The following is a 52,942-nucleotide window of genomic DNA, read 5'->3' on the forward strand; positions in this document are numbered from 1 at the left end:
GCCGGCCGGGGCCGCGGCCGCCGTCGGATGGCCGGAGCCGTCCACCGCCTTCGCCTGGCCCGCGCACGGCAGCAGCGTCAGCAGCGCGACGAGCAGCAGGACCAACAGCCCACCTGCCGGGCGGCCCGCGGATGCGGCCCTCCCCGGTCGGGGCGAACTGGGGGCCGACGCGGTCATGCGCACATTTAATCAGCCGAACGAGTGATGCGATGCCCCCCATCGGCCCCCATTTTCGGCGGCCCGAACGCCCGGATGACCAGGAAACACCCTGCTCCGGACACATCCGGCAAGCACGGACGGAACGGAAGCGGACGAATGGATGACGCGCCCGGGACCGGGCTCGCGAACCGGCAGGTGAGCGCGGTGGCCGGGACTTTCCGGTGGGTGACCGGTTGTCGCCGAAACCCGGACAGGGTCCTCGCGGGTGGAGAACAATGTCGTCAGCCCGGCCCGCCCGGGGGCGGCGCGACCACGGAACGACCAGGAGCCGCCAGATGAGCAAGCAGGGTGCACCGGCACAGCCGCACCGGCCGGACGACGGCTGGTGGGACGCCGTCTACGACGGTCCGGCGGGCACCCTCCCGGACACCCCGCACGCCGACCCGGGGGACGGCAGCGTGGACGACTGGTTCGACACGGCGGTCGGGCTCATCGGGCAGCAGCGGTCGGCGGAGCCGGAGGCGCGGCCGGAGCCGGAGCCGGAGGTGGCGGCTGCGGCGGCTGTGCCGGAGGTCGACGCCGGGGCTCCCACGGAGCCTGACGGGTCGGAGAGCACGGACAACCGGGACAGCATCGACGACTGGTTCGACACCGCGGTCGGCGTGATCGGCGGGGCGGAGGGGATCGGGCGACAGCGGACCTCCTCCGAGACCCACCACGTCCCGGCCCCCGCCTTCGCCGAGGACGCGCCGAAGCCCGCGCCGGAGCCGGAGGTACAGCCGGAGCCGGTACCTGAGCCCGAGCCGGTACCTGAGCCGGAGACCGTACCGATCCCGGACCCGGTCTCGCTGGAGAAGCCCACCCCGCCGCCCGCCCCCGAACCGGAGCCCGAACCGGAGCCCGAGCCGGAGCCCGAGCCCGAGCCCGAGCCGGAGCCCGTCGTCGCCGAGGCGCCGGCCGAGCCGGAGACGGCGGAGGAGCCGGAAGCCCCCGCGCCCGTCCCCGATCCCCGCCTGGCCATCCGCGCACCGCTCGCCGACGGCGGCGCCGCCGTCCCGCACGTCGGCGAGCGCCCGCCGACCTACGGACCCGAGCCGACGGCCGTACCCGAGGCGGACCCGGGCGCACTGCGCGCGCTCGTACCGGACACCGTGCTGGACGGCGCCCAGTACGGGCCGTCCGTGCTGCGCGCCGCCTCCGTCCGGGGTGACTCCGCGCGCTACCGGGGCGAGCCGCGCCGCGACGCCCTGCTGGTCACCCGGTTCGGCGAGGGCCCCGACGGCCTGCTGCTCGCCGTCCTCGGCGGCTTCGACCGTACGGGCGGCCCCGAGGAGGAGGCGCTCACCGCCGAGGCGGTCGCGGCGGCCACCGGGGAGGCGTGCCACCAGCTCGCGGCCGCGATCGGACGCAGCCGGGCCGGCCTGGCAGCCGACCTGCGCGCCGGCGCCCGCGACCGGCTCCGCTACGGCCTCCAGCGCCTCGCCACCGGTGCCGCCGCCCCGCTGCGCGCCCTGGTGCCCCGGGAGGAGGAGGACGCGCCGTCCCCGGCGCTGCTGCACTGCCTGCTGGTGTCGCTGGACCCGGAGGCCGGCTACCGGGCGGCCTTCGGCGTCGGCCCGGGCGGGCTCTACCTGCTGCGCTCCGGCCACTGGATCGACGCCTACGCGGCCCGCCTGCTGCACCACCCGGACGGCCAGCCGCCGGTCCCCGAGGCCCCGGTGCCCGGTCCGCGCCCGTTCCGCTTCCGGCTCGTCCCCGTGACGCCGGGCGACATCCTCCTGCTCTGCACCCCCGGTCTCGCCCGCCCCATCGCCGACGAGCCGGCCGTCGCCCACTTCCTCTCCACCCACTGGACCCACCCGCACCCCCCGGGCACCGTCGACTTCCTCCGCCAGGTCCAGGTCCGCGCCAAGGGCTACGCCGACGACCGCACCGCCGCCGCCATCTGGACCGAGTGACCGGGGAGGGCGGCGGCGGGATGCGGAGCGGCGGGGTGCGGTCCCGGGCCGGTCAGGCCGGCAGCCGGCCGTCGAGGAGGAAGGCGGTGAGCGGGTCGCGGATCCGGGGGTCGGTGAAGTCGACGCCGTGCCCGGTGGCGTCCACCGTGACCATCGCCGCCCGGTGGCCGAAGGCCGACCGGACCTGACGGGCCCCGGAGTACGGCGTCGAGGCGTCGTAGCGGTTCTGGAGCATCAGGATGTTCCGCGGCCCGTCCGGGTTCGGGCGCACCGGCGGTTCCTCGGGGCGGTAGTGCCAGAACGCGCAGGGCCAGACGTTGCCGGACATGCCGGCGGTGAGCGGGTAGCGCTGCCGGTCGGCCGCGGTGCGGGCGGCGTAGACGGCGGGGTCGCGGGGCCAGGCGGAGTCGCCGCAGATCACCGCGGACTGGGCGGCGACGAAGTTGTCCGGGATGACCGACGGGAGGCCGCTGCCGGGGGAGCCTCCCGGCGGCGGGGCGGTGCGGGTGGCGGCCATCCGCAGCACCGTGGCGGCCAGCGGGTAGTAGCGAGGTTTGGTGAGCGAGGCGTAGACGACGGCCCGAAGGGTGTTGCCGGTGAGGGTCCGGCCGTCGGGCAGGCCGAACGGCGCGCGGTCGAGCTCCTCGGCGAGCCGCAGGTAGGCGGCCCGTACGGCTTCGGGGGTGGCGCCCAGGTGGAGGGTGTCGTCGCGGGCGGCGAGGTACCGGGCGAGGGCCGGGAAGGCCTCCTCGGTGCCCTCGCTGAACAGGCCGATCGCCTGCTGCTCCCCGCCGGGGGCGACCGTGCTGTCCAGCACCACGTGCTCGGCGCGGGTGGGGAAGAGGCTCGCGTAGACCTGGCCGAGGTAGGTGGCGTAGGAGGAGCCCAGGTAGGAGATCCGGTGGACGCCGAGGGCGGCCCGGATCCGGTCGAGGTCCCGGGCGGAGTCGGCGGTGGTGATGTCGGCGAGGTACGGGCCGCTCGCGGCGGCGCAGGCGTCGGCGATCCGCCGGGCCAGGTCGAGGTTGGCGGTGATCGAGCCGTCGGGGGCGGGGAAGGGGTAGTTGAGTTCGGCGGCGCGCTCCTCGGCGGGCAGGTCGCAGTGCACGGGGGTGCTGTTGCCGACGCCGCGCTCGTCGAAGCCGATCAGGTCGTAGGAGCGCAGGACGTCGGGCGGCAGGAAGGAGGTGGCCTCCCCGGGGTAGTCGAGGCCGGAGCCGCCCGGTCCGCCGGGGACCACCACGAGGTCGCCGCGGCGGTGGGCCGGGTCGGCGGTGCGGATCCGGGAGACGGTGAGCGTGAGGGTCCCGGCGCCGGGGTGGCGGTAGTCGCGGGGGACGCGCAGCGTCGTGCACCGCTGGCGCGGGTCGCGGGGGAAGGGCGTGCCGTTGGCGTTGGGGGTCGGGGCCGGGCAGGGCCCCCAACGGAGGGCGGTGGGCGCGGCGTCGGCGTCGGCCGTCGGCGGGGCGACGGCCGCGGGCAGGAGCAGGAGGGAGAGCAGCAGGCCACCGGTCGCGGCCGTGCGGCGCAGGATCGCGGTCATGCTCTGACGGTAGGTCGGCTCGGCGGCCCCGGCTTCGGAGCGGGGGTGGAGGTCGGCGGCCGGTTCTCCACCCGCCGTTCTCCACCCGGTGGTTGAGCCGAAGCCGAAGCCGAAGCCGGATCCGGGGTCGGATCCGGAGCCGGTCAGGCCGCGGGGCCGCTCAGGTGCGCAGGAGGATGCCGGTGACGGCGGTGGCCTGGGTGAGGGCGGTGTCGCGGTGGGCGTCGGGGAGGCCGATGGCGACGGGGACGGCGAGGCCGTCGAGCAGGGCGCGGATCTGGGCCGCGCGGTCGGCGGCGGGGCCGGGGGTGAAGCGGCCGGTGGCGGTGCCCTCCTCGATGAGGGCGACCAGGTCGGCCTGCCAGGGGGCCTCGATGTCCTGCTGGCCCTGGCGGATCTCGGCGCTCGCGGGGGAGCGGCCCCACACCTCGACCCAGAGGATCCATCGCGGGTCGCCCGCGCCCTCCGGCAGGTAGAGGCGCAGGTAGGCGTCGAGGCGCTGCCAGGGGTCGAGGGTGTGGTCGGCGAGGGCCTCGCGGCGGCGGGCGCCGAGTTGGTCCTCGCTCCAGCGGAGGGTCTCCAGCAGCAGCTGGTCCTTGCTGCCGAAGTAGTAGAGCAGGTGTCCGGCGCTCATCTGGAGCTGTTTGCCGAGCCCGGCCATGGTGAGCTTGGCGAGCCCGTGTTCGGCGATCGCGGCCCGGGCGGTGGCGAAGACCTCCTCGCGGGGGCGGGCCGGCCGGCGCGGGCGGGGGTCGGCCATGTGGGGTTCTCCTCGGTGGGCCTGAGCGCGGGAAGGCGGCGCGGAACGCGGGAAGGCGGCCCGGGCGGGGGCGTACGGCCCCCGCCCGGGCGGGGCGTCAGAGCGCCTTCGGCTGCTGCTGGGTGATGCAGTGGATGCCGCCGCCGTTGGCGAAGATCTCGCGGGCGTCGACGAGTTCGACGGTGCGGCCCGGGTAGGCCTCGGCGAGGATCGCGGCGGCCTCCTGGTCGCGCGGGTCGTCGAAGGCGCACAGGACGACGGCGCCGTTGGCCACGTAGTGGTTGATGTAGGAGTAGTCGACCGGCTCGCCGTCCTCGTCCAGCAGGACGGTGGGGGCGGGCAGTTCGAGGACCTCCAGCGGCCGGCCCTGGGCGTCGGTGGAGGCGCGCAGCACGGCGACCAGTTCGCGGCAGACCTCGTGGTCCGGGTGCGAGGGGTCGGGCTGGACGTGGGCGACCACGACGCCGGGGCGTACGAAGGAGGCGACGATGTCGATGTGCCCGCGGGTGCCGAACTCGTCGTAGTCGCGGGTGAGTCCGCGCGGCAGCCAGATCGCCTTGGTGGTGCCGAGGAAGGCGTGCAGCTCGGCCTCGACCTCCTCCTTGGTCCAGGTCGCGTTGCGGCCCTCGCCGAGCTGGACGGTCTCGGTGACGAGGACCGTGCCCTCGCCGTCGACGTGGATGCCGCCGCCCTCGTTGATCAGCCGGGAGGCGAAGCGCCGGACGTCCGTCAGTTCGCTGATGTGCTCGGCGATGTGCTGGTCCTTGTCCCAGCGGGCCCAGGACTGGGCGCCCCAGCCGTTGAAGATCCAGTCGGTGGCGGCCAGCGAGCCCTTGCCGTCGATCAGGAAGGAGGGGCCGATGTCGCGCATCCACGCGTCGTTCAGCGGGCGCTCGACGATCTCGACCTTCTCGGAGACGTACGTGCGCGCCTGCTCGGTCTCGCCGGTGTTGACGATCAGCGTCACCGGCTCGTACCGGACGATGGTGTCGGCGACGGCGGCCCAGGCCTGGCGGGCGGCGTGCAGCTGCTCGGGGCCGTCGAAGGTGGGGTTGGTGGTGGGGAAGGCCATCCAGGTGCGGTCGTGCGGGTGCCACTCGGCGGGCATCCGGTAGCCGAGGGAGGCGGGCGTGGCGGTGGTCATCGTGGAGTCCTAAGCGGTCAGAGGAAGTAGAGGCGGCTGAGGGAGACGCTGTCGGCGGGTTCGGAGCGCAGCGGCGAGCCGTCCAGGGAGACCAGGCCGGTCTCGGTGACCTCGACGTGGCCGATGCGGGCGTTGCGCACCATGTCGCGCGGTCCGATGCCGCGGGTGTTCCGCACGCCGACCCGGCGGCGGCGGGTGGGCAGCCCGTCGGCGGCCTGGTCGAGGTAGGCGCCGTCGGCGGCGGCCTGGGCGACGAAGGCCACCGAGATGTCGGCGGCGGTCGCGCCGTGGGCGCCGAACTGCGGTCCCAGGACGAGCGGTTCGCAGCGGTCGGTGGAGGCGTTGGGGTCGCCGACCACGCCGTAGGCGGGGAAGCCGGCCTTGAGGACCAGCTGGGGCTTGGCGCCGAAGTGGTCGGGGCGCCACAGCACGATGTCGGCGAGCTTGCCGATCTCGATGGAGCCGACCTCGTGGGAGAGGCCGTGGGCGATGGCCGGGTTGATGGTGAGCTTGGCGATGTAGCGCAGCACGCGCTCGTTGTCGTCGCCGCTCTCCGTCGTCCCGTACGAGCCGGCGCCGTCGAGCGGGCCGCGTTCGGCCTTCATCTTCCCGGCCATGGCGAAGGTGCGGCGCACGGTCTCGCCGGCCCGGCCCATGCCCTGGGCGTCGGAGGAGGTGATGCCGATGACTCCGAGGTCGTGCAGCACGTCCTCGGCGCCCATGGTGCCGGCCCGGATGCGGTCGCGGGCCATCGCGGCGTCGCCGGGCAGGTCGGGCTTGAGGTCGTGGGCGGAGACGATCATGTCGTAGTGCTCGCCGAGCGCGTCCCGCCCGAACGGCAGCGTCGGGTTGGTGGAGGAGCCGATGACGTTCGGCACGCCCGCCATCTTCAGCACGTTGGGGACGTGTCCGCCGCCGCAGCCCTCGATGTGGAAGGCGTGGATGGTCCGGCCGTCGAGGACCTTGAGGGTGTCCTCGACGGAGAGGCACTCGTTCAGCCCGTCGGTGTGCAGGGCGACCTGGACGTCGTACTCCTCGGCGACCCGCAGCGCGGTGTCCAGGGCGCGGGTGTGCGCGCCCATGTCCTCGTGCACCTTGAAGCCGGACGCGCCGCCCTCGGCCAGCGCCTCGATCAGCGGGGCCTCGTCGGAGGACGAACCGCGGCCCAGGAAGCCGATGTTGACGGGCCAGGCGTCGAAGGAGTTGAAGGCGTGCCGCAGCGCCCAGGGGGAGTTGACGCCGACGCCCCAGACCGGGCCGAACTCCTGGCCGATGATGGTGGTGACGCCGGAGGCCAGCGAGGCCTCCATGATCCGCGGCGAGAGCAGGTGGACGTGGGTGTCGACGGCGCCGGCGGTGGCGATCAGGCCCTCGCCGGAGACGATCGTGGTGCCGGTGCCGACGACCACGTCGACGCCGTCGAGGGTGTCGGGGTTGCCGGCCCGCCCGATCGAGGCGATCCGGCCGCCGATCAGGCCGATCGAGGTCTTGCGGACGCCCTGGACCGCGTCGATCACCAGCACGTTGCTGATCACCACGTCGCAGGTGTCGCGGACGGCGGCGGGCTTGAGGTGCAGGCCGTCCCGGGCGGTCTTGCCGAAGCCGGCCAGGAACTCGTCGCCGGGCGCCTGGGAGTCGGACTCGACCCGGACGATCAGTCCGCTGTCGCCGAGCCGGACCCGGTCCCCGGCGCGCGGGCCGTGCACGGCGATGTAGTCGTGCGGGGTGATCGCGCTCACGAGGGCACCTCCGCGTCGTCGAAGCCGGTCAGGTAGCCGGTCGCGCGGGCCTTCGCCAGGGCGGCCTCCTTCGCGCCGGGCGCGTCCAGCGGCCCGTCCACGAGCCCCGCGAAGCCGATCGCGACCCGCTCTCCGCCGATCGGCACCAGGCCGACCTCGACGGTGGCGCCCGGGTCGAAGCGCACCGAGGAGCCGGCCGGCACGGCCAGGTGGGTGCCGTAGGCGGCGGCCCGGTCGAAGGCCAGCCGGGGGTTGGCCTCGAAGAAGTGGAAGTGCGAGGTGACCGAGATCGGCACCCCGGAGGTGTTGTGCACGGGGAGCAGCAGCGTCTCCTCGACCGGGTCGTAGCCGGCGCCGTCGCCGATCAGCGCGCCGCCGGGGGCGTCGTCGCCGAGCGAGCCGGCGCCCTTGAACGGGTCGGTGACGACGGCGAGGCGGGTGCCGTCCTCGAAGACGGCCTCGACCTGGACGACGGTGACCACGTCCGGTACGCCGGGCAGCACCTCGTCGGCGGTGAGCACGGAGCGGCCGGCCTCGATGGCCTCGGCCAGGCGGCGGCCGTCGCGGGCGGCCTCGCAGACGGTGTCCGCGATCAGGGCGGTGGCCTCGGGGATGTTGAGGCGCACGCCCCGGGCGCGGCGGGCGCGGGCCAGTTCGGCTGCCGTGAAGATCAGCAGCCGGTCCCGCTCGGTGGGGGTCAGTCGCACGGTTCCTCGCTCGCGGTCGCCGGGGACGGGGGTCTGCTCGGGGCCTCGGGGCTGTCGGGGTCGATGTTAGAACGACGTTCAAACACCTCGGGGTCATTGAACCCGCAGCGGGCCGCCCTGTCCAGCGTTGCCGCTCCGCGGGCGTTCGGCCCGCCGGGCGGGGGACGGGGGTGAGCGGGCGGGAGCGGGGGGCGGGGGCGAAGAGGTCCGGGTGGGCCGGTGCCCGGACCCCGGCGCGCGGCGGGAGCGGGGCGGGGGGCGCGTGGTCGGGCGCACGGTCGGTACGGGCGCCGGGTGTGCGCGGGATCGGGTGGGGGCTCCTTCGAAAACAGCCTCTGCGCTTCGCAAACCTGTCCGGCGCGGGCAGTTGGATCACGCGAACCACCCCGTGCCCCTTTCACCCCACGTGATCGGACGCACACTGTTGCAAACGCCGTCAACTGGGCATGAGGATGAGTGGTCAGAACGAGGGGGCCACCCGGCCGGCGGGGGATCCGGAGGCGGGGGCCCGGATTTCAGGGCGGGGGCATGTGTTGATGGACGGTCAGTCGCGATTCCCGCGGCAGCGGACGAGTTCCGGCGACGCCTACCGGTCCGGGCCGGTCCAGGCGCCGGTCGCCGGCACCGGGACGACCCTGCCGGGTGCGCCGGCACCGGGGTGTGCCGTGCACCGGAGACTGCACCTCACGCTCGATCCGGCGGATCTCGTCGGGGTGGGCGCGGTGCGGCGGCGGTTGCGCTCGGCGCTGAGCCACTGGGGGGTGCCGGAGCTGTCCGACACCGCCGAGCTGCTCTCCTCCGAGCTGGTCACCAACGCGCTGCTGCACACGGGCAAGGGCGCGGTGTTCGACGCGGAGCTCGGGTCGGACCACCGGCTGCGCATCGAGGTGCAGGACGGCACCAGCAGACTGCCCGGGCGGCGGCGCGATCCGGAGGGCGAGTACGCGACCTCGGGGCGCGGCCTGCTGCTGGTGGAGGCGCTCGCGGACTCCTGGGGCGTGCAGCTGCGCGGTGACGGCAAGGTCACCTGGTTCGAGCTCGCCATGCCCTGAGTCCCGCCTCCGGGCGGCGTGCTCCGGGCCGTGTGTTCCGGGTCGGCGGCAGGACGTACGATTGTTCGCCGTCGATTGATTCGCTGTCGAAGGAAGCCCAGAACAGAAGGCGGAACGGAAGATTTCCGGCCCGTTGGCATTGCCGCTCGGCCGAACATTGGCCAGGATGGTGGGAATGTGTGTCCACGTGCGGGAAGCAGCGGGGAGACCGAACCTCGACTGGCGACCGTCCGTCGCACCGTCCTATCCAGCACGACCCATCACAACGCCACGCGGCCCGTCCGGACGGTCGGCGCGGTCCGCCACGGCAGCGGCAGGAGCAGCATGCCCACTGAGCCCGAGTCGCCGGGGCCGGCGCTTCCTCCCGGCGCGGCGCCCGTCGTCGAGCCGCGAACGGTGGCGCCGCGAGCCGTAGAGCCGAGGACCGTGGAGCCGCGCACCGCCCGGCCGAGAGCCGTCGAGCCGCGTGTCGCCGAGCAGCCGGGCTCCCCGGAGCCGCGCACCTCCGGGCAGCCCGCCGCCGGCCCCACCACCACCGGGACGGGCCGGGCCCGGCCGCCCGCCCAGTCCTCGCGCCGCGGCTCCGCGGTGCGCCCGTCCCCGAGCCTCGCCGCCGCCCGGCTGGCGCCCGTGCTGTCGGGCGGCCTGCCGCCGTCCTCCGCGGACACCATGCCGGACTGGCTGGAGCCCGCGATGGCGGCCAACGGCATCGGCTCCTTCGACTGGGACATCCGCCGCGACGTCCTGGAGGGCGACCAGCGGGCCTGTGCGATCGTCGGACTGGACGCCCTGGGGCAGAGCCGCTTCGACCGTACGGCCGCCTCCTTCCTGGCCATGCTGCACCCCGAGGACGCGCCCGTGGTGCGCCGCCGGGTCGAGCGCGCGGTGTCCGAGCTGGGCCAGTGCGGCGCCTACTACCGGACGGTCGGGGCGAACGGCGGCATGCGCGCGGTGCGCTTCCGCGGCCGGGTGCTCGCCGACGCCTTCGGCCGGGCCTCCCGGATGGTCGGCTTCGTCTGGGACGCCACCGTCGAGCTGCACAAGCGGGACCACGCCGACCGGATGGCCCTGCTGCGCGAGGAGCGCTCCCGGTTCATCAAGGAGGCGGCGCGCGCCCTCTCCGAAGCCGTCACCGTGCGTGACGTGGCCCGGGTGTTCACCGAGCTGCCGCTGCCCGGACTGCCGCCGGACGGCCTGGTGCTGGCCTCCTTCGAGGCCGGACGGGCGCAGATCCTCGGCGCCTCCGGCTACCGCTCCGACTCGCTGGCGGTCTGGGACCGCACCGTGCTGCCGCCCGGCCACCCGGCCGCCGAGGCGCTGCGCCACCGTGCGCCGGTCTTCGTCTCGACCCGCGAGGACTTCCGCGACGGCTACCCCGAGGTGTGGGAGCAGACCAGCCGCACCGGCCGGGGCTCCTGGGCGTACCTGCCGCTGGTGGCCAGCGGCCGGGCGATCGGCGTCTGCGTGGTCAGCTTCGACGACGAGCGCGAGCTGGACGCCGACGAGCGCACCCTGCTGACCACCCTGGGCGGGCTGGTCGCCCAGTCGCTGGCCCGGGCCCGGCTGCACGACGCCGAGCACGAGCTCGCGGCCGGCCTCCAGCGGGTGATGCTGCCGCGCACCGTCCCGTCCGTCCCGGGCGTGACCACCGCCGTGCGCTACATCGCGGCCGGCTCCGGCCTCCAGATCGGCGGCGACTGGTACGACGTGGTGCCGCTGCCCGGCGGACACGTCGGCCTGGTGATCGGCGACGTCCAGGGCCACGACGTGCACGCCGCCGGGATCATGGGCCAGCTGCGGATCGCGCTGCGCGCCTACGCGGCCGAGGGCCACCCGCCCGCCGCCGTGATGGCCCGCGCCTCCCGCTTCCTCGCCGACCTGGACACCGACCACTTCGCGACCTGCACCTACGCCGAGGTCAACGTGGACTACGGCGTGGTCTACGCCGTCCGGGCCGGTCACCTCGACCCGCTGGTGCGCCGCGCGGACGGCACCGCCGCCGTGGTGCCGGTGGCCGGCGGGCTGCCGCTGGGCATCGACCCGGACCAGGAGTACCGGGTCACCCGGTTCAGCCTGGACCCGGGCGAGACGGTGCTGCTCTGCACCGACGGCCTGGTCGAGGCGCGCGGCATGGACCTGGACGAGGGCATCGCCCGGCTCGCCCGGGCGCTCGCCCGCCCGCTGCCGGACGCCGGGCAGGCCGCCCGCGACCCGCTGGAGGAGCTGGCCGAGCGGATCGCCTCCCAGGCCGCCGACTCCAGCGAGCGCGAGGACGACATAGCGCTGCTGCTCCTGCGCTGGGACGGCCCGGCCGGCGGGCTGGCCGCCCAGCAGCTGCGCCGCCGGATCGGCCAGGCCGACCTGGCGCGGGTCGCCGAGGTCCGGGCCGAGCTGCGCGACGCGCTGCGCCGCTGGGGCGTGGCCGAGTTCATCGACACCGCCGAGCTGCTCTCCTCCGAGCTGGTCACCAACGCGATCCGGCACACCGACCGGGACGCCATGTTCACCGCCCGGCTCTACCGGGAGCCGGAGGCGGACGGTGGCCGGGCCCGGCTGCGGGTCGAGGTGGAGGACGAGTCGGACCTCTGGCCGACCCGCCGGACGCCGGGGGAGCAGGCCTCCTCCGGGCGGGGTCTGATGCTGGTCGAGGCACTCGCGGACTCCTGGGGCGTGGAGCCGCGCGGCTCCGGCAAGCGGATGTGGTTCGAGCTCAGCGGGACGTCGGCGGCCTGAGCCCCAGGCCCGGTCTCCGGCCCCCGGGGGCGTCGGGGCGCCGACGGGGGAGCGGTCAGCCGAACTGCTGCTCCAGGTCCTTCAGTTTGCGTTCCATCTCGTCCAGCCGGGGCAGCGTGACGGTGTCCTCCTCCAGGGTGAGGTCGATGGTGCGCCGCTCCGGACGGGCCGGCAGGCCCGGCTGGACGACCGTGCCCTCGGCCGGTTCCACCTCGCGCGGACCGGCGGGGCGCTCCACCTCGGGACGCTCGGCCCCGACGCGCTCCGCCGGCACCCGTTCCGTCGACACCCGCTCCGTCGAGACGCGTTCCACCCCGGGGCGGTCCGTCGCGGCGGCCGTCGCGGGCTCCGCGCCGGACCCCAGCCGCCGCGCGGTGCCGCCACCGCGCCGCCAGGCGCTGTGGGAGCGGTTGATCGCCCGGATCTCGGCCCGTTCCCGGCGCCCGGCCAGCTTGCGGCGCTGCTTCTCGTCGGCGCGCTCCCGCTTGTCGTCGCGCACCTCCTCGACCGCCTCGTCCAGGCTGCGGACGTTCTCCAGCAGCATCAGCGACCAGGCCGCGTAGGTCTCGCGCGGGGCGCGCAGCCAGCGGACGATGCGGATCTGCGGCAGCGGGCGCGGCACCAGGCCCTGCTCGCGCAGCGCGGCCCGGCGGGTCTGCTTGAGCGCCCGGTCGAACAGGATCGCCGCGGAGAGGGACATGCCGGAGAAGAACTGCGGGGCGCCGGCGTGGGTCAGGCCGCGCGGGGCGTGCACCCAGTTGAACCAGGCCGAGGCGCCGGCGAAGAGCCAGACCAGCAGCCGGGAGCCGAGCGCCGCGTCGCCGTGGCTGGCCTCGCGGACGGCGAGCACCGAGCAGAACATCGCGGCGCCGTCCAGGCCGAACGGGACGAGGTACTCCCAGCCGCCGGACAGGCCCAGGTTCTGCACGCCGAAGCCGACCAGGCCGTGGAAGGAGAGGGCGGCCGCGACGCCCGCGCAGCAGAACAACAGGGTGTAGGAGGCGCCGCCGTACAGGGATTCCTTGCGGCGGCGCCGTTCCTCGGAGCGTTCCCAGGAATCCGTGCCGGCGGTGGAGGAGGCGGACCCCCGGCTGCGGAGCAGGGCCACCAGGAGTGCGCTGACCAGCAGCCCCACGACCACGGTGATCGCCCATCCGAGCGGTATGTCGGACAATTTCATCGCCGAAACCAGCCTCGCTTTCCTGCGTCGCTTTTCTGCGTCGTGACGGCGGGGACCATCATGGCGGACGCGCGGCGAGGAAATGGCCGATTCGCCGTCAATGCGCTGAGGAGAGGGATTTCTGACCCGGTTACCATCGCATTGTCATGCGAATATGAAGCGGGCTTTTCCCGGAATCGCGGGCTTTTCGGACCTGATATCGGACAGGTTTTCGTCAACGCCGCGTGACGCGCGGACAGCCGCCGCACATGTCCTTCGGATCGGCGGTGTAGACGAGGCAGCAGCTGGCCCGGGACCGCTCCAGGGCCGGAGTGCCACCCCCGCCGGGCGCCGGGGGCGTGAATCCGGCGCCCGGGATGAAGGGGGCCGGGGCCGGAGCGGGGCGGTCGCCCGCGCCGGGCGTGCGCGCGGGGTCGGGGGGCCCGCCGGGCGCCAGCAGCGCGGACAGTTCGGCGCGCGCCCGCTCCTGCTCCCCGAGCAGCCCGCCCGCGTAGCAGAGCCCCTCCACCACCGCGTCGGTGGCCATCGCCCACAGCACCCGGGGCCCGCGCCGCGCCTCCGGGCCGAAGGCGGTGAGCACCGGGGCCAGGAAGGCGCCCAGCGCGGACCGCAGGGCGGCGGCCAGCGCCGCCTCGTCCGGCACCGTCCGGGCCCACTCCGGGCCGACGGCCGTCCCGGGCTTCGAACCCGCCCCCGACCCGGCCGCCGGGTCGTCCGGAAGGCAGGCGAACTCGGCCGGGCGGACGGTCAGTTCGACCGCGTCGGGGCGCCGGCGCAGCGCGACGTCCCCGAGGCCGAGCAGCGGGACGCGCCGCTCCAGGAACCACGGCAGCGTGAACAGCAGTGAGACCGGCCAGACGAAGCGGTGCAGCCCGAAGCCGGCCGCGACGTCCGGGCGCAGCGGCTGCCCGTAGCGGGCGAGGCCCTGCCGGGCGTCGTGGGCGATCAGCTCGCGCACCGCCTCGGGGCGGGCGGCGAGGTCGGCGACGGGCAGCCAGCCGCTGCCGCGCCGGGGCGGTGCGCAGCGCACCGTCAGGACGGGGGTGAGTCCGGACAGCCGGTGGTACGAGGGGGCGCCCGGGGCGGTGGGGGCGGGGGTGCGCGCCCCGGTGGCGCGGGGGACGCGCGGCCTGGGGCCGGGCCGGGTGCTGCTCGCGGTCATGGACGGCCCCATCGGGTCGACCGGGGCGCCCATGGTCCGCCCGGCGGTGCCCGGCCGGGTGGTGGCGGCGCCGGACGCGGCCGGACCGGGGCATGGCGGTGCCCGGGGAACGGCAAGGCGACCTGGCCGGGGTACTGCTCCCCCCGGCCAGGTTAGCCTCACCTTAGCTGATCGTCCCCCCGGTCTCGCTGGTGATGCGCCCGTCCGGGGGAGCACCGGTTGTGCGGAGGGCGTTCAGCTGGCGCGCGAGCCAGACCGGCACGCCGCCCAGGGCGTCCACCAGCCGGGTCGCCTCGGCCCGCAGCCGCGCGGCCTCGGGCGGCTCGGACACCTCGGCGAGCGCCGCGAGCGCCGGCGCCACCCCCACCGTGAAGCCGAGTTGCTCGCGCAGCCGCAGGGAGGCGTCGAAGCCCTCCCGGGCGTTCCCGCGCTCCCCGCGCGAGAGCGCCAGCGCGGCCAGGTGCCGCCAGGTGTACGAGCGCAGTAGTTCGTCCCCGCGTTCGCCGGCGCCCTCGTGCGCCCGCCGGTAGGCGATCCAGGCGGCGCTGCGGTCGCGCAGCAGGTTCTCGGCGACCAGTCCGCGCCGGAAGTCCAGCAGCGGGCGGCCCGGGGCGTCCGGCGGCAGCAGGGCCGAGGTGCGGCCGAGCGCCGCCTGTGCCTCGTCCAGCCGGTCGCGCGGGCCGAGGACGCTCGCCACGTACGCGAGGAAGCCGCGGGCGCAGGCGGCGGCCGCGCGCTGCTCGGTGCCGGAGGCCAGGGCCTCCGCCAGGCGCAGCGCCTGTTCCGCCTGGGTCCAGTTCGCGGCGGTGAACAGGCATTGCTCGATGAGGAGTTCGGCCCGCCCCAGGGCCGCGTCCGGGTCGTGCTCGGCGGTCGGTCGCAATAGTTCGGCGGCCTCCTGCCAGCACCCCCGGGACCTCAGCCGCCACACGGTGTCACCCGGCTCCTCCGCTGCCGCCCGCCCCCGCCCCTCCGGGTTGCTCGGGTCCCATCCGTGCTCCGACAACGCCACCTCCTTGTGTGCGCCATCCGGCATGGGCACGGACCTGCCCCTGAGGCCCTGTCGCCACGACCCGCACGCATGGCGACGACAGGGCGAAAGGCCCGCGCTGTGGCGGCAATTCAACACGGGGGTGAGCTTGTGCACCAGATCACGAGCGAAGGTTGTTGCTTTTGGAAGAGAAATGATCTAGGGGTGCGCGAGGGAAAGGGGCCGGAGGGGGCCGGTGGGGCGGCCCGGCGGGGCCGCCCGGTGGGTCAGGAGGTCCAGCCGGTCTCCATCAGGGCCTCGGCGGCGCCGTTCGCGGGCTGCGGCACGCCCGCCAGGTCCAGGCTGAACAGGGCCACCAGCAGCTGTTCGCCGCGCACGGTGGCCTGGTGCGAATAGCCCGCGAGGGTGAACATCGCGGCGGCCATCTCCTCGGCGTGCAGGGTCTGGAGCCAGAGGCACTCGACCGACTTCACGTCGGCGGGCTCGGTCCAGGTGTCCACCTGGGCGACCATCCGGCCGCCCAGCAGGGTGACCCCGTCGCGCTCCTGGGACTCGGTGAGCTCCAGGTCGTCGAAGCCGAGCCACTCCAGGTAGCGGGCGGCGGTGAACACCGCGTCCTGCGAGGTGCGCACCGGGTGCGGACGGAACGGCGCGCGGTGGCGGAACGGGCGGGAGCGGCCGGTCGGGGACGGTGCGGGCGGGGCCGGGGCGGGCGCGTTCGCCGGGTGGGCCGGGAGCGGGCGGGCGGCCTGCGGGCCGGGGGCGGCGAGCGGGGCGGCGGTGCCGGTGCCCAGGCGGGTGGCGCGGTCCACCGGCAGCCGGACGGTGGCGCCGCAGTTGCAGGTGAACTCGGGCTGCGGCCACTGGTCGGAGCGGCCGCAGTGCGGGCAGCGCATGCTCAGCCAGGAGTCCTCCCAGGACCGGAAGCGCACCTGCACCGGCACTCCGCCGCGCAGCAGCGGCACCTTGAGCGAGGCCCCGCACGGACAGGGGAGGGAGGGCGGTTCGTAGAGGTGCTCGCGGCGGCAGGCGGGGCAGCGGATCGCCCGGGCGCCACCGCCGGGCCCCGTCCGAGCGGGGTCGTGTCCGGTGAAGTCGTCGGGCAGTCCGGCCATCGCGGGCTCCGTCCGTCGGTGTCGGGTGGGTGGGACGTCTCCCATGCTCCCCGAAATGTCCGGCGCAGGACGCGGAATGGGGCAATCCTCAGGGACGGATCAGGGGATCCTGCCTGCTCGGGTAGGGAAGGAATCCTTCCGGAGGGGGATGCCCGGCGCGGCGGACCGGGACGTTCAGTCGGCGGACCAGCGGGCCAGGTCGGCGGGGGTGTCGAGGTCGTCCGGGGCGGCGACGTCGGCGCACTCGACCAGGACGAGCTCCGCCGCGTGCGCCGCCAGCAGGGCGCGGGCCCCGGCGTCGCCGCGGGCGCCCGCCGCCGCCTCGGCGAAGTGCCGGGCGCCGATCAGCACCGGGTGTCCGCGCCGCCCCTCGTAGGCCGCCGCGGCCAGTTCGGCGCCCGCCCGGTGGGCGGCCAGCAGCCGGGCCACCGCGGCCGGGGTGACGCCGGGGGTGTCCACCAGCATCACCAGTGCCGCCGAGGCGTGCGGCGGCAGCGCGGCCAGGCCGGCCCGCAGCGAGGAGCCCATGCCCTGCGCCCAGTCCGGGTTGCCGACCAGTCGGCAGCCCGGCAGGTGCGCGGTGGCCCGGACCCGTTCGCCCGCCGCGCCCAGCACGACCGTGACCTCCGTGCAGCCGCCGGCCCGGACCACCGCCACCGCGTGCTCCACCAGCGGCCGGCCCCGGTACCTGAGCAGCGCCTTGGGCCGCCCGCCGAGGCGCCGCCCGCCGCCGGCGGCGAGGACCAGGGCGGCGACCGGGCCCGGTCCGGCGGGTGTCGGCGCTGTCTGCATGGGGCCAGCCTGCCCGGTCGGGGCCGGGGCGCGCATTGTGGGAAGTTACAAGCGGAGGCGGTGCGCGGCGGCCGCGCACCGGCGGTTCGGCCGCTGGCCGGGGCGGGCCCGGCCCGCCTGTACTGGGCCGATGAACACGGCCCCGTACAACCCCGCCCCGCGCACCACGCCTCCGCGCACCACGCCTCCGTACGACACCGAGGCCCGCGACCCCGCCCCGCCCCCGCTGGTGGACCGCTTCGGCCGGGTCCACACCGATCTGCGGGTCTCGCTGACCGACCGCTGCAACCTGCGCTGCACCTACTGCATGCCGGCGGAGGGGCTGCCCTGGCTCGGGCGCGCCGGGCTGCTGGGGGACGACGAGGTGGTCCGGCTGGTGCGGATCGCGGTGGAGCGGCTGGGGGTGCGGTCGGTCCGGCTGACGGGCGGGGAGCCGTTGCTGCGGCGGGGGTTGGCGGGGCTGGTCGGGCGGATCGCCCCGCTGGGGGCCGAGGTGTCGTTGACCACGAACGGGATCGGGCTGGCGCGCGCGGCGGCCGGGCTGGCGGCGGCGGGGCTGGGGCGGGTGAACGTCAGCCTGGACACGCTGCGTCCGGAGCGCTTCGCCGCGATCACCCGCCGGGACCGCATCGGTGACGTGCTCGCGGGGCTGGCGGCGGCGAGGGCGGCCGGGCTGGGGCCGGTGAAGGTGAACGCGGTGCCGGTGCGCGGGGTCAACGACGACGAGATCGTGGAGCTGGTGGAGTTCGCCGTCGGGCACGGGTACCGGATGCGGTTCATCGAGTCCATGCCGCTGGACGCGCAAGGGGCGTGGGACCGTTCGGCGATGGTGACGGCGGCGGAGGTCCTGGCGGCGCTGGGGGAGCGGTTCGACCTCGTCCCCGTCGGCCGGTCCGGCAACGCCCCGGCGGAGGAGTGGCGGATCGCCGGTACGGACGCGGTCGTCGGCGTGATCGCCTCCGTCACCCGGCCGTTCTGCGGCGGCTGCGACCGGGTGCGGCTGACGGCGGACGGGCAGTTGCGCGCCTGTCTGTTCGCGACGGAGGAGTCGGACCTGCGGGCGCTGCTGCGCGGCGGGGCGGACGACGCGGCGATCGAGGCGGCCTGGCGGGCCGCGGTGGCGGGCAAGGGGCCCGGACACGCCGTCGGCAGCGCGGAGTTCGTCCGGCCCGACCGCCCGATGTCCGCCATCGGCGGCTGACGGCGCGGCCGGGGCTGGGGCCCGGAGCAGGGGGTGAGCGGGTGTGAGCTTCGACATGCTCGGCGGGATCGCGTGGCGTCGGCTTGACCTCCCCCCGGGCGGCTGGTCTGCTGGCTTGCCGTCAACCCGCCCCTGACCTCCGGAGTTCCCCGTGCCCGCCCGCCGCTCCACCCTGTCCGCCGCCACCGTGTTCCTGATATGCGCGCTCGCGCTGGTCGGCTGGCTGATCGGCGGCCGCGACCACAAGTCGACCGGCCCCAAGGCCAACGGCGGCACCGCCGCCGCCGGGGCCACCGGCACCAGCCCGCTGCAGAACCCGGACGGCACCAAGCCCGGCCTGGCGCCGCTGACCACCCCCGAGGAGCAGAAGGCCGGGCGGGACGTCATCGCCAAGGTCACCACCGCCGCCGTCGGCACCAAGGACGGCTACGACCGCAACGAGTTCGGCCCCGCCTGGACGGACAACGTCGAGGGCGTCCCGTTCGGCGGCAACAAGTGCGACACCCGCAACGACCTGCTGGCCCGCGACGGCACCGCCGTCGAGCACAAGGACGGCTCGGACTGCACGGTCACCGCGATGACCATCTGGGACCCGTACACCGGCAAGAGCGTCCAGTGGACCAAGCAGCAGGCCTCCAAGATCCAGATCGACCACGTGATGCCGCTCTCCTACGACTGGCAGATGGGCGCCAGCAAGTGGGACAAGGCCAAGCGCGTCCAGATCGCCAACGACCCGCTGAACCTGATCCCCGCCGACGGCTCGCAGAACGCCTCCAAGGGCGACTCCGGCCCGGCCTCCTGGCTGCCCGCCAACACCGAGATCCGCTGCTCCTACGCGGTGCGCTTCGCCCAGGTCTCGCTGAAGTACCAGCTGCCCGTCACCGAGGCCGACAAGAAGACCATGCTCCAGCTGTGCGGCGGCTGACGAAACGTCAATCCACGCTGTCGAAGGGCGGGCGCGGTGTGCCCCCGGTGACGGCCGGGCGCGGGCCGGGTGGTATTCGTGGGCGGTGGCCCCGATGATCTCCCCGCTCCCCCGGTCGGCCGGGCGCGCCGTGCCCGCCCTCGCCGCCGCCCTCGCCCTCGCGCTGTCGAGCGGCTGCACGGGCGCCGCCCGCCCGGCCGTCCGCCCGCCGCTGGACGAACGGGTCGCCGCCACCGCGGCCCCCGCCCTGCGCGCGCTCTACGACCAGCGGATCGACTGGCGGAGCTGCCCCGGCGAGGACGACGGCGACCAGGACGCGGCCGCCGTGCGGTGCGCCACCCTCAAGGTCCCGCTGGACTACGCCGACCCGGGCGGCCGCACCGTCGACGTCGCCCTCGCCAAGGTGCCCGCCGCCGACCCGAAGCGGCGGCTCGGCGCCCTGCTGCTCAACCCCGGTGGCCCCGGCAACTCCGGTGTCGACATGGTCCGTTGGGGCTGGCAGAGCTACCAGGGGCCGCTGCACGACCGGTACGACCTGGTCGGCTTCGACCCGCGCGGCGCCGGCGACACCACCCCCGTCCACTGCCTGGACGACCGCACCCGCGACCAGTGGAACGCCACGGACGACCCGGCCTACGACCACGCCCGGATCCTCGCCGAGGCCTGCCGCGCCCGGTACGCCGACCTGCTCCCGCACCTCGGCACCCGCGACACCGCCCGCGACCTCGACGTGCTGCGCGGCGCCCTCGGCGAACGCCGGCTGGACTTCCTCGGCTTCTCCTACGGCACCCACCTCGGCGCCCGCTACGCCGAGGAGTTCCCCGAGCGCACCGGCCGGCTCGTCCTCGACGGCGCCGTCGACCACAGCGCCCCCGCGGCGCGGCTCGGCATCGAAGCCGCCGTCGCCGCCGAGACCGGGCTCCGGGCCTTCGCCGCCGCCTGCGCCACCGAGGACGGGGCGGCCTGCCCGCTCGGCGCCGATCCGGCCGCCGCCCCGCAGCGCCTCGCCCGCTTCCTCGACGGCCTGCGCGACCACCCGCTGCGCGACGCCGACGGCCGGACCCTCACCGCCGCGCTCGGCTGGGTCGCCACCCTCGACGTGCTCTCCGACGGCCGCCGCTCCTGGCCCCGGCTGCGCGAGGCCCTCGAACCGGCCGTCACCCGGGGCGACGCCGACGGCCTGCTCGCCCTCGCCGACGGCGCCGACGGCCGCGGCGAGGACGGCCGCTACCGGACCCCGGCCGACGCCTTCGCCGCCATCTCCTGCGCGGACGGCCCGCCGCCGCCCACCGAGGCGGAACTGCGCCCGGCCCTCGCCGAACTCGCCGCCCGCGCCCCGCTGACCAGCGGGCACGACCCGGTCGGCACCCTGCTCGAAGCGGACTGCCGCCCCTGGCCGTACCGTCCGGCCGAGCCGCCGCGACCGGTCCGGGCGCCGGGCAGCGCCCCGCTCCTGGTGATCGGCTCCACCGCCGACCCGGTCACCCCGTACGCCTGGGCCGAGCGGCTCTCCGCCGGGTTGGAGCACGGCGTGCTGCTCACCCGGGAGGGCGACGGGCACACCGCGTACGACAAGAGCGGCTGCGTCCGGGCGGCCGTGACGGCGTTCCTGGTGGACGGGCGGCTGCCGGCGGCGGGCACCCGCTGCGGGTCGGACTGAGGGCGGCGGGGTCCGGCTGAGCGCGGAGGGCCGGCCGGGGACAGCGCGGAGGGGGCGTGCCGCTTTCGCGCGGCACGCCCCCTCCGGGGTCGCGGCCCCCCGGTCAGGAGGTGGGGGCCGTCAGGTCGTAGAAGGTGGTCGAGCCGATGGTCTTCGCGGTGAAGTGGGCGGTCACCCAGGACTCGATCTGGGCGGACTCGCTCTGCTGCCCGCCCTCGCCGCCCGCGCCGCCGCCGAAGCCGCGGCGGGAGCCGCCCGCGCCGATGAACCAGTGCACCTTGCCCTCCTGGACGTACTTCTGGAAGCCGGCCAGGGTCAGCGAGGGGTCGGTGCCGTTGAAGCCGCCGAGGGCCATCACCGGTTCGCCGGTGGCGAGTTGGTAGCCGGCCGCGGTCTGCGAGCCGATCGCGGCGGCCGCCCAGGTGTAGCGGTCGGCGTTCTCCTTGAGCATGGCGGCGACCTCGTCGGTCACCTTGGGGCCGTCGAGCAGGCCGCCCATGCCGCCGGGGGGCGGGCCGCCGGCCGTGCCGCCGGTGCTGTTCGTGCCGTCGGTGCCGGTGCCCTCGGGGTCCTGGGTGCCGGGGAGGCCGGTGCCGCCGCCGGTGCCGCGCTCGTGGCGGCCGTTGGCGCGGTCGCCGCCGTCGCCGGTGCCGCCGCCCGGGAAGCCCTGCCCGGGCGCGAAGCCCTGCTGACCGCCCTGACCGCCCTGACCGCCCGTGAAGCCCCCCTGGCCACCCGGAGCACCCGGGCCGCCCTGGCCGAACCAGTGCCCGTTGCCGTTGCCGCCCGGGAAGCCCTTGCCGCCCCGGTGCCCCATGCCGCCCGGCCCGGACCCGCCCTTCACGCCCGGCCCGGCGGTCACGATCGAGCCGGTGTGCGGGGAGTCCACGGTGTCCACCGCGTACGCGGCCGGACCGCCGAGCGCCGCCGCCAGGCCCACCAGGCCCGCCACCGAGGCGATCCGCGCGCCGGCCCGGCCGGAGACCCGCCCGACGAACGGCCCGGCCGCCAGCGCGGCCGCCGCGAGCAGTCCGCCGGCCAGCACCGCCCAGCGCAGCCACGGCAGGAAGCCGGAGCTGCGGCCGAGCAGCACGAACGCCCAGACCGCCGTCACCGCGAGCGTCCCGGCCAGCACCAGCGCCCAGGGCACCCGGTGCCGCGCCCGCCACAGCCCGTCCACGCCCATGCCGACCAGTGCCGCGACGGCCGGGGCCAGCGCCACCGTGTAGTACTGGTGGAAGATCCCGGACATGAAGCTGAAGACCAGCGCGGTGGAGAGCAGCCAGCCGCCCCAGACCAGGAAGGCCGCGCGGGCGGTGTCGGCGCGGCCGTAGCGGCGGGTCGCCCAGAGGCCGGCCAGCAGCAGGATCAGCGCGGCCGGCAGCAGCCAGGCGATCTGCCCGCCGATGTCGGTGCCGAACATCCGGGTCAGGCCGGTCTGGCCCCAGCCGCGGCCGCCGCCGGGAGCCGCGCCGCCCGGCAGGTCGACCCCGGCCGGCATCCGGGCGCCGCCGCCCACGCTGCCGCGCTCGTTGCCGTCGACCCGGCCGAGGCCGTTGTAGCCGAAGGTGAGCGAGAGGAAGCTGTTGTCCTGCGAGCCGCCGATGTACGGGCGGGCCGAGGCGGGCATCAGCTCGACGACCGCCACCCACCAGCCGCCCGAGACCAGCAGTGCCGCGCCCGCGAGCAGGGTCTGCCGCACCCGCCGCCAGAGGCCGGTGGGCGCCACCACCAGGTAGATCACCGCGAAGGCGGGCAGCACCAGGAAGGCCGCCAGGGTCTTGGTGAGGAAGGCGAGGCCGAACATCACCCCGGTGAACACCAGCCACCGGGTGCCCGCCGCCTCGACGGCCCGGACCATCCCGTACGCGGCCAGCGTCAGCAGCAGCACCAGCAGCGCGTCCGGGTTGTTGAAGCGGAACATCAGCGCCGCGACCGGGGTGAGCGCCAGCGCGGCGCCCGCCAGCAGGCCGCCGAGCGGGGAGAAGCGCCGGCGCACCGTCGCGTACAGCACGCCGACGGTGGCCGCGCCCATCAGCGCCTGCGGGGCCAGCACCGACCAGGAGGAGAGGCCGAAGATCCGCGCCGAGAGCGCCATCGGCCACAGCGAGGCCGGGGGCTTGTCGACGGTGATGAAGTTCGCCGCGTCCGAGGAGCCGAAGAAGAAGGCCTTCCAGCTCTGCGAGCCGGCCTGCACGGCGGCCGAGTAGAAGGAGTTGGCCCAGCCGGAGGCGCTCAGGCCCCACAGGTAGAGGACGGCGGTCGCGGCCAGCAGCGCCAGCAGGGCCGGGCGCACCCAGCGCGGGTCGTCAGCGCGCCCGCGCCAGGCGCGGGCGGGGAGGGTGCGCAGCCGGTCGGGCCAGCTGGCGAACCCCTTGGGGCCGGCGGGCGGCAGGGGCTGTTCGGGGAAGAGCGGCGCCGGGTCCGACCGGACCGGGTCCGGCCCCGGCACCTCCGGCGGCGGGTAGTGCGCGGCCTCGGGCCACGGTTCGCCGGCCGGAGGGGAGTAGCTGCTCGTGGTCATGCGCCATACCGTCGGTGGCGTGCCTGAGAGAACCGTGAGACGGGAGTGTGAGGCGCGTGTGATCTGGAACGTCAGGCGGATGGCGGTACGGCGAGGTGCTTGCCCAGCCACTCCAGGGCCGGGGGGATCTCCCTGGTCCAGGTGTGGAAGTTGTGGCCGGCGGTGTCCAGGGTGATGGAGGACATCGTGGTGGGGGCCTTGAAGGCCGCGATCATGGCCTTGGTCTCGTCGTAGTTGTTCTCGTCGTACGCGGTGGTCAGCAGCAGGTTGACCGGGGCGGGCGGCTGGTTCTTCAGCCGCCACAGCAGGTCGTTCTCCTGCTTCAGCCGGTCGTTGCCGCCGAACAGGTCGCCGGTGGTCGCGTCGTGGGCCGCGTCGTAGTAGCCGGAGAGCGCGACCGCCGAGCGGTAGGCGTCGGGCTTGCGCAGCGCGAACTTGAGCGCGCAGTAGCCGCCGGTGGAGTTGCCGATCACCGCCCGGCTGGCCGGGTCGGTGCCGATCCGGTAGGTGGTGGCGAGGGCCTTGGGCAGGTCGCTGGTGAAGAAGGTCTCCACCTGGGGGCCGTTCGGCACGTCCACGCACTCGGTGTCCCGGTCGCCGACCAGGGTGGGGCGGGTCATCACCAGGACGGTCGGCGGCAGCTTCTTCTGCTCGATCGCGTTCAGCGTGGACGCCGGGTACTGCATCAGCGAGATCAGCTTCTCCGGGGTGCCCGGGTAGCCGGTGAGCACCAGGGCCATCGGGAAGCGCTGCTTGGCGTAGTCCGGCTGGAAGTACTGCGGCGGCAGGTAGACGTACGCCTCGGTGGTCAGGCCGCTGCCGGCTCCTTTGACGTCGACCTTCTGGATCAGGCCGGAGCGCTCCGGGTCCGAGCCCTGCGCGGAGTAGAACTTCTGCTCGCCGGTGACGGCGACCCCGGAGGCGTTGGGCTGGTGGTCGACCACCGTGCCGAGCCCGCCGCTGGTGCCGAGCAGGTCCGTCCAGGAGCTGTAGAAGCCGAAGTAGCTGTTGGCGATCAGGCCCATCGCGGCCAGCACCGACACCTGGGTGGCCAGGAACGCCCCGAGCCGGCCCAGCCACGCCTTCCAGCCCTTCCCGCCGAACCGCGGCCAGAGCCACATGGTGGCGGCGAAGACGGCGATCGCGAGGAGCGAGGCGATGATCTGGAGGGGGAGTCCGGTGAGACTGAGCACGGGCCCGATCGTAGTTGACCTCCGGAGACGGCCTCGGAGGGCCCCTCGGAGGTGACCGCCGGGTAATGGGTTGACGGGGTCGTTCGTGCTCGGGACCATGTGTGACCGCACGGCTGCGCGGTGTGCGCGCGGTCCGGCTACCCGGGGGTGGGGCATGAGGTTCACGGGGTCCGAGAGGTTCGTGGGGAAGGCCGCTCTGGCCGTCGGCACGGCGCTGGTGCTGGCGGCCTGCTCCGGTGGCGGGGGCGGTGGTTCGGCGGGCGGCTCGTCCGCGCCCGGGGCGGCGGGGACGGGGGTCTCGGCGAAGCCGACCGCGACGCCGACGCCGACCCCGACCCGGGCGCCGTACGGCCCGGTGCTCAGCGCGAGCGTCGACCCGGTCACCGTCGCGCTCGCCCAGGTGGCCGGCGCCAAGGACCTGGGCGACCTCGACACCGTGCTCGGCGGCATCGTCACCAGCGCGCAGGGCGCCGCCAAGTCCCTGAGCGTGGCGGACGAGCCGGCCGGGGTGACGGCGGCGCGGAAGGAACTGGTGGCGGCGCTGACCTCGCTCGCCACCGACGCCGGCAAGGTCCGCAGCGACATCAAGTTCCACGACGTCTGCGCGCTGAGCTCGGCCGAGGCCGAACTGGGCGCCTCCCAGGGGCTGGCGGCGGTGTCGGCGGCCCTCGTCACGATGACCGCGGCCGGCTACCAGACCACCTTCGCCGTCCCGCCGCTGCCCCAGCAGCAGTCCCGCGCGCTGGACAACGGCACCATGGTCCGGAAGGGGAAGCTGCGCGGCGAGGGCGTGTTCAAGGTCGAGAACGGCGGCAAGGTGGACGCCGTGGTGTCGCTCGCGCTGAACGGCAAGGCCGTGCACTCGGTGTTCGTCGGCAAGGGGCAGCACGCCAGTGTCGACGGCGTGGAGGACGGGACGTACGAGGTCTACGTCTCCGGCGGTGCGGACTGGGACTCCGACGCCAAGGGCTTCACCCAGAACTGCCAGTTCACCAAGTTCGAGGACACCTTCCCGTTCGAGACCGGCCGGACCGCGACCTCCTGGGAGATCACCCTCCAGCCGGTGGCCGACGGCAACGCCAAGACCAACGACGTGGACCCGAACGCCTTCCCGCAGCCGTAGCCGTAGCCGCAACCGCGACCGCAGCCGCAGCCGTATCCACTGCCCCGGCCCGTAACGGGCATACCGGGACGGGTCGTTGCCGTCGGATGGCACGGCCCGTGCCGGGCAGTGGCGAGTTCGGTCACACTCCTTGACCTCTTGAAGTGGCCATGGCACTTTCATGCGGCGCGGGCGTCGGCGACCAGTCGTACACCCCGCGATCCCCCACAAGGAGAGCCATGTTCAAGAGACTTGTCGCGGTGGCCGGTACGAGTGCCGTCGTCGCGGGCGGGCTGGCCTTCGCCGCCGCCCCCGCGCACGCCGTCCAGGCGGCCGACCTGACGTCCACCATCGCCCTGAGCAACTGCTCGGCCTCGCTGGTCCGTTACCCCACCTCGGCGGCCGGCGACCGGGCGCTGATGCTCACCAACGGACACTGCCTGCCGACCATGCCCTCGGCCGGCCAGGTCATCCAGAACACCACCGCCAGCCGCAGCGGCACCCTGCTGGACGGCGCGGGCAACAGCCTGGGCACCGTCCAGGCCGACAAGCTGCTCTACGCGACCATGACCGGCACCGACGTCGCCCTCTACCAACTCACCGACACCTACGGGTCGATCAGCTCCAAGTACGGCGCCACCGCGCTGACGATCAGCGACGCCCACCCGACCGACGGCGCGTCGATGTACATACCCTCGTCGTACTGGAAGCAGGTCTGGAACTGCTCCGTCAACGGCTTCGTGCCGACCCTGCGCGAGGACGCCTGGACCTGGCACGACTCGCTGCGCTACAGCTCCGGCTGCAACACCACGCACGGCACCTCCGGCTCGCCGATCGTCGACTCCGCCAGCGGCCGGATCGTCGGCATCAACAACACCGGCAACGACGACGGCGGCATGTGCACCCTCAACAACCCGTGCGAGGTGGCCGCCGACGGCACCACCAAGGCCTACAAGGGCCAGAGTTACGGTGAGGAGACGTACTGGTTCACCACCTGCCTGAACTCCTCCACCCGGGCCATCGACCTCAACGTGGCCGGCTGCCTGCTCACCAAGCCGGCCGGCAGCGCCGTCTCGGTGACCAACCCGGGCAACCAGTCCACCGCCGTCGGCGGCGCGGTCAACCTCCAGATCAACGCCTCCGGTGGCACCGCCCCGCTGTCCTACGCCGCGAGCGGCCTGCCCGCCGGGCTGTCGATCAACGCCTCCACCGGCGCGATCACCGGCACCGTCTCCACGGCGGGCGGCTCCACCGTCACCGTCACCGTGACGGACGCCGCCGGCAAGTCGGCCTCCACCAGCTTCACCTGGGCCGTCTCCACCGGTGGCGGCGGCTGCACCCCGGCCCAGCTGCTGGGCAACGAGGGCTTCGAGTCGGGCACGGCCACGCCGTGGACGACGTCGAGCGGTGTGGTGGACAGCAGTGCCTCGCAGGCGGCCCACAGCGGCTCCTGGAAGGCGTGGCTGAACGGCTACGGCTCCACCCACTCGGACTCGCTGTCGCAGACGGTGAGCATCCCGGCCGGCTGCAAGGCGACGCTGAGCTTCTGGCTGCACATCGACACCGCCGAGTCGGGCACCACCGCGTACGACAAGCTGACCGTCTCGGTGAACGGCACCGCGCTGAAGACCTACTCCAACGTGGACGCCGCGGCCGGCTACCAGCAGCGCACCTTCGACCTGTCGGCCTACGCGGGCCAGACGGTCACCGTGAAGTTCGTCGGGACCGAGGACGCCTCGCTCCAGACCAGCTTCGTGATCGACGACACCTCCATCCAGACCAGCTGACGCCAACGCCCGGGCGCCGGTGGCCAGTTCGACGGCCACCGGCCCCCGGGCACGGGCACCGGCCTATGCTGGTGGGATGATCAAGCCGATTGAGCTGGTGATTTTCGACTGCGACGGCGTCCTGGTGGACAGCGAGGTGATCGCCGTCCGGGTGCTGGTGCGGCTCGGCGAGGAGTACGGCTGGCCGCTGACCGAGGCGGAGGCGATCGAGCTCTTCGTCGGACGGTCCGAGGCGGCCAACCGGGCCACGGTCACCGAACGGCTCGGCGGCGAGACGGCGACGGTGTGGAGCAAGCGCTTCGTCGAACTGCACGCCGAGGCGGTGGACGCCGGACTGACCCCCGTGGACGGCCTGCCGGAGGCGCTGGCCGCGATCACCCTGCGCACCTGTGTGGCCTCCAGCGGCACCCACGAGAAGATGCGCCACACCCTGGGCCGGACCGGCCTCCACGACCACTTCGCCGGGCGGATCTTCAGCGCCACCGAGGTCGAGCGCGGCAAACCCGCACCGGACCTCTTCCTGCACGCCGCCCGCTCGATGGGCGTCGACCCGGCCGCCTGCGTGGTGGTCGAGGACAGCCGCCCCGGCGTCGAGGCCGCCCGCGCCGCCGGGATGCGCGCACTCGGCTACGCGGGCGGCGTCACCGCCGCGGAACGGCTGGCCGGGCCGGGCACCGTGGTCTTCGACGACATGCGCGAGCTGCCCGCCCTGATCGCGGCGGGCGCGGTCCACCAGGGCTAGCGGCTCGCCCGGTGGCGCCCCGAGCGCTATATTGAACACGTTCAAACATGGCTCGGGGTTGGGGGGCGCATGGACGTTGGGGCGCGCAGGGTGATCACGTGTATGGCGACCTGGGGGGTGCTCCTGGTGGTGGTCGTCCTGCTGCCGTTCCTCCCCGGCCGCTGGGGGGAGCACGACCGTCAGCGGGCCCTCGCGCTCCTGTGGTGGCTGCTCGTGTTCATCGGCCCGTTCGTGACCTGCGCCCTCAACCGGCGGTGGATCCACGCCAACGAGCGGAAGCCCGGGGGAGCCGCGCGCCGAGCCTGACCCCGGGCCCCGGCGGCCGTCGGTCCGGCGGCAAATCGGTTGCCGGGCGCGGCCCGGGGCTGGCAGGGTCGGGCGCTATGGCCTCCTCCCACAAGTTGCACGCCGACGAACTGGACATCGACGAGGCGTTGGTGCGCCGGATGGTCGCCGAGTGCTTCCCGCAGTGGGCCGGTCTGTCGGTCGAGCCGGTGGAACCGGCCGGGACCAGCAACGCGATGTACCGGCTCGGGGCGGAGCTGGTGGTGCGCGTCCCGCGGATCCCCGGGGTGGTCGAGGAGATCGCCAAGGAGGACGTCTGGCTGCGGCGGCTGGCCCCGCGGCTGCCGGTCCCGGTGCCGGTCCCGCTGGCCGTGGGCGGACCGGTCGACGGCTGCCCCTGGCCCTGGTCGGTGCTGCGCTGGCTCGACGGCACCACACCGGTGCCCGGTCGGATCGCCGAACCCGGGGCGCTGGCCGGGGACTTGGCCGACTTCGTGACGGCCATCCGCCGGATCGACCCGACCGGTGCCCCGGCCGCCCACCGCAGCGAGTCGCTGGCCTCGCGGGACGCCGGGACCAGGACCTCGATCGCGGCCGTGGCGGACCTCGTCGACGCCCCCGCCGCGACCGCCGCCTGGGAGCGGGCCCTGGCGGCCCCCGCGCCCACCGGCCCGCCGGTCTGGCTCCACGGGGACCTCCAGCCCGGCAACCTGCTGGTGTCCCCGGACGGCCGGCTGAGCGCCGTCATCGACTTCGGCTGCGCGGGCCTCGGCGAACCGGCCGTCGACCTGATCCCCGCCTGGTACGTCCTGCCCGCCGCCGCCCGTGAGACGTTCCGCGAGGCCGCGGCCCCCGACGACGCGGCCTGGGACCGCGCCCGCGGCTGGGCCCTGTCCGTCGCGCTGATGGAAGTCTCCTACTACCGGGACAGCGACCCGAGGATGACCGCCATCGCCCGCCACGTCATCGCCGAGGTGCTGGCCGACCACGCGTAGGCGTACGGGCCGCTCCCCGCCCGCGAGACGACGGGCGGGGAGCGGGCCGGGCCGTCGGCAGGTCAGCCGATCGACAGCCAGCCCGAGTACGTGTCGGTCAGCACCAACAGCCCTGGATGTGCCCCGTCTCGCGCTCGAGACCACCGGTGCTGACGAGGCGGCCGCCAGGGCGGAACAACTGGTGAACGCCCTCGGCTGAGTTCAACCGGCGGACCGCAGAACTGCGGCACCTCGCCCGTGCACGGAACCTTGGGTAGAGCCAGAGTTGAGAAATCTTTCAGGGCCGGCCCGCGTGCAAGCACACGGGCCCGCCCAAACAGATCCGCTGCCTGCCCGCCCACCCCTTCCACAAAAGCCCTGGGCGGCCCCGGCCAGCCCTGGCCGGGGCCGCCGAACGCACAGCTGAGCCTGTTGCCGCTTCGGCCTGGCCGAAGCGGCAACGGCACCACCACACCTGCGCAGGAAGTCGGCGGGGCCGAAGTCAACCGTGGTTTTCAGGACTCCGCCGGAGCTCGGCGCTCCGGGGCCAGTACCTGCCACCGTCGGACGGCCATGCCTCTCAGCGGCAGCATTCCGAGCTTCTCGTAATACGCGCGCAGCGGCTCGTCGCAGGTCAGGTCCACGGAGTACAGATGTTCCGCCTCGGCGAGGACCCGCCGGACCAACTGCCCGCCGATGCCTTGCCCCTGGTATTCGGGCAAGACCTCCAGCCACGGGATGAAGCCCGTGAGGACCCCGTCGCTGATCATGTTGACGAAGCCCACGACGCGCCCCGTCCCGGCATCCAGGGCAACCACGACCCGGTAACTGCCCTTGAGTACGGCAAGGTGCTGCGCGGCCGTCGGCGGTGCGGGCCAGCCTACGAAGAACCCGGAAAGGTCCTGCTCCGCAAGACCGGAGAGATCGGTGCTGTAGTTGATCACCGGCGCATCCTGTCAGAGCGAAGCACGCGCTCTGGAGGAGACCGTCAGCCCCGGCTGTCCGCGACCGCGATTTCAGCGATGCTCCGTACCGGGGCGTGGAGAGCCGGTCTTCGAGAAATCGTCGACTGTCAGGCCGTGTTGGCCCTGATCGCGAGACTCGGCATGAAGCACAACGCGCCGCCCGGATCACCATCCGGACGGCGCGTCACACAGGGCGAACGTTGCTTGATGCGGCACTCGGCCGACGACGGTTCGGGTGGTGTACGTCCCCCGTGGACTCTTTCCCGGTTTCCGACATAACGTCGGAAACCGGGCGTGTTCGATGCGGGTAGCATGCGGCCAACGCCTCGTCTGATGCTGGGAGTTGGCTTATGAGCACACTGGTGGTGGGGTCGCGGGCCAGTCACCTGGCGCGGGCTCAGGTCAGGGAGTACCTGGCGCGGCTGCGGGAGCGCTTCCCCGGCGTGGTGTTCCGCCGGCGAGTGATCACGGAGGCCGGTGATCAGGACCGCAGGTCGGCTCTGAGGGATGTCTCGGAGCGCGGCGGCGGCTCGGCGTTCTCGGTGAACCAGGTGAACGCGCTGGTGTCCGGTGAGGTCGACGTGATCGTGCACTCGCTCAAGGACCTGCCGACCGCGAACCCGCCCGGCCTGATCCTCCTGCCCCCACCCACCCGTGCGGACGTGCACGACGCCCTGTGCGGCTCGACGCTGGCGGACCTTCCGTACGGGGGCAGGATCGGGACGTCGGCGTCGCGCCGGATCGCCCAGCTGCTGCACGTCCGTCCGGACTTGGTGCCGGTGGAGATCCGGGGGAACGTCCCGACCAGGCTCGGCAAGCTCAGGACGCAGCAGCTGGACGCTGTCGTCCTGGCGGCCGCCGGGATCAAGCGGCTCGGCCGCGGCGAGGAGATCAGCGAGATCCTGCCGGTCGGGCTGTTTCCGCCGTCTCCCGGGCAGGGCGCGCTGGGCATCCAGATCCGGGAGGACAACGAGTGGGCCCGCGAGGTCCTGGCCGGGGCCGGTGACCTCGTGACCGACGTGGAAGTGCGGGCCGAGCGGGCGATGCTGGGGGAGCTCCACGGCGGATGCTCGGTGCCGGTCGGTGCGTTCGGCAAGGCCGACGGCGGCGTGCTGACCCTGCACGGGCAGGTCACCTCCGTGGACGGCGGGCGGCAGGTGGAGGCCCGGCTCTCCGGCCCGGTGAGCGAGCCGGAGAAGCTGGGCGTGCTCGTAGCCGGCCTCCTGCTGGACCAGGGCGCGGAGGGCATCCTGGCGGAGGTCCGGCCCACTGCAGCCGCTTAGGCGTGTAGGCGGGCCAGGTCCAGGGCCGCGTAGGTGATGATCCGGTCCGCTCCGGCCCGTTTGAGCATGGTGAACAGCTCCGCGAGCGGGCGGAAGTCCCGCTGTCCGGTGGCCGGGTCGGGCGGGGCGAGGCGGGTGTACTCGCCGGAGACGGAGAACGGCATCAGCGGGGCTGCCGTCCTGACCCTGAGGCTGGCGAGCACGTCCACCGACAGCATCCCCGGCTCCAGCAGCAGCATGTCCGCCCCCTCGCCGAGGAAGGCGAGTCCGGTGTCGACGGCGGTCTCCGGACTGCAAGGGCTGATCTGGAACGGGCGGCGGGCGGCGGGGGCGGGGCTGGCCCGCATAGTGGTGCGGTAGCCCTCATAGAGGGCGGAGTCGAAGATCAGGTGCGGCATGGTCGCCACGTCCCGGTGACCGGCCTCGTCCAGCGCCTGCCGCACGGCCCGGGTGGTACCCCGGGTCATCGCGGCCATGCCGGGCTCGGTGTCTTGACGGCGCGGATGGCCCGCACCATCAGGCTGTCCGACGCGACGGCACCGGCGGCCAGCTCGTCGCGGCGCAGACTGTTGGCGAACACCTCCACCGAGCGGATGCCGACGGCGGTCAAGTCCCGCACGGCCTGCGGGATCTCGGGGACGGTGATGGCCGACAGCCGAATAGCGCTTCACCCCACCACGCAGCGCCGCTACCGCTGCGTAGGAAGTCGGCCGGGCCGACTTCCTGTGCGCGGCGAGCCGACCCGCCGTGCGGGTCCGGTGACCGATCAATGTCGTCGGGCGGGCCCGCCCGACGACAAGAAAAGGCGAGGGAAGCACCCCGCATTCCGTCCCTTTCAGGAACCCGCTAGAGCAACGGCGGCCCCGGCCACGCATGGCCAGGGCCGCCGAAACCACCGCCGAGCAGCACTCGCTTCACCCCATCATCCGTCGCCGCTTCAGCCTGGCCGAAGCGGCGACGGGCCGCTCTTGCGTAGGAAGTCGGCGAGGCCGACTTCCTGTGTTTACGGGTGGGTTGCCCGGGTGCGGCAGTGGGTGAGGGCGTAGGTGATGCGGCGGTCGGAGGGGAGGGTGGTGGCGAGGAGTTCGCCGGCGGTGACGAGGGTGGTCCAGTAGAGGGTGGGGTCGCCGGTGCGGGGGAGGGGGTGGGTGGCGGTGAGGGAGAGGTAGGCGGTGGTGAGGTTGCCGGTGGTGAACCAGCGCTGGAGGCCGTGACGGTGGCCGGGGCGGAGGCTGCCGTGGGCGTCGACGGCGGCCAGGAGGTGTTCGACGACGGCGAGTTCGGTGTCGGTGAGGGACTTGGGGATGTCGAAGACGCCGAGGGCTTCGAGGAGTTCGCCGGTGTCGGTCTCGCTGGCGGGGTGGTGGTCGGCGAGGAGGGCGTCGTAGCACTCGGCCAGGCGGCGGGTGGTTTCGGCGAGGGGGATGTCGAGGGCGAGGCAGACGGCGCGTGCGACGGGCAGGGGCGGGTGGCCGAGGCGGGCGATGAGGGCATAGGTGGCGGCGGGTGTGGTGCCACGGGAGAGGGTGTGCCGGGCGAGGGTTGTGAGGTGCATGGAGAGTCGGGCTTTCAGACGGTGGTGGGGGCGATGTGGGCCCAGACGAACTTGCCGATGCCGTACGGGCGGGAGGCGCAGCCCCAGCGATCGGCCAGCTCGTTGACGAGGTAGAGGCCGCGCCCGTGCTCGTCGTCAGGCGCGGCGGTACGGACCGACGGGCGGCCGCTACCGGCGTCGTGTACCTCCAGCCGCAGCCGGGAGCCGGTGAGGGCGAAGCGGACTTCGATGTGGCAGTCGTCGGGTCCGTCGGAGTGCTGGACGGCGTTGGCGAAGAGCTCGCCGAGGAGCAGTTCGGCGGTGTCGCGGTAGCGGTCCCCGGAGGGCAGCCCGGAGAGGTAGGCCCGGATCAAGTACCGGGCCAGGGGCGCGGATTCGGCCCGGGAGGAGAGCCGGGCGACGAAAGCCCGGGGGCGACGGGAAGTGGGCATGAGGGAGCACCTTGGAAGCAAAATGAGAGGGGGTCATCCACGTCATCGTTGGCGATCTGCCAGCGATAGACGGTCAGTTGCCCATGGCAGTAGTAGGTTCGCCACCGGGCGGTTGTCTGATCTGCTCGTGTCCCGGTTCGGTGGATCCGAGGGCGTAGGTCTTGAAGCCGTTGCGTTCGCCGGTGGGGGTGAACCCCGTCTTGCGGAGGACGCGGCCGGAGGCGGGGTTCTCCGGGCGGTGCTTGGCGCGGACCTCCGGTAGACCGAGGCGACCAAAGGCGAGGGCGAGGAGCCTGCGGACCCCTTCGGTGGCGTAGCCGCGGCCCCAGGCGTCCGCGCGCAGGATGTAGCTGATGGCCGTGACGGGGCTGTCGCGATGGAGCTTGACGACGCCGAGGAGGTCACCGTCGACGTCGAGGCCGAGCACGTACAGCGTGCGCGGTGACTGTGCCGCTGCCGCCGTGATGTCGCGCAGGCGGTAGCGGGCTTCGTCGGCGTCCATGGGTGCGCGGCCCAGGTACTTCGTCGACTCCGCGCTGTAGATCCGGAGCAGGGCTTCCTCGTCGCCGGGGCGCAGCTCCCGCAGCTCGATCATCCGCCCACCGCTTCGATGAGCTTGGCCAGTTCGGCGGCGGTGGGCCGCTCGTCGGGGGCGGCCAGCAGGACGCAGCGCAGCCGGGCCTGAAGGGCGGGCCAGGGCATCGTGGTGGACATGGGGACGGCTCGGTGGGCGATGGCCTTGCGGATCTCCTCCACGGGCGTGCCCTTGGGGAGGCCTGCGGTGTCGTAGTCCAGCGGCCACTTCCCGGTGGTGCAGGTCCACAGGGTGCCGGCGAGGGCGTAGACGTCGGCGGTCTGGGTCGTGGTGACGGGCTGGGGGCCGTTGATGATCCGGGCGGCCAGTTCGGGAGCGGTGAGGTGGATCATCGTGCCCTCGAACGTCGGCCACGGGATGCTGTCGATCCTGCGGGACCAGGCGAAGTCAATGAGGCGCACCTTGTCCTCGCCGTGGATGCCGTGTGCGGGTTGGAGGTCGCCGTGCACCCACCCGTCGGCGTGGAAGTCCGCCACGGCGCGGCACAGTCCGGCGGCGGCGGCGAGGGCTTCGTCCTTCCCGCCGTCGCCCTTGCGCACGGTGCGGAAGACCTGCCAGGTGGAGGGGCCAGCCAGCCACGGGGTGACGTACCAGATGCCGTCGGCGAAGCGGCCGGCGGTCACGGTGTAGCCGGGGAGTTGGTCGAGGACGGAGGCTTCGCGGGCGGTGACCTCGGCGGCCCCGCCGGTGCCGAGCTTGATGCTCACCACACCGCGCGGACCGCTGGCCTTCCACACCGCCGAGCCCCGGCGGTTGCTGACCTCCGTCAGCTCGACCGGCCCACAGAAGGCCTCCGCCGTCCTCAGCGCTTCGCGGGCCTCGGCAAGGAACTCGCCCATTCTCGAACTGCCTTCCATTCACAAGAGATGTGCTTGAACACGTCTCGGCCGTCGTCAACCGACACTGCCAGCGCCGCCGCGAGGTCGGGGGTGGTCTCCAGGAATCGCGGGTCCAGCGACCGGACGCCCGCCCGTACCGGGAGGAACGAGAAGGGCGGCGGCGGGATCCGCTGCCCGCGCCGGCCGGTCTCGGCAGCGCCCTGGGGGAACTTGCCGAACATGACTTCGACCGGGGCGTACAGGTGCTTCAGCGCCCAGTGCGGCCAGGCCATCAAGTCTCGGTGGTCGGCGCCTTCGCAGTGCCCGCGCAGCACGACGTTCTCGCACGCGAGGAGACCGAGCGGCCCTGGAGCCAGCCGGTGGTGGCGTGTGCAGTGGCGCGCTGGATCGTGGTCATCTTGGCCTCTCGATCAGACGGTGGTGGGGGCGATGTGGGCCCAGACGAACTTGCCGATGTCGTACGGGCGGGAGGCGCAGCCCCAGCGCTCGGCGAGCTCGTTCACGAGGAACAGTCCACGCCCGTGCTCGTCGTCGTGAGCGGCGATGCGGAGGGAGGGGAGGGCGGTGCGGGCATCGTGGACTTCGAGCCGCAAGCGGGAGTTGACCAGCGTGAAGCGGACCTCGATGGGCCGATCATCGGGCGCGTTGGCGTGCTGGACGGCATTGGCGAAGAGTTCGCCGAGGAGGAGCTCGGCGGCATCACGGTAGCGGTCCCCGGAGGGTAGTCCGGAGAGGTAGGCCCGGAGCAAGTACCGGGCCAGGGGCGCGGATTCGGTCCGTGAGTCGAGGCGCGCGACGAACATGCGGGGGCGGCAGGACGTGAGCATGAGGGAGTACCTCGTAGGAAGAGGAAACGGGTCAGTCGAACTGCGTCCGGTGATTGATCGATGACGATCGGTCACCTTCAGAGGGCTTGATGATGCCCTGGGAGGTCAGTCCATTGCGACGCCGCATAGACGTCTATTCGACGTCCCGGCAAGGCGTCATGTCGGCGTCATTCGGAAGAGGTCTGCCTCTATGGTGGGTTTCATGACGACACCCAACGAGATCCTGAGGGCCGTGCGCCTCGGACTTCGTCTCAGTCAGGACGAGTTCGCGAAACGTCTGAGGGCTGTCGGGACGGCCCAGGGGGAGCCCAATGACGCCAGCAAGCGTCTCGTGCAGCGCTGGGAGTCAGGGGAGGTCAGGTCGCCCCGCCCGGTGTACGTTCGAGCCCTTGAGGCTGTCACCAAACTTTCGGTGGACCGCCTCGGCTTCGGATCACCACAGCTACCGCCAAGGGTCAGCGTGAACGGTACGGGAGGCCATGACATGAGCAGCGACGAACCGGGCGTGCCCGTGCAGGCCGCACTCGCTCCCACGGGTGAGGACTATTCGGGGGTCTGGGTCAGCCATTACGAGTTCTTCAGCAGTAGCCGGGAGAACACGTTCACCGGCCTGCACCACGTCGTACTGTCCCAGAGCGGGAACCGGATCACAGGCCGGTCGCTCCCCGGTGCGTCGTCCAATCCCGACTCGCCGCTGTCGTTCGACCTCACCGTCGACCGGAACGTCGTGACGGGCTCGTGGGTGGAGCAGACCGCACAGGACGGCTACTACCAGGGGGCCAGGTACCACGGCGCCATTCAGTTGCTGGTCGATCCGACCGGGCGCCGCATGGCCGGCAAGTGGGTCGGCTTCGGCAAGGAGTTCGACGTCAACACCGGGCCCTGGGAGCTGCGCCTGCTGGAGAAGTCCACGGCGGATGAGGTCTTGAGTCGCTACAGCGTGCCGCCGGAGGCGTAGCACGCTTCACCGCGCTGGCGCGGCGAGCCCCCGTGTCGATTTGATGGTGACGGCCTTTCACGGTGGCCCGTCGAGAGTCGGAGTCTGTGTATTACGGTCTGTGGGTAGGCGGTTGCAGCGACAATCGCTCCGGCAGCGAAGGACAGCCATGACGGACGACAAGCAGGCGAGGGGCACCGCGAGCTACCTGTTCGAGGCGGGCATGCTCAAGCGGGCGAAGCGCCAGGGCTGGTGGATCGCCGGCGTCAAGGATCCCGAGTCGATCGCCGAGCACTCGTTCCGGACGGGTGTCATCGGCGCGGTGCTCGCGATGATGGAGGGTGCCGACCCGGCCAAGGTCGCCCTGCTGTGCCTCTTCCACGACACCCAGGAGACCCGGGTCAGCGATATCCCGCACATCAGTCGGCGCTACCTCACCGCGGCGTCGAACGAGCGGGTGACCGCCGACCAGGTCAGCGCCGCCCACCCGGCCGTCGTTGCCGGACTCCAGGCCCTCGTGGAGGAGTACGAGAACGCCGAGAACCTGGAAGTCACCGTCGCCCACGACGCGGACAAGCTGGAGTGCCTGATCCAGGCCGTGGAGTACCGCGAGCAGGGCTACCGGAACGTGCAGCCGTGGATCGACAGCAGCCTCGGCAGCCTCAAGACCGAGTCGGCCCACGCCCTCGCCGAAGCCGCACTGACCATGACGTCCCTGGAGTGGCAGAAGGTCTACCTCGCGTGACGCCACCGACGCTCGTCTTCGACCGCTTCTCGGCGCTTGACAGTGCCGTCTGACAAAGGAGTTACGCATGTCGACTGATGGGCGGATTTTCCGCGAGGCTTGGATCGCGGGCGTGTCGAAGCACTACCCGGGCGAGCCGAAGGCGGGCTATGTCGCCCCGTGGGAGGAGACCCCCGAGTGGGAGCGGGAGTGCGCCGCTGCCGTGTTCGGCCAGGTCCGGGACTTCATCAGTGTGAGCGGCGGGAACACGTCCAAGCTCACCCGGGAGCAGAAGGGCCGCTTCGTCGCTACGTGTTGGATCGCTCAGATCCACAAGCACATCGAGAATCCGAAGCCGGGCTATGTCGCCGACTGGGTCGATCTGCCGTCGTGGCAGCAGGAGACCGATGCGGACATCTTCGAAGCGATCGAACGTGCCCTTTCCTGAACACCGTGCTCGGCGCGGGAAGTCGGCCCCGCCGACTTCCCACGCCAAAGGTAGGGGCGTGCGTGATGTGGGGGTCCGGGCTTCACGCTCGAACGGTTCGCACTCTTCGTAGTCGCTGTGCTACTTTCCGCATCATCGACAGAACATAGGAGACCCCGGCGGTGCTGTAACACCCCGGGGTCTGGCACCAGGAGATAGAGCTCCAGATGCGGATTCATCGTAGCGCGCGCACGCGCGCGTTCACCGTTCTTCCGAACGGCCTGTTGCAGGACCGTCGACTCAGCTACACCGCTCGTGGCCTCCTCGCCGACCTGCTCTCCCGCCCCGACGGGTGGCGGGAGGACGGGCGGCAGATGGCGGACAGCAGTCCGCAGGGGCGGGGCGCCGTCCGGCGGGCGCTCAAGGAGCTGACCAGCGCCGGGTACTACCGGGTCGACACCGTCCGGATGGCCGACGGGACCATCCGGTCCGAGGCCCATGTCTTCGACACCCCGCAGCCCGAACCGGCTGTCCCCCGCCCGGCTTCCGGTGGGCGAGGGACCGGCCGCACTGTCACCCCTCCCGTAAAGGACCCGGGACAAGAACCCACCCTCCCGGATGAACGGACGCGGGCCGCCGTGGCCACCCTGTTCCGGGTGATCAGGCCCGAACCCCGCCTGCGCCTCGGCGAGGCCGAGGCCCGCGCGCTGGCACCGCTCGTCACGCAGTGGCTGGAACGGGGCTGCGACGAAGCAGAGTTGGCCCACGCCCTGCTCCCCGGACTGCCGCAGCCGATGCACTCCCCGGTGGCGATCCTCCGGGACCGCCTTCAGCGCAAGCTGCCACCGGAGCGCCCCGAAACCCCACCGGCCTCGTACGCCGAGTGCGGCCGCTGCCACGACCCGGTGCCCCGCCCCGGCATCTGCCGCGCCTGCGCGGGCCTGGGCACGAGAACCGTCGCCGTCGGCACCGGCGCGCCCGCCACTCCCGGAGGCGTCGCCCGCGCCCGCGCCGCCCTGCGCGGGTGGCCCGGGCGGCCGGTCGCCGCGAACTCCTAGCTGGCGAAGCCGCCTTCGGGGCGGATGATCTCCAGGTTGGTGCCGTCCGGGTCGTTGAAGTAGGCGACCCGGGTGCCGAGGGCGGCGTCCGGGGTGACCTCGCCTTCGATGAAGGTGTAGTCGTCGCCGAGGAAGTCGTAGCCGGCGTCCTTCATCCGCGAGTACACGGCGTCGAAGTCGTCGACCCGCAGGCACAGGTGCATCGAGCCGGGCCGGTTGGCCACGCCGCCGGTCCGCTCGCCGACCGGCTCCTGGAACTGGATGAGGTCGATGCCGAGGCTGTTGTCCAGGTTGATCGTGGCGTAGCGCAGCTTCGCCACGGGCAGGCCCTGCGACTTCCCGAACGGCACGCTGTGCATGGTGCCCTGTGCGACGGGCTCCCGCCCGGTGAGGGCCGTGTAGAAGGCGATCGACGCGTCCAGGTCGGAGACCGAGATGCCGACGTGGGCGGCGAGGGTGAGGTTGATCGGGGTGCTGGAAACGGCCATGGTCGTCCCTCTCGTTCGCGCTCCGTGGCCCCCGGTTTCGGGGGGCGGCGCGGGGCGGAGTGCTGGAGAAACCGGTCCGCTCACCATTGTCCCGGTGCCCGCCGACCGCGCACCTCAGGGCGGCGGTCGGGGTTCAGGGGCCGGCCAGGGCGGCGTCGACCGCCGCTTCGGCGTGCAGCCGGGTGGTGGGGAAGACGGGCACCGGGCTGTCCTCCGGCCGGACGAGCAGTTCGATCTCGGTGCAGCCGAGGACGATGCCTTCCGCGCCCCCGGCCACCAGTTCCCCGATCACCCGCCGGTAGGCCGCCCGGGACTCCTCGCGGACCAGTCCGACGCACAGTTCCTCGTAGATCACCCGGTGGACCAGGGCGCGCGAGTCGGCTTGCGGCACCTGGACGTCCAGGCCGCCCGCCGCCAACCGGCCGCGGTAGAAGTCCTGTTCCATCGTGAAGGCCGTCCCGAGCAGTCCGACCCGCCGCAGGCCCGCCGCCCGGACGGCCGCCGCCGTGGTGTCGGCCAGGTGCAGCAGGGGGACGGAGACCGCCGCCGCGACCTGGTCGGCGACCTTGTGCATGGTGTTGGTGCAGATCAGCAGCAGGTCGGCGCCGGCCGCCTCCAGTGACCGGGCCGCGTCGGCGAGGACTTCGCCGGCCTCCTCCCACCGGCCGGCCGTCTGCAGCCGCTCGATCTGCGCGAAGTCGACGGAGTAGAGCACGAGTCGGGCGGAGTGCAGTCCGCCGAGGCGCTCGCGGGTGAGTCGGTTCAGCAGGCGGTAGTACTCGGCGGTGGATTCCCAGCTCATGCCGCCGATCAGGCCGATGGTCTTCATGGGGCCATTTATAAGTCCGAATCGAAATGCGAGGCAAGTGCATAAGTAAATCTTTGATCAGCTCTCCCGGGGCACCCGGTGCTGCCACTCCCGGGCGAACACCTCCGATCCGCCCTCCAGTGCCCGCAGTTGGACGATGCTGAGGAAGTGCCCGGCGTCGCAGCGCAGTTGGGTGCGGGTCTGGACGGTGACGTCCCAGCCGATGTCGGGGCGCTCCAGGCGGACGGTGTGGTCGGTGCGGGCCTGGGCGCTGAGAGGGGCGCCGGTGAGCACGCGGTAGGCGGTGACGGTGTGTTCGTCGCGGACCAGGCCGTCGGGGTGGGTGCGGGTGCCGTCGGTGGCGGGGGAGAACTCGGCGCGCCACTCGTGGCGGCCGATGTCGTGCACGGTGAGGTGCTCGGGCCGGGCGGTGAGCGGTTCGGTGAGGTGGACGGCGAGCGGTTCGGGCAGTATCGGGGGTTCGAAGGTGACGGGCCGGGTGCCGACGTCGGCGGCGAGGTGGCGCACCGGCAGGCTGAGGGTGGAGCGGGACGGGTCGACGCCGTACCCGGTGTCCTCGGCCGGGGGCCACACCCAGGGCCAGTAGACGGAGGAGAGGGCGAGCCGCAGCCGGTGCCCGGCCGGGATGGTCGAGGCGCAGGCCGCGAGTTCGACCTCGGCGTCCGGGCCCCCGGCGGCGAGGACGCCCCGGGTGACCAGGTCCGAGGTGCCGTCCGGGCCGACCGCGCACAGCCGGACGGCCACCTGGGCGGGCGCGTCGTCCTCGCGCAGCCGCAGCCGTACGGTCGGGGTGCCGAGCAGTTCGACCGGTTCGGGCAGCGGCTGGGAGTCGAAACAGACCGAGCGGCCGTCCTCCTCCCGCTGGTCGGGCGGCTGGTCGGCGGGGCGGCCGTGCGGGACGTAGGCGCCGGCGTTGAGGCCGGTGTGCTGCGGGGAGCGGACCCGGACGTACCGCTCGTCGGAGGCGGTGCCGGCGGTGCGCAGCGGCCCGTCCAGGCCGTAGTGGATCGCGCGGACGTCGGGGGAGGGCCAGGCCTCGTCGCCGGTCCAGCGGGTGGTGAGCCAGCTGCGCAGGGCGGGTTCCTGGAGGGCGTCGGTGTCGACGCCGCGCAGCCAGTGGTCCCACCAGCGCAGGGTGTCGGGCAGGGCGGCCTCGGGCAGGCCGTGCGGCCAGGGGCCGATCAGGGCGCGCGCGGTGGGGGACTCGGCGAGCAGCCGCAGCACGAAGGAGCAGGACGGGTCGCCCCAGCCGGCCACCGCGAGGGTGGGCACGGACACCGGGACGGTGCTCTCGCCGGCCGCGAGCCAGTCGTCGACGGGCGGGTTCAGGGACTCCAGCCGGGCCAGCCAGGCGGCCCGCCAGGCGTCGCCGACGTACCGCGGGTCGGGCGGCAGGGCGGCGTCGGCGACCAGGGCGGTGAGCCGGGTCTGCAGGTCGGCGGCGAGCACGGCGCCGCCGGTCCGGTGCCCGCCCTCGGGGCAGGCGGTGACCACGGCGCCGACGGTCTCGGGGGTCCGGGCGGCGAGCCGCAGCGCGGTGGTGCCGGCCGCGCCGACGCCGAGCAGGCCGAGCCGGCCGTTGCACCAGGGGCGGCGGGCGAGCCAGTGGACCACGGCGGCGCCGTCGGCCAGCTCCTGTTCGCCGCCGGGTTCGCCGGGGACGCCCTCGGAGTTGCCGTGCCCGCGGGTGTCGACCCGGACGGCGGTGTAGCCGTGGCCCGCGTACCAGGGGTGGCGGCGGGCGTCCTCGGCGGCGGTCCGGTCGGTGAGGCGGCCGCCGGAGTACTCCAGCAGGGCGGGGCCGGGCTCGTCTCCGACCGGGCGCCACAGCCGGGCGGCCAGCCGCGTGCCGTCGGGCAGCGGGACGCGCAGGTCCTCGCGGGTGGTGTGGAAGGGGTAGGACGGCATCGGCCGCTCCCGTCGGTCCCGGGCCGGTGGAGCACCGGCGGGCCCGCGGCGCGTACGGACGGGGTGCCGCTCCGTACGAGCGCGCCGCGGGCGTCGGTACTCCGACAGTAGGGGAGGGAGCGGCCCTTTTCCTGGCGAGCAGCCCTGGCGGGGGCACCCCGGGGCCGAGCCGCCCTGACCCGGGGCGCGGCCGGTCAGGCCTTGCTGAGCCAGGCGGTGGCGTTGAGGGCGAGGGCGGCGTCGGTGCCCGCCGGGTCGTCCCAGCCGTTGTACAGGGTGTTGCCGGACTGGCCGCTGCCGTCGTCGATCGGGGAGCTGTCGCCCCAGACCGCGACCCGGCCGGAGCCGAAGGTGCTGGTGACGAAGAAGGCGCCGGTGTTGCCGCTGTAGCCGGTCCGGTAGACCAGGCCCTTGACGTTCGGGTTGTCGGCGGGCTTGAGGGTGAAGGTGGTGCCGTTGCGCAGGATCGAGCCGGTGACGGTGCCGAAGGGGCCGTGCAGCACCGGGTCGGTCGCGTCGTTGACCGCGCGCGGGTTGTCGGTGGTGATGTTGAGCAGGTCGACCGAGAAGCCGAAGGGGTCGTTGTTGTTCACCCCGTTGCTGGTCAGCAGGTCGTTGATGATCTTAGGGGAGTCCCAGCCGTCGTTGTTGCGGTCGCTGTTGACGTGGTCGGAGACCAGGAAGAGCCCGCCGCCGTTCTGGACGAACTTCATGATCGCGGTCTTCTCGCTCGCGCTGAACCGGATGTTGGGCTCCGGGATCACGAAGGTGTCGAAGTTGGCGAGGTCGAGCGCGGCGCCGGTGCCGTAGCTGATGGTGGAGCCGGCCGGGAGGGTCTTCAGGCTGTACTGGCCGGTCTTCTGGAGGGCGACGCCCCAGGCGGAGAGGGCGCCGGTCCAGCTCTTCTCGGTGCTGGGGTTGGCGTTCTGGGCCAGCGGGTCGGGCTGGCTGGTGCTGATGATCCAGTCGGCGTTGCCCGCGGTCTCGGCCTTGCTGTTGTCGAACAGCACCCGGTGCGGGGTGGCGCCGGCCGCGGCGGCCCGGGTGGTGGGGGCGGTGGGGCCCGGCGCGGCGGTGGCGACGGGGGTGGTGAGACCGGCCGCGAGCAGCGCCGCACCGGCCAGGGCCGCGGCGGTTCGAATATGGATCGTCATGAGCCGTTCCTCCGTGGGGAGTTGAGGGGTCGGCGCTCAGGTTTTCGCGCGTAGAACGGGAGTATCCGCGCGTAGAGCGCACGGTGAAAGCCCCAGGAGGTTACGAAGCCTTGTACGGGTGGTGACGATCTCCGGGGGTCGGTCGGAAGTCGGGGGAAGCCGGGGGGAAGCGGTGTGAAAGCGGGGCGGAAACGGTGCGGAAGCGGGGGGAGACGAATCCGTAATTGCGCATGACTTGCAACTGCGCGCGTCAAGGCGGAAAGATGGCCCAGCTTCGACCGCCCGACCGAAAGGACACGACGATGACCGCCCCCCGCTGGCGCGACCGGCTCACCCGTGAGGAGTGGATCCGCCTGGCCGGAATGGGCGGATTCATCCTCGCGCTGCACGTCGTCGGCTGGTTCACCCTGCTCGCGCTGGTCGAGCCCGAGCACTACACCGTCGGCGGCCAGGTGTTCGGCGCGGGCATGGGCCTGACCGCCTACACCCTCGGCATGCGGCACGCCTTCGACGCCGACCACATCGCCGCCATCGACAACACCACCCGCAAGCTGATGGGCCAGGGCAAGCGGCCGCTGTCGGTCGGCTTCTGGTTCTCGCTCGGGCACTCCTCGATCGTCTTCGGCCTCTGCGCGCTGCTGGCCTTCGGCATCCGCTCGCTGGCCGGCCAGGTGGAGTCCGACGACTCGACGCTGCACGAGATGACCGGCCTGATCGGCGTCACCGTCTCCGGCACCTTCCTGCTGCTGCTCGGCCTGATCAACCTGGGCGCCTTCAACGGCATCCTCAAGGTCTTCCGCCGGATGCGCCTGGGCGACTACGACGAGGCGGAGCTGGAGCGCCAGCTGGAGCGGCGCGGGCTGATGAACCGCATCCTCGGCAAGGTCACCAGGGCCGTCACCAAGCCCTGGCACATGTATCCGGTGGGCCTGCTGTTCGGCCTGGGCTTCGACACCGCCACCGAGGTGTCCCTGCTGGTGCTGGCGGGCGGCGCGGCGGCCTTCTCGCTGCCCTGGTACGCGCTGCTCACCCTGCCGATCCTGTTCGCGGCCGGGATGAGCCTGCTGGACACCATCGACGGCTCGTTCATGAACTTCGCGTACGAGTGGGCCTTCTCCAAGCCGGTCCGCAAGATCTACTACAACCTGACCGTCACCGGGCTGTCGGTGCTCGTCGCGCTGGTGATCGGCTCGATCGAGCTGATCGGCCTGCTCGGCGAGAAGCTGGACATCACCAGCGGCCCGATCGCCTGGATCGGCGGGCTGGACCTCAACTTCGTCGGTTACGCGATCGTCGGACTGTTCGTGCTCACCTGGGCCGCGGCGATCGCCTACTGGAAGCTCGGCAACGTCGAGGAGAAGTGGTCGGCCGGGCTGGCCGCCGCGTCGGCCACCGGCTCCGGCTCGGCCTCCGGCTCGGCCTCCGGCTCGGCCTCCGGCTCCGCCTCCGCGAAGTCCGAGTAGCGCGCGCACGAGAACCGAGGGGCCGGTGACCGGGGTCTGGTCACCGGCCCCTCGGGCTTTTCCGACGGCACCGCTTCCGCGCCGCCCCGGTACCGCTCCGGCGCCGCGACGGCACCGCCCCGCCGCTACTTCAGCGCGGCCAGCACCGCCTGCGCCATCACCTGCTCGCCGGTCGCGTTCGGGTGGAACGGCACGGCGGGCGAGCCGGGCAGCGCGCCCTCGATCCAGCGGTCGTCCGAGCAGACGTCGTGCCCGAGGGTCGGCGTCGCGGTGTCCACGTAGGTCGCGCCGTTCGCGGCCGCGGTGGACTTCAGGGCGGCGTTCAGCTTGTCGAGCACCCCGTGCATGTACTCGACGTCGCCCGGGGTGACGGGCTGGCGCAGCACGCAGGTCGAGCCGTCGGCGGGCAGGACGGACGGGTAGCCGACCAGCAGCACCCGGGCCCCGGGCGCCTTGGTGTGGATGCGCTTGAGGGTGTCGGTCAGCTGCGGGGTGATGGTGGTGCGGATCCGCTCGGCGAGGTCGTCGGTGCCGTACTGCCAGGACATGGTGCTCCAGTCCCAGTGGCCGTGGTGGTAGACGTCCTTGCAGGGCGTGCCGAACGGGTTGACGACGGCGCCGGCGATGCAGGTGGCGACCAGTTCGCCGAGGCCGAGGTCGCTGGCGGCGAGGTCGTTGCCGCCGATCCCGAGGGTGACCAGGTCGGTGTCGGCGGTGACCGCGTCCAGCTGCGGGTCGTTGACCCGGATGAAGGCGTCGTACTGGGGCTGCGTCATCGCCTTGATCTTGGCCGCGGCGCAGGTGACGTCGGTGTACCGGCCGGCCTTGAGGGCGCCGGCGACCAGGTGGCCGTAGTTGCGGTCGGAGCGCAGGCACAGGCCGGCCGACTGGCCCGGCACTCCGGCGCCGGCGGCGTAGGAGTCGCCGAGCGCCACGTAGTGCCTGGGCGCCTGGGTGGCGGCCTGGGCGGTGGTGGAGGTGAGCGCGAGCGCGGCGCCGAGGGCGACGGCGGCGAGGGCGGTGGAATTCCGGAGGTGCCGGGATTTCCGGGCAGGACGGAGCACGGTTCCTCCTGGGGGAGAGAAACGACGGGTGGGGGTTCGTGCGGAGCCGGACTACGGCTACTCGCAGGTAAGTTACTGCCGTGTTTCCCGGACGTCCATGGTTCGCGCGGAAATCGCCGACATTCCGTCAGATGTGGTCGAACGGTGTCGAACGGCATTTCGCATTTCGCTCCACCGGGTATCGCTCGGCAATCACGCGGGTATCGCCCGGCCGTCGACGGCAATTCCGAAACGGCGTGGAGCGGAATTCACGCCGGCGGTTGTTACCCGCCGGTTGACCGGACGTCACCGCAGGCCGCAGTATCGGGCGCACAGCGACGGCGCGTCCCGGGCGCGCCGCCACCGCGAGCCGCCACGGAGGACTGCGCATGGCCCTGGACGCCGACGTCATCGTCATCGGGGCGGGCCTCGCGGGCCTCGCCGCCACCGCCGAACTCGCCGACGCCGGACGGAAGGTGATCCTGCTCGACCAGGAGCCCGCGGCCTCCCTCGGCGGCCAGGCGCACTGGTCCTTCGGCGGGCTCTTCCTGGTCGACTCGCCCGAGCAGCGCCGGATGCGGATCCGCGACTCGCACGCCCTCGCCCGGCAGGACTGGTTCGGCACGGCCGGCTTCGACCGCCCCGAGGACGCCTGGCCGCGCCGCTGGGCCGAGGCGTACGTGGACTTCGCGGCGGGCGAGAAGCGCTCCTGGCTGCACGGCATGGGCGTGCGGTTCTTCCCGGTGGTCGGCTGGGCCGAGCGCGGCGGTCAACTCGCCGACGGGCCGGGCAACTCGGTGCCGCGCTTCCACATCACCTGGGGCACCGGACCGGGACTGCTGGCGCCCTTCGTCCGGCGGGTCCGCGCGGCCGCCGCCCGCGGCCTGGTGGACCTGCGCTTCCGGCACCGGGTCACCGGGCTGTCCGCCACCGCGGGCGCCGTCGACACCGTCACCGGCGAGGTGCTGGTGCCCAGCCCGGCGGGCCGGGGCGAGGCCAGCTCGCGCGAGGTGGCCGGAAGCTTCGAACTGCGCGCCCAGGCCGTGATCGTCACCTCCGGCGGCATCGGCGGCAACCACGACCTGGTCCGCAAGGCCTGGCCGGCCCGGCTCGGCACCCCGCCCGCCAGGCTGCTCTCCGGGGTGCCCGCGCACGTGGACGGACTGATGCTGGACGTCGTCGGCCGGGCCGGCGGCAGCCTGATCAACGGCGACCGGATGTGGCACTACACCGAGGGCATCGAGAACTGGGACCCGATCTGGGCCCGGCACGGCATCCGCATCCTGCCCGGCCCGTCCTCGCTCTGGCTGGACGCCCGCGGCCGGCGGCTGCCCGTCCCGCTGTTCCCCGGCTTCGACACCCTCGGAACGCTCGAACACATCATGACCACCGGGTACGAGTACACCTGGTTCGTGCTCAACCAGCGCATCGTCGAGAAGGAGTTCACCCTCTCCGGCTCCGAGCAGAACCCCGACCTGACCGGGAAGTCGGTGCGCGGCGTGCTCGGACGCGCGCTGCCCGGCGCCCCCGGCCCGGTCCAGGGACACCTGCGGCACGGACGGGACTTCGTGGTCGCCGGGAACCTCGCCGACCTCGCCCGGGGCATGAACGCCAGGACCGCCGAGCCGCTGATCGACCCGGACGAACTGCGCCGCACCGTCGAGGACCGCGACCGGCAGCTGGCCAACCCCTTCGCCAAGGACCTCCAGGTCACCGCCATCCACGGCGCCCGCCGCCACCTCGGCGACCGGCTCATCCGCACCGCCGCCCCGCACCGCATCCTCGACCCGGGCGCCGCCCCGCTGATCGCCGTCCGGCTGAACATCCTGACCCGCAAGTCGCTGGGCGGCCTGGAGACCGACCTCTCCTCCCGGGTGCTGCGCCCCGACGGCGAGGTGCTGCCCGGGGTGTACGCGGCCGGCGAGGCCGCCGGGTTCGGCGGCGGGGGCGTGCACGGGTACCGCTCGCTGGAGGGCACCTTCCTGGGCGGCTGCCTGTTCTCGGGCCGCACGGCGGGCCGGGCGGCGGCGCGGGCGGTCGGGTAGCGGCGCCGGGGCCGTCGGGTAGCGGCGCCCCCCGGCCCCTGCTACCGGGCCTGCGGCAGGTCCCTCGGCCGGACAGGGGAGGGCCCCGGCGGTCGGAAGGCGGTACCGGACCGGCCCCTGGGGGAGGACACTGGTAGCGGTCCCGCCCGCACGAGACGTTCGGAGGAACGGTGAGCGCAGCACCCCTGCACGGTCACCACGACAGCCGCCAGCCCGTCCCCCGCACCCAGGACGGCGTGGCCGCGGCCCTGCCGCCCGCGCAGCGCATGGAGTTCTACCGGGAGATGGGCGAAGCCGACATCGAGACGATCGGCGGCGTACTGAAGCGGTGGTGGCTGCGGGCGGAGCTGTACCGCGACCCGGAGGGCGACCGGATCCACGCCGCCGTCCAGGCCGGCACCGCTCCCGGCGCCTCCGCTTCCGCGGTCCTGCGCCGGCTCGGGGCCCGGTGAGCGGCTACGACGAGTTCCCGGACGACGACGACCCGATCACCGTCTCCCCGGCCGTGGAGGAGTTCCTCGGCGACCCTGGCACGCCGGCCGACGTGTTCTCGGCGGTCGTGGCCTTCCTGGTCGACCTGCGGGAGGATCCGTTCCCCCGCCTGAGCATGCCGGTGCCCGGTCGGCCCGGGATGCACTCGGCCCCGCTGCGCCGGGACCTCGGGCTGGTGGAGTACGCGGTGAACGAGGACGCGGACCCGCCCCGGGTCTACGTCTCCCGTGTCCTGCGAGCGGACTGACCGGCCCGCCGTCGGCGAGACCGAGGGCCGGCCGGTCGGGAACCGGCGGTCAGGGCCTGGCTGCGTAGTGCTGGTCGACCGGGCGCCGACGGGTGGCGACGGCGTCAGAAGGTGGCCGGCGGCTCCAACCCCAGCGGCCGGGCGGCCCGGCCGCGGACGGCGAAGACGATCGCCGCGATCAGGCCTACGAGGGCCAGCAGCAGCCCGAGCGCGGCCACGACGAGCGCGCCGGCGAGCTTGCCGGGCAGGGCCTCGGAGTCGGCGCCGCTGTGCCACACCACCCGCTCGCCGACCTTGGCGAGGTCGACGGTGCCCTGCTGGTCGGCCAGGTTGATCCGGGAGTCGAAGGCGTCGCCGCGGATGTCTCCCATGAGGAAGGCCCGGCCCGGCGGGACGGTGACGTCGAAGTCGAGGTAGCAGGTGTGGACCTGCCGGGCCGGCGGCTCGTCGACCGGCTTCCCGTTGAGGCTGAACTGCCCGTTCACGCAGGCGATGCGGTCGCCGCCCAGGGCCATGGCCCGCTGGATGACGATGCCCTGCAGCGTCCAGGGGGAGTCGACGGCGTAGACCTCGCCGTGGCGCACGTCCGCGGGCTGGACCCGTTCGGTCCAGAGCCCGGTGCCCGACCGCAGCTCCGGCGACATCGTGTCGCCCGTCATGCGGTGGTAGCCGTAGCCGGAGCCGACCACGGCGAACCCGAGCACGGCGCACAGGACCCCGACCACTCCCACGGCCACCGATATCCATGTACCGCGGCGGCCCCTTCGCTTCGGCATCAGGCCGTCCTCCCCTTGTTGTTCGTGAGTCGTGTGGTGGCCCGTGGGCCGTGCGCATCCTAAGGGTCTGGGATGCCCGCTGGCCTGCGGGTACAGTGCGGGGGCCGGTGCGGAGCGCGCCGCCGACCACGAGGGGGAGCAGAGCCGATGAGCCGCCGAGAGCGCGACGGTGCCCGGGACCGCAAGCGGGGCGCCGGTGCCCCCGTGACCGTGACGGTCTGCCGGGGCTGCTGCTGCGGCACCGAGGCCAAGCACCCCGGGGTGGACCACGCGGGCCAGTACGAGCGGCTGCGGACGGCGGTGGGTTCGGCGGGCCGGGTCCGGGCGGTCAAGTGCCTGGACGTGTGCACCCAGTCGAACGTGGTGGTGGTCGGCCCCTCGGCGGAGGGCCGGGCGGCGGGCGGCCGGCCGGTCTGGCTGGGCTTCGTGCTGATGGACGACATGATCGACGAGATCGGCGCCTGGGTGCGCGCGGGCGGCCCGGGCCTGGCCGATCCGCCGGGGCTGCTGGACCTCCAGCTGATCTCGGTGTCCCGGCGGGTCCGCGAGGGCCTGCCGGAGTGAGGACGGGCCTGCCGGAGTGAGGTCGGGCCCCGGCTGAGGTCGGCCGTTGGTCCTACAGGATGATCGTCGGATCATGTCTACCCGGGCCGAACCCGGGTCGGTCCGGGTGCCTTCACCACTACCATGACCGGTGGTGTCGGGCCCTTCCGGACGGCGCCGAGCCGTTTCCGCGCGAGGGAGGAAGCCGATGACGACGGTCTGCCGCATCTGCGCGGGCACCGGCCGGACCGCCGGCCTCAGCTGCCGGACCTGCCAGGGCACCGGCACCACCGAGGTGGGCGGCGGGGGCGGCAACTGCTTCCTCTGCGACGGCACCGGGGTGTACGTGCGCTACCGGGTGGACGCGACCGGCGCCAAGCACGCCTACCGGGACGAGATCTGCCGCACCTGCGACGGCACCGGCAACCGGACCGCCACCCAGTGGGACGAGCGCTCCGGCTGACCAGGCCCGAACGCTGCCCGCGCTTCCGCCGACGCCCGCTCAGGCCACGGGGCGGATGGGGGCCATGATGCGGCGTCGGAACGGTGCGGACACGGCCTTTGCCAAACCATGGTCGAACATTGGCGTTCGAATGGGCGGTACGCTGCGACCCGTTCACCCGGCGTCCGTGCGCGATCAACGCGCCGCTGGAAGAGTCCCGCGCATGGATATCCCCAACATGGGCGTGCCGGCCAAGCTTGCCGACCGCATGAGCATGGCCGAGCAGCACGAGTACCTGCGGGCCCGCTTCTCCCGCCGCCGGATGCTGCGCGCCGGTGCCGTGACCGTGGGCGCCGTCGCCGTCGGTGGCGCGCTGGGCAGCGGCACGGCCTTCGCCGCCCCGGCCGGCCCGCAGCTGCTGACCGGTGGCACGACCAGCGGCATCGACGGCTCGCTGGTCGCGCCGATCGGCCGTCACCTCCAGTTCGGCCCGGAGCCGGACACCCAGTTCCGTATCTCCTGGCAGGTCCCGGCCCCGGTCAAGAAGCCGTTCCTGCGCTTCGGCAAGACCCCGTGGGAGCTGAGCCACAAGGTCCAGGCCGAGGTCCGCGCCCTGCACACCCCGGCGCTGACCCCGAACAGCCAGCCGGTGGACCAGTACTACCTGCACGTGGCGCTGGAGGACCTGCGCCCCGACACCACCTACTACTACGGTGTCGGCCACGAGGGCTTCGACCCGGCCGCGCAGCAGCAGATCTCCACCCTGCACACCTTCCGCACCGCGCCGTCCCGCGACCACCGCTGGGGCAAGGTGTACGAGCCGTTCACCTTCACCGCCTTCGGCGACCAAGGCGTCAGCGCGCACGCGGCCGGCAACGACCACATCATCAAGGCGCAGAACCCGGCCTTCCACCTGCACGCCGGCGACATCTGCTACGCCGACCCGGCCGGTTCCGGCACCGACCCGGACAAGTCCGTCTTCAACGCGAAGACCTGGGACGACTTCCTGGTGCAGACCGAGACGGTCGCCGCCGAGATCCCGTGGATGGTCGCGTACGGCAACCACGACATCGAGGCCTGGTACTCGCCGAACGGCTACGGCGGCGAGAACGCCCGCTTCTTCCTGCCGAACAACGGCCCGGACCCGCGCCAGGTGCCCGGCGTCTACACCTTCCGCTACAAGAACGTCGGCGTCATCTCGCTGGACGCCAACGACGTCTCCTACGAGATCCCGGCCAACCTGGGCATCTCGGCGAACAAGCAGACCAAGTGGCTGGAGCGCACCCTCAAGGACCTGCGCAACGACGAGACCATCGACTTCGTCGTGGTCTTCTTCCACCACTGCGCCTTCTCCACCACCGTCGCGCACGCCTCCGAGGGCGGTGTCCGCGAGGCCTGGGTGCCGCTGTTCGAGAAGTACCGGGTGGACCTGGTCATCAACGGCCACAACCACATCTACGAGCGCACCGACGCGATCCTCGGCAACAAGGTCTCGAAGCAGGTGCCGAGCGGCGCCACCATCGAGCCGGCCAAGGACGGCGTGGTCTACGTCACCGCGGGCGCGGCCGGCCGCAGCCTGTACAAGTTCGACGTGCCGGACACCTACGAGGGGCACGAGAACCACCAGGACGAGGTCAAGACCTACTACTGGAGCAAGGGCAAGGTGAAGACCCCCGAGACCATCCAGTGGTCGCGGGTGCGCTACACCGGCTACTCCTTCATCAAGGTCGACGTCACCCCGAAGCACCTGGGCCAGAAGTCGGTCATGAAGGTCACCGCGCTGGCCGAGGACGGCACGCAGATCGACAACTACACGATCCTGCGCACGGTCGGCGAGGGCTGGGACTCGGACCGGGACGACGACGGCCAGGGCGGCGGCTGGGGCTGGTAGTCCCCGCCGGTCGCGACGGTGCCCCGGCGAGGGTGACGGGGCCCGGCGGTCGTGACGGTGCCCCGGTGTCGGAGATCGGTCCGACACCGGGGCACCGGTGCGTTCAGCGCCGGGGGCCGTACATGATGACGGCGACCCCGGCCAGGCAGATCAGCGCGCCCAGCACGTCGTAGCGGGTCGGCCGGAAGCCGTCCACGGCCATGCCCCACAGCAGCGAGCCGGCCACGAACACCCCGCCGTACGCGGCCAGCACCCGGCCGAAGTGGCTGTCCGGCTGCAGGGCCGCGACGAAGCCGTACGCGCCGAGCACCACCACGCCCACCCCGGCCAGCCACCACGGCCGTTGCTCGCGCACGCTCTGCCAGACCAGCCAGCAGCCGCCGATCTCGGCGAGGGCGGCGAGGACGAACAGGGCGATGGAGCGCAGGACGGTCACGACCCAGAGCCTAGGGCCTGTCTTCAAACTCCCGTCGTCCGCCCGGAGGGTGGGCGGGGCGGCGTTGGGGTGCGTGCATCGCAAGGCGGAGGAGGGAGCCACTGCGGAGCATTGGC

Annotated in this window: 51 protein-coding genes and 2 pseudogenes (1 of these 53 running past the window's edge); 24 read left to right on the plus strand and 29 right to left on the minus strand. The window is 73.5% G+C overall.

Features of this window, described 5'->3' with window-relative positions:
• A protein-coding gene (locus ACLWS4_RS05935) for a hypothetical protein (protein WP_074001015.1) crosses the window boundary here: on the minus strand, window positions 1–105 show its start. Its footprint begins 363 nt before the window's first position; only the first 105 of its 468 coding nucleotides appear in the window; the start codon lies at window positions 103–105; the stop codon falls past the left edge of the window.
• 389 nt (window positions 106–494) lie between these two features.
• Between ACLWS4_RS05935 and ACLWS4_RS05940 the strand changes: the two genes are divergently transcribed.
• On the plus strand, window positions 495–2,117 hold the full coding sequence (locus ACLWS4_RS05940; protein ID WP_416873519.1) for a hypothetical protein: 1,623 nt from the start codon (window positions 495–497) through the stop codon (window positions 2,115–2,117).
• 52 nt (window positions 2,118–2,169) lie between these two features.
• On the opposite strand, the gene ACLWS4_RS05945 is transcribed toward ACLWS4_RS05940, so the two are convergent.
• From ACLWS4_RS05945 to ACLWS4_RS05965, 5 genes are all read right to left on the minus strand, one after another.
• Entirely contained in the window at window positions 2,170–3,660 is a 1,491-nt protein-coding gene (locus ACLWS4_RS05945; RefSeq protein WP_416873520.1) for an alpha/beta hydrolase, read from the minus strand.
• A 160-nt stretch (window positions 3,661–3,820) separates the two neighbouring features.
• Window positions 3,821–4,420: a TetR/AcrR family transcriptional regulator gene (locus ACLWS4_RS05950; protein ID WP_387819459.1), complete on the minus strand. Its 600-nt coding sequence runs from the start codon at window positions 4,418–4,420 to the stop codon at window positions 3,821–3,823.
• A 97-nt stretch (window positions 4,421–4,517) separates the two neighbouring features.
• Entirely contained in the window at window positions 4,518–5,564 is a 1,047-nt protein-coding gene (locus ACLWS4_RS05955; RefSeq protein WP_117487341.1) for an agmatine deiminase family protein, read from the minus strand.
• Between the two features lie 17 nt (window positions 5,565–5,581).
• A complete protein-coding gene (locus tag ACLWS4_RS05960; protein WP_380718008.1) occupies window positions 5,582–7,303 on the minus strand; it encodes an urease subunit alpha in 1,722 nt (573 codons plus the stop codon).
• The gene (locus tag ACLWS4_RS05965) at window positions 7,300–8,010 is read right to left on the minus strand and encodes an urease subunit gamma (protein ID WP_049658208.1); all 711 of its coding nucleotides are present in this window, start codon (window positions 8,008–8,010) and stop codon (window positions 7,300–7,302) included. Before ACLWS4_RS05965 ends, ACLWS4_RS05960 begins: the two co-directional genes overlap by 4 nt.
• A 665-nt stretch (window positions 8,011–8,675) precedes the next feature.
• Between ACLWS4_RS05965 and ACLWS4_RS05970 the strand changes: the two genes are divergently transcribed.
• Window positions 8,676–9,062: an ATP-binding protein gene (locus ACLWS4_RS05970; RefSeq protein WP_049658213.1), complete on the plus strand. Its 387-nt coding sequence runs from the start codon at window positions 8,676–8,678 to the stop codon at window positions 9,060–9,062.
• A 324-nt stretch (window positions 9,063–9,386) separates the two neighbouring features.
• Window positions 9,387–11,795, plus strand: a complete 2,409-nt coding sequence (locus ACLWS4_RS05975) for a SpoIIE family protein phosphatase (protein ID WP_380743126.1) — start codon at window positions 9,387–9,389, stop codon at window positions 11,793–11,795.
• 55 nt (window positions 11,796–11,850) lie between these two features.
• Here ACLWS4_RS05975 and ACLWS4_RS05980 read toward each other — a convergent pair whose 3' ends face one another.
• From ACLWS4_RS05980 to ACLWS4_RS06000, 5 genes are all read right to left on the minus strand, one after another.
• A complete protein-coding gene (locus ACLWS4_RS05980) occupies window positions 11,851–12,975 on the minus strand; it encodes a DUF2637 domain-containing protein (RefSeq protein WP_074001020.1) in 1,125 nt (374 codons plus the stop codon).
• Between the two features lie 214 nt (window positions 12,976–13,189).
• Window positions 13,190–14,137: a (2Fe-2S)-binding protein gene (locus ACLWS4_RS05985; RefSeq protein ID WP_416873521.1), complete on the minus strand. Its 948-nt coding sequence runs from the start codon at window positions 14,135–14,137 to the stop codon at window positions 13,190–13,192.
• Between the two features lie 163 nt (window positions 14,138–14,300).
• Complete coding sequence (locus ACLWS4_RS05990; RefSeq protein ID WP_049660965.1) at window positions 14,301–15,173, minus strand: hypothetical protein; 873 nt, start codon at window positions 15,171–15,173, stop codon at window positions 14,301–14,303.
• A 221-nt stretch (window positions 15,174–15,394) separates the two neighbouring features.
• Window positions 15,395–16,243 (minus strand): hypothetical protein, encoded by an 849-nt coding sequence (locus ACLWS4_RS05995; RefSeq protein ID WP_241852729.1) that lies wholly within the window; start codon window positions 16,241–16,243, stop codon window positions 15,395–15,397.
• 174 nt (window positions 16,244–16,417) lie between these two features.
• Window positions 16,418–17,035: a nucleotidyltransferase family protein gene (locus ACLWS4_RS06000; protein ID WP_416873522.1), complete on the minus strand. Its 618-nt coding sequence runs from the start codon at window positions 17,033–17,035 to the stop codon at window positions 16,418–16,420.
• Window positions 17,036–17,165: 130 nt separating this feature from the next.
• On the opposite strand from ACLWS4_RS06000, the gene moaA reads away from it, so the two are divergent.
• The 3 genes from moaA (at window position 17,166) to ACLWS4_RS06015 (ending at window position 20,821) form a co-directional block, all read left to right on the plus strand.
• Window positions 17,166–18,236: a GTP 3',8-cyclase MoaA gene (moaA, locus tag ACLWS4_RS06005; protein WP_416873523.1), complete on the plus strand. Its 1,071-nt coding sequence runs from the start codon at window positions 17,166–17,168 to the stop codon at window positions 18,234–18,236.
• Between the two features lie 151 nt (window positions 18,237–18,387).
• Entirely contained in the window at window positions 18,388–19,161 is a 774-nt protein-coding gene (locus ACLWS4_RS06010; RefSeq protein ID WP_117487336.1) for an HNH endonuclease family protein, read from the plus strand.
• A 94-nt stretch (window positions 19,162–19,255) separates the two neighbouring features.
• Window positions 19,256–20,821, plus strand: coding sequence for an alpha/beta fold hydrolase (locus ACLWS4_RS06015; protein ID WP_416873524.1), 1,566 nt, complete (start codon window positions 19,256–19,258; stop codon window positions 20,819–20,821).
• Between the two features lie 103 nt (window positions 20,822–20,924).
• On the opposite strand, the gene ACLWS4_RS06020 is transcribed toward ACLWS4_RS06015, so the two are convergent.
• Window positions 20,925–23,345: a glycosyltransferase family 39 protein gene (locus ACLWS4_RS06020; protein ID WP_416873525.1), complete on the minus strand. Its 2,421-nt coding sequence runs from the start codon at window positions 23,343–23,345 to the stop codon at window positions 20,925–20,927.
• A 71-nt stretch (window positions 23,346–23,416) separates the two neighbouring features.
• Entirely contained in the window at window positions 23,417–24,538 is a 1,122-nt protein-coding gene (locus tag ACLWS4_RS06025) for an alpha/beta hydrolase (protein WP_074001025.1), read from the minus strand.
• A gap of 154 nt (window positions 24,539–24,692) precedes the next feature.
• On the opposite strand from ACLWS4_RS06025, the gene ACLWS4_RS06030 reads away from it, so the two are divergent.
• From ACLWS4_RS06030 to ACLWS4_RS06055, 6 genes and pseudogenes are all read left to right on the plus strand, one after another.
• Window positions 24,693–25,661, plus strand: coding sequence for a hypothetical protein (locus ACLWS4_RS06030; protein ID WP_416873526.1), 969 nt, complete (start codon window positions 24,693–24,695; stop codon window positions 25,659–25,661).
• A 398-nt stretch (window positions 25,662–26,059) separates the two neighbouring features.
• Window positions 26,060–26,497: pseudogene (locus ACLWS4_RS06035) on the plus strand (trypsin-like peptidase domain-containing protein); the annotation flags it as partial.
• 204 nt (window positions 26,498–26,701) lie between these two features.
• Window positions 26,702–27,427 (plus strand): annotated as a pseudogene (locus ACLWS4_RS06040) (putative Ig domain-containing protein); the annotation flags it as partial.
• 76 nt (window positions 27,428–27,503) lie between these two features.
• Window positions 27,504–28,169, plus strand: a complete 666-nt coding sequence (locus ACLWS4_RS06045; RefSeq protein WP_387819441.1) for an HAD family hydrolase — start codon at window positions 27,504–27,506, stop codon at window positions 28,167–28,169.
• 102 nt (window positions 28,170–28,271) lie between these two features.
• Window positions 28,272–28,475, plus strand: a complete 204-nt coding sequence (locus ACLWS4_RS06050; RefSeq protein ID WP_416873527.1) for a hypothetical protein — start codon at window positions 28,272–28,274, stop codon at window positions 28,473–28,475.
• Window positions 28,476–28,552: 77 nt separating this feature from the next.
• Window positions 28,553–29,449, plus strand: coding sequence for an aminoglycoside phosphotransferase family protein (locus ACLWS4_RS06055; RefSeq protein ID WP_416873528.1), 897 nt, complete (start codon window positions 28,553–28,555; stop codon window positions 29,447–29,449).
• Window positions 29,450–29,943: 494 nt separating this feature from the next.
• Here ACLWS4_RS06055 and ACLWS4_RS06060 read toward each other — a convergent pair whose 3' ends face one another.
• Window positions 29,944–30,372, minus strand: a complete 429-nt coding sequence (locus ACLWS4_RS06060) for a GNAT family N-acetyltransferase (RefSeq protein WP_416873529.1) — start codon at window positions 30,370–30,372, stop codon at window positions 29,944–29,946.
• Between the two features lie 371 nt (window positions 30,373–30,743).
• Here ACLWS4_RS06060 and hemC point away from each other — a divergent pair, with 371 nt between their 5' ends.
• Window positions 30,744–31,676 carry a hydroxymethylbilane synthase gene (hemC, locus tag ACLWS4_RS06065; RefSeq protein WP_416873530.1) on the plus strand — a complete coding sequence of 311 codons (933 nt, stop codon included), beginning with the start codon at window positions 30,744–30,746 and terminating at the stop codon, window positions 31,674–31,676.
• On the opposite strand, the gene ACLWS4_RS06070 is transcribed toward hemC, so the two are convergent.
• The 8 genes from ACLWS4_RS06070 to ACLWS4_RS06105 form a co-directional block, all read right to left on the minus strand.
• The gene (locus tag ACLWS4_RS06070) at window positions 31,673–32,152 is read right to left on the minus strand and encodes a hypothetical protein (RefSeq protein WP_416873531.1); all 480 of its coding nucleotides are present in this window, start codon (window positions 32,150–32,152) and stop codon (window positions 31,673–31,675) included. The genes hemC and ACLWS4_RS06070 overlap by 4 nt on opposite strands.
• On the minus strand, window positions 32,140–32,295 hold the full coding sequence (locus ACLWS4_RS06075; protein ID WP_416873532.1) for a hypothetical protein: 156 nt from the start codon (window positions 32,293–32,295) through the stop codon (window positions 32,140–32,142). Before ACLWS4_RS06075 ends, ACLWS4_RS06070 begins: the two co-directional genes overlap by 13 nt.
• A 384-nt stretch (window positions 32,296–32,679) precedes the next feature.
• Complete coding sequence (locus ACLWS4_RS06080; protein ID WP_388048754.1) at window positions 32,680–33,231, minus strand: hypothetical protein; 552 nt, start codon at window positions 33,229–33,231, stop codon at window positions 32,680–32,682.
• 14 nt (window positions 33,232–33,245) lie between these two features.
• Entirely contained in the window at window positions 33,246–33,662 is a 417-nt protein-coding gene (locus ACLWS4_RS06085; protein WP_416873533.1) for an ATP-binding protein, read from the minus strand.
• 73 nt (window positions 33,663–33,735) lie between these two features.
• Window positions 33,736–34,257 (minus strand): GNAT family N-acetyltransferase, encoded by a 522-nt coding sequence (locus tag ACLWS4_RS06090; protein WP_416873534.1) that lies wholly within the window; start codon window positions 34,255–34,257, stop codon window positions 33,736–33,738.
• Window positions 34,254–35,096: a protein kinase domain-containing protein gene (locus tag ACLWS4_RS06095; RefSeq protein WP_416873535.1), complete on the minus strand. Its 843-nt coding sequence runs from the start codon at window positions 35,094–35,096 to the stop codon at window positions 34,254–34,256. The genes ACLWS4_RS06090 and ACLWS4_RS06095 overlap by 4 nt, the downstream gene beginning before the upstream one ends.
• Window positions 35,060–35,368: a hypothetical protein gene (locus ACLWS4_RS06100; protein WP_416873536.1), complete on the minus strand. Its 309-nt coding sequence runs from the start codon at window positions 35,366–35,368 to the stop codon at window positions 35,060–35,062. The genes ACLWS4_RS06095 and ACLWS4_RS06100 overlap by 37 nt, the downstream gene beginning before the upstream one ends.
• A gap of 138 nt (window positions 35,369–35,506) precedes the next feature.
• Window positions 35,507–35,923, minus strand: coding sequence for an ATP-binding protein (locus ACLWS4_RS06105; protein WP_416873537.1), 417 nt, complete (start codon window positions 35,921–35,923; stop codon window positions 35,507–35,509).
• A 202-nt stretch (window positions 35,924–36,125) separates the two neighbouring features.
• Here ACLWS4_RS06105 and ACLWS4_RS06110 point away from each other — a divergent pair, with 202 nt between their 5' ends.
• From ACLWS4_RS06110 to ACLWS4_RS06125, 4 genes are all read left to right on the plus strand, one after another.
• On the plus strand, window positions 36,126–36,881 hold the full coding sequence (locus ACLWS4_RS06110) for a helix-turn-helix domain-containing protein (protein ID WP_416873538.1): 756 nt from the start codon (window positions 36,126–36,128) through the stop codon (window positions 36,879–36,881).
• A gap of 148 nt (window positions 36,882–37,029) precedes the next feature.
• Window positions 37,030–37,605: an HD domain-containing protein gene (locus ACLWS4_RS06115; protein WP_049650819.1), complete on the plus strand. Its 576-nt coding sequence runs from the start codon at window positions 37,030–37,032 to the stop codon at window positions 37,603–37,605.
• A gap of 67 nt (window positions 37,606–37,672) precedes the next feature.
• The gene (locus tag ACLWS4_RS06120; RefSeq protein WP_416873539.1) at window positions 37,673–38,032 is read left to right on the plus strand and encodes a hypothetical protein; all 360 of its coding nucleotides are present in this window, start codon (window positions 37,673–37,675) and stop codon (window positions 38,030–38,032) included.
• Between the two features lie 263 nt (window positions 38,033–38,295).
• Window positions 38,296–39,069, plus strand: a complete 774-nt coding sequence (locus ACLWS4_RS06125; protein ID WP_416873540.1) for a hypothetical protein — start codon at window positions 38,296–38,298, stop codon at window positions 39,067–39,069.
• On the opposite strand, the gene ACLWS4_RS06130 is transcribed toward ACLWS4_RS06125, so the two are convergent.
• The 4 genes from ACLWS4_RS06130 to ACLWS4_RS06145 form a co-directional block, all read right to left on the minus strand.
• Window positions 39,066–39,557: a VOC family protein gene (locus ACLWS4_RS06130; protein ID WP_388048738.1), complete on the minus strand. Its 492-nt coding sequence runs from the start codon at window positions 39,555–39,557 to the stop codon at window positions 39,066–39,068. The two genes, ACLWS4_RS06125 and ACLWS4_RS06130, sit on opposite strands and share 4 nt — an antisense overlap.
• A 133-nt stretch (window positions 39,558–39,690) precedes the next feature.
• On the minus strand, window positions 39,691–40,386 hold the full coding sequence (locus ACLWS4_RS06135) for an aspartate/glutamate racemase family protein (protein ID WP_074002203.1): 696 nt from the start codon (window positions 40,384–40,386) through the stop codon (window positions 39,691–39,693).
• A 57-nt stretch (window positions 40,387–40,443) separates the two neighbouring features.
• Window positions 40,444–42,294 carry a CocE/NonD family hydrolase gene (locus ACLWS4_RS06140; protein WP_416873541.1) on the minus strand — a complete coding sequence of 617 codons (1,851 nt, stop codon included), beginning with the start codon at window positions 42,292–42,294 and terminating at the stop codon, window positions 40,444–40,446.
• Window positions 42,295–42,488: 194 nt separating this feature from the next.
• Window positions 42,489–43,448 carry a hydrolase gene (locus tag ACLWS4_RS06145; protein WP_416873542.1) on the minus strand — a complete coding sequence of 320 codons (960 nt, stop codon included), beginning with the start codon at window positions 43,446–43,448 and terminating at the stop codon, window positions 42,489–42,491.
• A gap of 302 nt (window positions 43,449–43,750) precedes the next feature.
• Here ACLWS4_RS06145 and ACLWS4_RS06150 point away from each other — a divergent pair, with 302 nt between their 5' ends.
• Window positions 43,751–44,911 carry a HoxN/HupN/NixA family nickel/cobalt transporter gene (locus ACLWS4_RS06150; RefSeq protein ID WP_416873543.1) on the plus strand — a complete coding sequence of 387 codons (1,161 nt, stop codon included), beginning with the start codon at window positions 43,751–43,753 and terminating at the stop codon, window positions 44,909–44,911.
• 125 nt (window positions 44,912–45,036) lie between these two features.
• Here ACLWS4_RS06150 and ACLWS4_RS06155 read toward each other — a convergent pair whose 3' ends face one another.
• Window positions 45,037–45,975, minus strand: coding sequence for an SGNH/GDSL hydrolase family protein (locus tag ACLWS4_RS06155; protein WP_380743580.1), 939 nt, complete (start codon window positions 45,973–45,975; stop codon window positions 45,037–45,039).
• Window positions 45,976–46,343: 368 nt separating this feature from the next.
• On the opposite strand from ACLWS4_RS06155, the gene ACLWS4_RS06160 reads away from it, so the two are divergent.
• From ACLWS4_RS06160 to ACLWS4_RS06170, 3 genes are all read left to right on the plus strand, one after another.
• A complete protein-coding gene (locus ACLWS4_RS06160; RefSeq protein ID WP_416873544.1) occupies window positions 46,344–47,999 on the plus strand; it encodes an FAD-binding dehydrogenase in 1,656 nt (551 codons plus the stop codon).
• A gap of 170 nt (window positions 48,000–48,169) precedes the next feature.
• The gene (locus ACLWS4_RS06165; protein ID WP_074002209.1) at window positions 48,170–48,451 is read left to right on the plus strand and encodes a hypothetical protein; all 282 of its coding nucleotides are present in this window, start codon (window positions 48,170–48,172) and stop codon (window positions 48,449–48,451) included.
• A complete protein-coding gene (locus tag ACLWS4_RS06170) occupies window positions 48,448–48,738 on the plus strand; it encodes a hypothetical protein (RefSeq protein ID WP_049652761.1) in 291 nt (96 codons plus the stop codon). The genes ACLWS4_RS06165 and ACLWS4_RS06170 overlap by 4 nt, the downstream gene beginning before the upstream one ends.
• 104 nt (window positions 48,739–48,842) lie before the next feature.
• Here the strand turns inward: ACLWS4_RS06170 and lepB are convergent, their stop codons facing one another.
• Entirely contained in the window at window positions 48,843–49,469 is a 627-nt protein-coding gene (gene lepB, locus ACLWS4_RS06175; protein WP_416873545.1) for a signal peptidase I, read from the minus strand.
• A gap of 192 nt (window positions 49,470–49,661) precedes the next feature.
• Here lepB and ACLWS4_RS06180 point away from each other — a divergent pair, with 192 nt between their 5' ends.
• The 3 genes from ACLWS4_RS06180 (at window position 49,662) to ACLWS4_RS06190 (ending at window position 52,390) form a co-directional block, all read left to right on the plus strand.
• Window positions 49,662–50,078: a hypothetical protein gene (locus tag ACLWS4_RS06180; protein ID WP_049652764.1), complete on the plus strand. Its 417-nt coding sequence runs from the start codon at window positions 49,662–49,664 to the stop codon at window positions 50,076–50,078.
• A 187-nt stretch (window positions 50,079–50,265) separates the two neighbouring features.
• Window positions 50,266–50,520 (plus strand): hypothetical protein, encoded by a 255-nt coding sequence (locus tag ACLWS4_RS06185; protein WP_049652766.1) that lies wholly within the window; start codon window positions 50,266–50,268, stop codon window positions 50,518–50,520.
• A 202-nt stretch (window positions 50,521–50,722) separates the two neighbouring features.
• Window positions 50,723–52,390, plus strand: a complete 1,668-nt coding sequence (locus ACLWS4_RS06190) for a purple acid phosphatase family protein (protein ID WP_079272061.1) — start codon at window positions 50,723–50,725, stop codon at window positions 52,388–52,390.
• Window positions 52,391–52,493: 103 nt separating this feature from the next.
• Here ACLWS4_RS06190 and ACLWS4_RS06195 read toward each other — a convergent pair whose 3' ends face one another.
• Window positions 52,494–52,826: a YnfA family protein gene (locus ACLWS4_RS06195; protein ID WP_380663970.1), complete on the minus strand. Its 333-nt coding sequence runs from the start codon at window positions 52,824–52,826 to the stop codon at window positions 52,494–52,496.
• Between the last annotated feature and the right edge of the window lie 116 nt (window positions 52,827–52,942).

The sequence above is a fragment of the Kitasatospora sp. SC0581 genome (genome assembly GCF_048159585.1).
Taxonomy (GTDB): domain Bacteria; phylum Actinomycetota; class Actinomycetes; order Streptomycetales; family Streptomycetaceae; genus Kitasatospora.

Coding starts and splice junctions, on each gene's coding strand:
- ACLWS4_RS06055 (WP_416873528.1), top strand. CDS start 28,553: ATGGCCTCCTCCCACAAGTTGCACGCCGACGAACTGGACATCGACGAG.
- moaA (WP_416873523.1), top strand. CDS start 17,166: ATGAACACGGCCCCGTACAACCCCGCCCCGCGCACCACGCCTCCGCGC.
- ACLWS4_RS05955 (WP_117487341.1), bottom strand. CDS start 5,564: ATGACCACCGCCACGCCCGCCTCCCTCGGCTACCGGATGCCCGCCGAG.
- ACLWS4_RS06015 (WP_416873524.1), top strand. CDS start 19,256: ATGATCTCCCCGCTCCCCCGGTCGGCCGGGCGCGCCGTGCCCGCCCTC.
- ACLWS4_RS05990 (WP_049660965.1), bottom strand. CDS start 15,173: ATGCCGGATGGCGCACACAAGGAGGTGGCGTTGTCGGAGCACGGATGG.
- ACLWS4_RS05975 (WP_380743126.1), top strand. CDS start 9,387: ATGCCCACTGAGCCCGAGTCGCCGGGGCCGGCGCTTCCTCCCGGCGCG.
- ACLWS4_RS05940 (WP_416873519.1), top strand. CDS start 495: ATGAGCAAGCAGGGTGCACCGGCACAGCCGCACCGGCCGGACGACGGC.
- ACLWS4_RS06180 (WP_049652764.1), top strand. CDS start 49,662: ATGAGCCGCCGAGAGCGCGACGGTGCCCGGGACCGCAAGCGGGGCGCC.
- ACLWS4_RS05950 (WP_387819459.1), bottom strand. CDS start 4,420: ATGGCCGACCCCCGCCCGCGCCGGCCGGCCCGCCCCCGCGAGGAGGTC.
- ACLWS4_RS05985 (WP_416873521.1), bottom strand. CDS start 14,137: ATGACCGCGAGCAGCACCCGGCCCGGCCCCAGGCCGCGCGTCCCCCGC.
- ACLWS4_RS06020 (WP_416873525.1), bottom strand. CDS start 23,345: ATGACCACGAGCAGCTACTCCCCTCCGGCCGGCGAACCGTGGCCCGAG.
- ACLWS4_RS06085 (WP_416873533.1), bottom strand. CDS start 33,662: ATGCCCACTTCCCGTCGCCCCCGGGCTTTCGTCGCCCGGCTCTCCTCC.
- ACLWS4_RS06140 (WP_416873541.1), bottom strand. CDS start 42,294: ATGCCGTCCTACCCCTTCCACACCACCCGCGAGGACCTGCGCGTCCCG.
- ACLWS4_RS06100 (WP_416873536.1), bottom strand. CDS start 35,368: ATGGCCTGGCCGCACTGGGCGCTGAAGCACCTGTACGCCCCGGTCGAA.
- ACLWS4_RS05995 (WP_241852729.1), bottom strand. CDS start 16,243: ATGGCCGGACTGCCCGACGACTTCACCGGACACGACCCCGCTCGGACG.
- ACLWS4_RS06050 (WP_416873527.1), top strand. CDS start 28,272: ATGGCGACCTGGGGGGTGCTCCTGGTGGTGGTCGTCCTGCTGCCGTTC.
- ACLWS4_RS06150 (WP_416873543.1), top strand. CDS start 43,751: ATGACCGCCCCCCGCTGGCGCGACCGGCTCACCCGTGAGGAGTGGATC.
- ACLWS4_RS06115 (WP_049650819.1), top strand. CDS start 37,030: ATGACGGACGACAAGCAGGCGAGGGGCACCGCGAGCTACCTGTTCGAG.
- ACLWS4_RS06135 (WP_074002203.1), bottom strand. CDS start 40,386: ATGAAGACCATCGGCCTGATCGGCGGCATGAGCTGGGAATCCACCGCC.
- hemC (WP_416873530.1), top strand. CDS start 30,744: ATGAGCACACTGGTGGTGGGGTCGCGGGCCAGTCACCTGGCGCGGGCT.
- ACLWS4_RS06120 (WP_416873539.1), top strand. CDS start 37,673: ATGTCGACTGATGGGCGGATTTTCCGCGAGGCTTGGATCGCGGGCGTG.
- ACLWS4_RS06000 (WP_416873522.1), bottom strand. CDS start 17,035: ATGCAGACAGCGCCGACACCCGCCGGACCGGGCCCGGTCGCCGCCCTG.
- ACLWS4_RS06105 (WP_416873537.1), bottom strand. CDS start 35,923: ATGCTCACGTCCTGCCGCCCCCGCATGTTCGTCGCGCGCCTCGACTCA.
- ACLWS4_RS06090 (WP_416873534.1), bottom strand. CDS start 34,257: ATGATCGAGCTGCGGGAGCTGCGCCCCGGCGACGAGGAAGCCCTGCTC.
- ACLWS4_RS06045 (WP_387819441.1), top strand. CDS start 27,504: ATGATCAAGCCGATTGAGCTGGTGATTTTCGACTGCGACGGCGTCCTG.
- ACLWS4_RS06095 (WP_416873535.1), bottom strand. CDS start 35,096: ATGGGCGAGTTCCTTGCCGAGGCCCGCGAAGCGCTGAGGACGGCGGAG.
- ACLWS4_RS06160 (WP_416873544.1), top strand. CDS start 46,344: ATGGCCCTGGACGCCGACGTCATCGTCATCGGGGCGGGCCTCGCGGGC.
- ACLWS4_RS06130 (WP_388048738.1), bottom strand. CDS start 39,557: ATGGCCGTTTCCAGCACCCCGATCAACCTCACCCTCGCCGCCCACGTC.
- ACLWS4_RS06185 (WP_049652766.1), top strand. CDS start 50,266: ATGACGACGGTCTGCCGCATCTGCGCGGGCACCGGCCGGACCGCCGGC.
- ACLWS4_RS06110 (WP_416873538.1), top strand. CDS start 36,126: ATGACGACACCCAACGAGATCCTGAGGGCCGTGCGCCTCGGACTTCGT.
- ACLWS4_RS06030 (WP_416873526.1), top strand. CDS start 24,693: ATGAGGTTCACGGGGTCCGAGAGGTTCGTGGGGAAGGCCGCTCTGGCC.
- ACLWS4_RS05945 (WP_416873520.1), bottom strand. CDS start 3,660: ATGACCGCGATCCTGCGCCGCACGGCCGCGACCGGTGGCCTGCTGCTC.
- ACLWS4_RS06145 (WP_416873542.1), bottom strand. CDS start 43,448: ATGACGATCCATATTCGAACCGCCGCGGCCCTGGCCGGTGCGGCGCTG.
- ACLWS4_RS06080 (WP_388048754.1), bottom strand. CDS start 33,231: ATGCACCTCACAACCCTCGCCCGGCACACCCTCTCCCGTGGCACCACA.
- ACLWS4_RS06190 (WP_079272061.1), top strand. CDS start 50,723: ATGGATATCCCCAACATGGGCGTGCCGGCCAAGCTTGCCGACCGCATG.
- ACLWS4_RS05980 (WP_074001020.1), bottom strand. CDS start 12,975: ATGAAATTGTCCGACATACCGCTCGGATGGGCGATCACCGTGGTCGTG.
- ACLWS4_RS06070 (WP_416873531.1), bottom strand. CDS start 32,152: ATGGCCGCGATGACCCGGGGTACCACCCGGGCCGTGCGGCAGGCGCTG.